The sequence below is a fragment of the Amycolatopsis sp. NPDC051758 genome, from assembly GCF_044453095.1.
Lineage (GTDB): Bacteria > Actinomycetota > Actinomycetes > Mycobacteriales > Pseudonocardiaceae > Amycolatopsis.
This window is the reverse complement of record NZ_JBITCJ010000009.1, coordinates 215895-272474: the sequence shown is the minus strand read 5'-3', so window position 1 is coordinate 272474 and position 56580 is coordinate 215895. Positions and strand designations below refer to the sequence as shown.

The 56580-nt window shown below is 71.6% G+C and carries 54 protein-coding genes and 1 pseudogene (2 of these 55 running past the window's edge); 26 read left to right on the top strand and 29 right to left on the bottom strand.

The genetic code is table 11. The annotated features are described in order from the left end of the window. Together ACIA5G_RS36935 and hisN are read right to left on the bottom strand one after the other, a co-directional pair. Positions 1–2378: pseudogene (locus ACIA5G_RS36935) on the bottom strand (GH92 family glycosyl hydrolase); it reaches 864 nt to the left of the window's first position. 136 nt (positions 2379–2514) lie between these two features. Beyond that, positions 2515–3300, bottom strand: a complete 786-nt coding sequence (gene hisN, locus ACIA5G_RS36930) for a histidinol-phosphatase (protein ID WP_395931836.1) — start codon at positions 3298–3300, stop codon at positions 2515–2517. A 42-nt stretch (positions 3301–3342) separates the two neighbouring features. On the opposite strand from hisN, the gene ACIA5G_RS36925 reads away from it, so the two are divergent. Further along, on the top strand, positions 3343–4038 hold the full coding sequence (locus tag ACIA5G_RS36925; protein WP_395932280.1) for a response regulator transcription factor: 696 nt from the start codon (positions 3343–3345) through the stop codon (positions 4036–4038). Between the two features lie 2 nt (positions 4039–4040). After that, positions 4041–5324, top strand: a complete 1284-nt coding sequence (locus ACIA5G_RS36920; protein WP_395931834.1) for an ATP-binding protein — start codon at positions 4041–4043, stop codon at positions 5322–5324. A 1-nt stretch (position 5325) separates the two neighbouring features. Here the strand turns inward: ACIA5G_RS36920 and ACIA5G_RS36915 are convergent, their stop codons facing one another. Next, positions 5326–6456, bottom strand: coding sequence for an FAD-dependent oxidoreductase (locus ACIA5G_RS36915; RefSeq protein WP_395931832.1), 1131 nt, complete (start codon positions 6454–6456; stop codon positions 5326–5328). Between the two features lie 70 nt (positions 6457–6526). On the opposite strand from ACIA5G_RS36915, the gene ACIA5G_RS36910 reads away from it, so the two are divergent. Further along, on the top strand, positions 6527–7213 hold the full coding sequence (locus tag ACIA5G_RS36910) for a TetR/AcrR family transcriptional regulator (protein WP_395931830.1): 687 nt from the start codon (positions 6527–6529) through the stop codon (positions 7211–7213). 89 nt (positions 7214–7302) lie between these two features. Here ACIA5G_RS36910 and ACIA5G_RS36905 read toward each other — a convergent pair whose 3' ends face one another. From ACIA5G_RS36905 to ACIA5G_RS36875, 7 genes are all read right to left on the bottom strand, one after another. Next, on the bottom strand, positions 7303–7935 hold the full coding sequence (locus tag ACIA5G_RS36905) for a LuxR C-terminal-related transcriptional regulator (RefSeq protein ID WP_395932278.1): 633 nt from the start codon (positions 7933–7935) through the stop codon (positions 7303–7305). A gap of 100 nt (positions 7936–8035) precedes the next feature. Continuing rightward, positions 8036–8683 (bottom strand): response regulator, encoded by a 648-nt coding sequence (locus tag ACIA5G_RS36900; RefSeq protein ID WP_395931828.1) that lies wholly within the window; start codon positions 8681–8683, stop codon positions 8036–8038. Positions 8684–8701: 18 nt separating this feature from the next. After that, the gene (locus ACIA5G_RS36895; protein ID WP_395931826.1) at positions 8702–9556 is read right to left on the bottom strand and encodes an NAD(P)H-binding protein; all 855 of its coding nucleotides are present in this window, start codon (positions 9554–9556) and stop codon (positions 8702–8704) included. Continuing rightward, the gene (locus ACIA5G_RS36890; protein ID WP_395931824.1) at positions 9553–10866 is read right to left on the bottom strand and encodes an MFS transporter; all 1314 of its coding nucleotides are present in this window, start codon (positions 10864–10866) and stop codon (positions 9553–9555) included. The genes ACIA5G_RS36895 and ACIA5G_RS36890 overlap by 4 nt, the downstream gene beginning before the upstream one ends. Positions 10867–11365: 499 nt before the next feature. Further along, positions 11366–11893: a GtrA family protein gene (locus ACIA5G_RS36885; protein WP_395931822.1), complete on the bottom strand. Its 528-nt coding sequence runs from the start codon at positions 11891–11893 to the stop codon at positions 11366–11368. A gap of 37 nt (positions 11894–11930) precedes the next feature. Further along, positions 11931–12440: a GtrA family protein gene (locus ACIA5G_RS36880; RefSeq protein ID WP_395931820.1), complete on the bottom strand. Its 510-nt coding sequence runs from the start codon at positions 12438–12440 to the stop codon at positions 11931–11933. 10 nt (positions 12441–12450) lie between these two features. Then, positions 12451–14652, bottom strand: a complete 2202-nt coding sequence (locus tag ACIA5G_RS36875; protein ID WP_395931818.1) for a sigma-70 family RNA polymerase sigma factor — start codon at positions 14650–14652, stop codon at positions 12451–12453. A gap of 269 nt (positions 14653–14921) precedes the next feature. Between ACIA5G_RS36875 and ACIA5G_RS36870 the strand changes: the two genes are divergently transcribed. From ACIA5G_RS36870 to purE, 5 genes are all read left to right on the top strand, one after another. After that, entirely contained in the window at positions 14922–15773 is an 852-nt protein-coding gene (locus ACIA5G_RS36870) for a GGDEF domain-containing protein (protein WP_395931817.1), read from the top strand. A 70-nt stretch (positions 15774–15843) separates the two neighbouring features. After that, entirely contained in the window at positions 15844–17193 is a 1350-nt protein-coding gene (locus tag ACIA5G_RS36865; protein WP_395931816.1) for a glycosyltransferase 87 family protein, read from the top strand. Then, positions 17168–18391: a glycosyltransferase 87 family protein gene (locus tag ACIA5G_RS36860; protein ID WP_395931814.1), complete on the top strand. Its 1224-nt coding sequence runs from the start codon at positions 17168–17170 to the stop codon at positions 18389–18391. Before ACIA5G_RS36865 ends, ACIA5G_RS36860 begins: the two co-directional genes overlap by 26 nt. Before the next feature lie 102 nt (positions 18392–18493). After that, entirely contained in the window at positions 18494–19678 is a 1185-nt protein-coding gene (locus tag ACIA5G_RS36855; protein WP_395931812.1) for a 5-(carboxyamino)imidazole ribonucleotide synthase, read from the top strand. A gap of 10 nt (positions 19679–19688) precedes the next feature. After that, positions 19689–20186, top strand: coding sequence for a 5-(carboxyamino)imidazole ribonucleotide mutase (purE, locus tag ACIA5G_RS36850; RefSeq protein WP_395931810.1), 498 nt, complete (start codon positions 19689–19691; stop codon positions 20184–20186). A 4-nt stretch (positions 20187–20190) separates the two neighbouring features. Here the strand turns inward: purE and ACIA5G_RS36845 are convergent, their stop codons facing one another. Beyond that, positions 20191–20796, bottom strand: a complete 606-nt coding sequence (locus tag ACIA5G_RS36845; RefSeq protein ID WP_395932276.1) for an SDR family oxidoreductase — start codon at positions 20794–20796, stop codon at positions 20191–20193. 209 nt (positions 20797–21005) lie between these two features. On the opposite strand from ACIA5G_RS36845, the gene ACIA5G_RS36840 reads away from it, so the two are divergent. Next, the gene (locus ACIA5G_RS36840) at positions 21006–22016 is read left to right on the top strand and encodes an Lrp/AsnC family transcriptional regulator (protein WP_395931808.1); all 1011 of its coding nucleotides are present in this window, start codon (positions 21006–21008) and stop codon (positions 22014–22016) included. Here ACIA5G_RS36840 and ACIA5G_RS36835 read toward each other — a convergent pair. Then, positions 22008–23672: a class I adenylate-forming enzyme family protein gene (locus tag ACIA5G_RS36835; protein WP_395931806.1), complete on the bottom strand. Its 1665-nt coding sequence runs from the start codon at positions 23670–23672 to the stop codon at positions 22008–22010. The genes ACIA5G_RS36840 and ACIA5G_RS36835 overlap by 9 nt on opposite strands. Before the next feature lie 115 nt (positions 23673–23787). On the opposite strand from ACIA5G_RS36835, the gene ACIA5G_RS36830 reads away from it, so the two are divergent. From ACIA5G_RS36830 to ACIA5G_RS36815, 4 genes are all read left to right on the top strand, one after another. Continuing rightward, on the top strand, positions 23788–24945 hold the full coding sequence (locus tag ACIA5G_RS36830) for an acyl-CoA dehydrogenase family protein (RefSeq protein ID WP_395931804.1): 1158 nt from the start codon (positions 23788–23790) through the stop codon (positions 24943–24945). Between the two features lie 254 nt (positions 24946–25199). Next, positions 25200–26129 (top strand): esterase/lipase family protein, encoded by a 930-nt coding sequence (locus ACIA5G_RS36825; protein ID WP_395931802.1) that lies wholly within the window; start codon positions 25200–25202, stop codon positions 26127–26129. Between the two features lie 68 nt (positions 26130–26197). Continuing rightward, complete coding sequence (locus tag ACIA5G_RS36820; RefSeq protein WP_395931800.1) at positions 26198–26623, top strand: hypothetical protein; 426 nt, start codon at positions 26198–26200, stop codon at positions 26621–26623. 144 nt (positions 26624–26767) lie between these two features. Further along, complete coding sequence (locus ACIA5G_RS36815) at positions 26768–27583, top strand: DUF1206 domain-containing protein (RefSeq protein WP_395931798.1); 816 nt, start codon at positions 26768–26770, stop codon at positions 27581–27583. Here ACIA5G_RS36815 and ACIA5G_RS36810 read toward each other — a convergent pair. After that, positions 27580–29436, bottom strand: a complete 1857-nt coding sequence (locus ACIA5G_RS36810; RefSeq protein WP_395931796.1) for a GTP-binding protein — start codon at positions 29434–29436, stop codon at positions 27580–27582. The two genes, ACIA5G_RS36815 and ACIA5G_RS36810, sit on opposite strands and share 4 nt — an antisense overlap. A gap of 259 nt (positions 29437–29695) precedes the next feature. Between ACIA5G_RS36810 and ACIA5G_RS36805 the strand changes: the two genes are divergently transcribed. Continuing rightward, positions 29696–30136, top strand: coding sequence for a DoxX family protein (locus ACIA5G_RS36805; RefSeq protein WP_395931794.1), 441 nt, complete (start codon positions 29696–29698; stop codon positions 30134–30136). 64 nt (positions 30137–30200) lie between these two features. Here the strand turns inward: ACIA5G_RS36805 and ACIA5G_RS36800 are convergent, their stop codons facing one another. Next, complete coding sequence (locus tag ACIA5G_RS36800; protein ID WP_395931792.1) at positions 30201–30911, bottom strand: TIGR03089 family protein; 711 nt, start codon at positions 30909–30911, stop codon at positions 30201–30203. A gap of 109 nt (positions 30912–31020) precedes the next feature. On the opposite strand from ACIA5G_RS36800, the gene ACIA5G_RS36795 reads away from it, so the two are divergent. Next, positions 31021–31857 (top strand): NAD(P)H-binding protein, encoded by an 837-nt coding sequence (locus ACIA5G_RS36795; RefSeq protein WP_395931790.1) that lies wholly within the window; start codon positions 31021–31023, stop codon positions 31855–31857. On the opposite strand, the gene ACIA5G_RS36790 is transcribed toward ACIA5G_RS36795, so the two are convergent. Together ACIA5G_RS36790 and ACIA5G_RS36785 are read right to left on the bottom strand one after the other, a co-directional pair. Further along, positions 31850–33151 carry an LCP family protein gene (locus ACIA5G_RS36790; protein WP_395931788.1) on the bottom strand — a complete coding sequence of 434 codons (1302 nt, stop codon included), beginning with the start codon at positions 33149–33151 and terminating at the stop codon, positions 31850–31852. The genes ACIA5G_RS36795 and ACIA5G_RS36790 overlap by 8 nt on opposite strands. A 38-nt stretch (positions 33152–33189) precedes the next feature. Continuing rightward, positions 33190–34716: an LCP family protein gene (locus ACIA5G_RS36785; RefSeq protein ID WP_395931786.1), complete on the bottom strand. Its 1527-nt coding sequence runs from the start codon at positions 34714–34716 to the stop codon at positions 33190–33192. A 139-nt stretch (positions 34717–34855) separates the two neighbouring features. Here ACIA5G_RS36785 and rfbB point away from each other — a divergent pair, with 139 nt between their 5' ends. Both rfbB and rfbD read left to right on the top strand, forming a co-directional pair. Further along, a complete protein-coding gene (rfbB, locus tag ACIA5G_RS36780) occupies positions 34856–35845 on the top strand; it encodes a dTDP-glucose 4,6-dehydratase (RefSeq protein WP_395931784.1) in 990 nt (329 codons plus the stop codon). 4 nt (positions 35846–35849) lie between these two features. After that, entirely contained in the window at positions 35850–36743 is an 894-nt protein-coding gene (gene rfbD, locus ACIA5G_RS36775; RefSeq protein WP_395931782.1) for a dTDP-4-dehydrorhamnose reductase, read from the top strand. An 18-nt stretch (positions 36744–36761) separates the two neighbouring features. Here rfbD and ACIA5G_RS36770 read toward each other — a convergent pair whose 3' ends face one another. The 3 genes from ACIA5G_RS36770 to ACIA5G_RS36760 are packed head-to-tail and all read right to left on the bottom strand — an operon-like array spanning position 36762 to position 41308. After that, complete coding sequence (locus ACIA5G_RS36770; protein ID WP_395931780.1) at positions 36762–37847, bottom strand: glycosyltransferase family 4 protein; 1086 nt, start codon at positions 37845–37847, stop codon at positions 36762–36764. Further along, complete coding sequence (locus ACIA5G_RS36765; RefSeq protein WP_395931778.1) at positions 37840–40341, bottom strand: glycosyltransferase; 2502 nt, start codon at positions 40339–40341, stop codon at positions 37840–37842. Before ACIA5G_RS36765 ends, ACIA5G_RS36770 begins: the two co-directional genes overlap by 8 nt. Before the next feature lie 31 nt (positions 40342–40372). Beyond that, positions 40373–41308: a glycosyltransferase family 2 protein gene (locus ACIA5G_RS36760; protein WP_395931776.1), complete on the bottom strand. Its 936-nt coding sequence runs from the start codon at positions 41306–41308 to the stop codon at positions 40373–40375. Between the two features lie 9 nt (positions 41309–41317). Here ACIA5G_RS36760 and ACIA5G_RS36755 point away from each other — a divergent pair, with 9 nt between their 5' ends. The 3 genes from ACIA5G_RS36755 (at position 41318) to ACIA5G_RS36745 (ending at position 44546) form a co-directional block, all read left to right on the top strand. Further along, a complete protein-coding gene (locus ACIA5G_RS36755) occupies positions 41318–42394 on the top strand; it encodes a glycosyltransferase family 4 protein (RefSeq protein WP_395931774.1) in 1077 nt (358 codons plus the stop codon). Between the two features lie 53 nt (positions 42395–42447). After that, entirely contained in the window at positions 42448–43596 is a 1149-nt protein-coding gene (locus ACIA5G_RS36750; protein ID WP_395931772.1) for a glycosyltransferase family 4 protein, read from the top strand. A gap of 86 nt (positions 43597–43682) precedes the next feature. Next, entirely contained in the window at positions 43683–44546 is an 864-nt protein-coding gene (locus ACIA5G_RS36745) for a glycosyltransferase family 2 protein (protein WP_395931770.1), read from the top strand. Here the strand turns inward: ACIA5G_RS36745 and ACIA5G_RS36740 are convergent. Beyond that, a complete protein-coding gene (locus ACIA5G_RS36740; protein ID WP_395931768.1) occupies positions 44543–45019 on the bottom strand; it encodes a hypothetical protein in 477 nt (158 codons plus the stop codon). The genes ACIA5G_RS36745 and ACIA5G_RS36740 overlap by 4 nt on opposite strands. A 141-nt stretch (positions 45020–45160) precedes the next feature. Here ACIA5G_RS36740 and ACIA5G_RS36735 point away from each other — a divergent pair, with 141 nt between their 5' ends. Both ACIA5G_RS36735 and ACIA5G_RS36730 read left to right on the top strand, forming a co-directional pair. Beyond that, a complete protein-coding gene (locus ACIA5G_RS36735) occupies positions 45161–46240 on the top strand; it encodes a sugar phosphate nucleotidyltransferase (protein ID WP_395931766.1) in 1080 nt (359 codons plus the stop codon). A gap of 3 nt (positions 46241–46243) precedes the next feature. Continuing rightward, complete coding sequence (locus tag ACIA5G_RS36730) at positions 46244–47140, top strand: DNA-3-methyladenine glycosylase family protein (protein ID WP_395931764.1); 897 nt, start codon at positions 46244–46246, stop codon at positions 47138–47140. 8 nt (positions 47141–47148) lie between these two features. Here ACIA5G_RS36730 and ACIA5G_RS36725 read toward each other — a convergent pair whose 3' ends face one another. The 7 genes from ACIA5G_RS36725 to ACIA5G_RS36695 are packed head-to-tail and all read right to left on the bottom strand — an operon-like array spanning position 47149 to position 51893. Beyond that, the gene (locus ACIA5G_RS36725) at positions 47149–47427 is read right to left on the bottom strand and encodes a hypothetical protein (RefSeq protein WP_395931762.1); all 279 of its coding nucleotides are present in this window, start codon (positions 47425–47427) and stop codon (positions 47149–47151) included. 2 nt (positions 47428–47429) lie between these two features. Beyond that, a complete protein-coding gene (locus tag ACIA5G_RS36720) occupies positions 47430–47795 on the bottom strand; it encodes a GntR family transcriptional regulator (RefSeq protein ID WP_395931760.1) in 366 nt (121 codons plus the stop codon). Further along, positions 47792–48247 carry a hypothetical protein gene (locus ACIA5G_RS36715; protein WP_395931758.1) on the bottom strand — a complete coding sequence of 152 codons (456 nt, stop codon included), beginning with the start codon at positions 48245–48247 and terminating at the stop codon, positions 47792–47794. Before ACIA5G_RS36715 ends, ACIA5G_RS36720 begins: the two co-directional genes overlap by 4 nt. 26 nt (positions 48248–48273) lie before the next feature. Next, complete coding sequence (locus tag ACIA5G_RS36710) at positions 48274–48819, bottom strand: NUDIX hydrolase (RefSeq protein WP_395931756.1); 546 nt, start codon at positions 48817–48819, stop codon at positions 48274–48276. Beyond that, a complete protein-coding gene (locus ACIA5G_RS36705; RefSeq protein WP_395931754.1) occupies positions 48816–50219 on the bottom strand; it encodes a coenzyme F420-0:L-glutamate ligase in 1404 nt (467 codons plus the stop codon). Before ACIA5G_RS36705 ends, ACIA5G_RS36710 begins: the two co-directional genes overlap by 4 nt. Then, positions 50155–51144 (bottom strand): 2-phospho-L-lactate transferase, encoded by a 990-nt coding sequence (cofD, locus tag ACIA5G_RS36700; RefSeq protein WP_395931752.1) that lies wholly within the window; start codon positions 51142–51144, stop codon positions 50155–50157. Before cofD ends, ACIA5G_RS36705 begins: the two co-directional genes overlap by 65 nt. Further along, positions 51141–51893: a GNAT family N-acetyltransferase gene (locus ACIA5G_RS36695; protein WP_395931750.1), complete on the bottom strand. Its 753-nt coding sequence runs from the start codon at positions 51891–51893 to the stop codon at positions 51141–51143. The genes cofD and ACIA5G_RS36695 overlap by 4 nt, the downstream gene beginning before the upstream one ends. Positions 51894–51951: 58 nt before the next feature. Here ACIA5G_RS36695 and ACIA5G_RS36690 point away from each other — a divergent pair, with 58 nt between their 5' ends. The 3 genes from ACIA5G_RS36690 to dapC all read left to right on the top strand — a co-directional run bounded on the left by ACIA5G_RS36690 (position 51952) and on the right by dapC (position 53647). Beyond that, positions 51952–52125: a hypothetical protein gene (locus tag ACIA5G_RS36690; protein ID WP_395931748.1), complete on the top strand. Its 174-nt coding sequence runs from the start codon at positions 51952–51954 to the stop codon at positions 52123–52125. Between the two features lie 113 nt (positions 52126–52238). Continuing rightward, a complete protein-coding gene (gene fdxA, locus ACIA5G_RS36685; RefSeq protein WP_086680320.1) occupies positions 52239–52559 on the top strand; it encodes a ferredoxin in 321 nt (106 codons plus the stop codon). Beyond that, entirely contained in the window at positions 52556–53647 is a 1092-nt protein-coding gene (gene dapC, locus ACIA5G_RS36680; protein ID WP_395931745.1) for a succinyldiaminopimelate transaminase, read from the top strand. The genes fdxA and dapC overlap by 4 nt, the downstream gene beginning before the upstream one ends. Here the strand turns inward: dapC and ACIA5G_RS36675 are convergent. After that, positions 53641–54288, bottom strand: coding sequence for a TetR/AcrR family transcriptional regulator (locus tag ACIA5G_RS36675; protein ID WP_395931743.1), 648 nt, complete (start codon positions 54286–54288; stop codon positions 53641–53643). The two genes, dapC and ACIA5G_RS36675, sit on opposite strands and share 7 nt — an antisense overlap. A gap of 44 nt (positions 54289–54332) precedes the next feature. Here ACIA5G_RS36675 and ACIA5G_RS36670 point away from each other — a divergent pair, with 44 nt between their 5' ends. After that, the gene (locus tag ACIA5G_RS36670; protein ID WP_395931741.1) at positions 54333–55745 is read left to right on the top strand and encodes an FAD-dependent monooxygenase; all 1413 of its coding nucleotides are present in this window, start codon (positions 54333–54335) and stop codon (positions 55743–55745) included. A 9-nt stretch (positions 55746–55754) separates the two neighbouring features. Here the strand turns inward: ACIA5G_RS36670 and ACIA5G_RS36665 are convergent, their stop codons facing one another. Beyond that, positions 55755–56580, bottom strand: the 3' portion of a protein-coding gene (locus ACIA5G_RS36665; RefSeq protein ID WP_395931739.1) for a CHAD domain-containing protein. It continues 113 nt past the right edge of the window; only the last 826 of its 939 coding nucleotides appear in the window; its start codon lies off the right edge, out of view — the gene reads right to left on this strand; the stop codon is at positions 55755–55757.

The following is a 56580-nucleotide window of genomic DNA, read 5'->3' as shown; positions in this document are numbered from 1 at the left end:
CGGGCCGACCCGGCCGCGCACCGGAACCTCGCCGTCGCGGAAGGATGGCGGCGCGTCCGAAGCACCAGAGCCCCACGACGTCGGCGACGTGCCGAGCGTGAAGTCCAGCCGGCCGCCGTTCACCGCGAACGACTCCGGCAGCCACGGCTTGGTGCTCGGTTTCCCGTTCACCTTCAGGCTGTTCACGTACTTCACCGAGCTGGACGCGCCGGGCGCGGTGATCGTGATCCGCTGCCCGGTCGCGCGGGTCAGTGTGATCTTCGGGAACATCGGGCTGGCCAGCACCATTTCGGCACGCCCGGGCGCCTCCGGGTACATGCCGAGCGCCGCGAAGACGTACCACGCCGACGTCGCGCCGAGGTCGTCGTTGCCGGGCAGGCCGTCCTCGGTCGGCTTGAAGAGCAGCTCCGCCGAGCGGCGCACGATGTCCTGCGTCTTCGACGGCGCGCCCGCGTACGCGTACTCCCACGGCACCTCGAACGACGGCTCGTTCGACATGAACGCGTACGGCGAACTGGCGTCGCTGTTCAGCTTCGTGAAGAAGAAGTCGAGACGCTTCTTCACGGCGTCGTCGCCGCCCATCGCGTCGAAGAGCCCGCGGACGTTGTACGGCACCATCCATGTGTACTGCGCCGCGTTCCCTTCCTGGTAGCGCATTTCCTGGTACTCGGCGGGATCGAACGGCGAGAGGAACTGGCCGTCGCGCATCCGCGTCTGCAGGTAGCCGGTGGCCGGGTTGTAGACGTTCTCCCAGTACTGCGCGCGGGTCATGAACTGCTGGTACGTCTTCGGATCGCCGAGCCGCTGGGCCAGCTGCGCGATGCCGAAGTCGGCGGTCGTGTCCTCGAGCATGTCCGAGACGTTGTTGGGGTGGTAGCCCAGCGTCTGGTAGTCGGACAGCCCGGGGCGCTCGAGGGCGCGTTCGCCCGCCTGCTGGACGCGGGTGGCGCCGTTGACCATCGACTTCAACGCTTGTGACGCGTCGAAGTCCGTGGCGCCGAAGGCGTAGGTGCTGGCGATGATCGAGTGGTACGGGTCGCCGCCCATCACGCCCATGAAGTCGTTGTTCTGCGACCAGCGGTCCCAGATCCCGCCCGCCTGGTTCGCCTGGTTGAGCATCGACTGCGCCATGTCGGCGGCCTCGTGCGGGGCGAGCATCGACAGCAGCTGGACCTCGTCGCGGTAGGTGTCCCAGCCGGAGAAGTTGGCGTACTGCGCGTGGCCCGGTTTGGTGCGGTGGATCGCCTTGTCGAAGCCCGGGTAACGACCGTCCACATCGGAAAGACGTTCGGCTGCAGAAGCGTGTGGTAGAGCGCGGTGTAGAAAGTCCTGGTGGCCGCGTCCGTGCCGCCTTCGACGGTGATCTGCTTCAGCCGGTCGTTCCAGGTCCGGCGAGCGTCGTTCTTGACGGTGTCGAAGGAAGCGCCGCGCTGTTCGGCCGCGGCGTTGAGCCTCGCCCCGGCCGCGTCCACATAGGACAATCCGACGCGCACCTGGACCGGCTTGGCGGGGTCGAAGGTCAGGTAGGCGCCGGAGCCGCCGTCGGGGGTGACGACCTGCTTGTCCCACGTCGTCTTGCTGAGGTCGCTGCCGCGGGCGGTGGTGCCGCCGGGCGTCACGGTGGCGTTCTGCCAGGTCCCGGACGTCGTGAACGGCTGGTCGAACGACGCCGAGAAGTAGACCTTGTACGTGTTGGGGCCGCGGCAGAAGTGGCCGCTGGAGACCCAGCCTTCGACGGTCCGCTTGGCCGGGTCGACCGTCACGGCGGCGTCGTCACTGCCCATCGCGGACTGCGCGACGTCGATGAGCAGCGTGGCGGGGGAGTTCTTCGGGAAGGTGAAGCGGCCCATGCCTGAACGCTGGGTCGCGGTCAGCTCGGTGGTGATGCCGGAGTCCGTCTTCACCTTGTAGTAGCCGGGTGACGCAGATTCGTTCGCATGGCTGAACGTGGGGAAGTACTTGGTGGCGTCGACGGCGGGCGAGGTGCCGATGGTGCCGGCGAACGGCAGGAACGGGACGTCGCCGGCCGCGCCACCGCAGCCGGCGCCGTTGAAGTGGGTGAGGCTGAAGCCGCGGAGCCGGTTTTCTTCCCAGGCGTAACCGCCGTCACGGTCGCGGGCGTAGTAACGGCCCTGCCCGGTGGGCGGCTTGGGCTGCAGCGGCGTGTCGGGGCTCCACTGGACCATGCCGAAGGGGACGTCGGCGCCGGGGAAGGTGTCACCGGCGTAGGTGTTGGTCTCGGGGGTGCCGCCGGCCTTCGCGCCGACGAACGGGTTGACGTAGGCGGCGAGGTCGCGGCTCTGGGTTTCCGCGAGTGCGGGGCTGGCCACGGCGGTGACCAGGGGAATGACCAAAGCCGCGGTGACGACTCTGCGCATGCTCTTCCTCCCGGGGTGAGCGGGCCTACCCGGGCTGACAACGTTGTCAGAAAGCAGGGGTGACCCGGCGAGCACCCGGAGTGAACCACCGGTGGTTCAGACCGGTCAAGAAGTGCCCGCCAGGCGGCGTATCCCGTCAGCGCTTGAGGATCGCCAGCGCCTCGTCGTGCAGGCGGCCGTTGGTCGACAACGCGCTCCCGTTGTCGTAGCGCCCGACGCCGTCGAGATCGCTGAACCGCCCGCCGGCCTCGGTCACGATCACCTGCGCCGCCGCAACGTCCCACGGGTTCACGATGCACTCCGCCGCGACGTCCAAAGCGCCTTCGGCCACCAGCACGTGGTGCCAGAAGTCGCCGAACGCGCGGGACTCCCAGCACGCGTCGACCAGCTCCAGGTACTTCTCGCGCGAGTGGTGCTCGCGCCACGAGTTCACGTCCGTCGTGGACAGATAAGCGTCCGAAAGGGACGAAACACCGGAAACCGACAGCTGCCGCGTGCCGGCCGAGTCGGACGAGAACGTGCCCGAACCCGTGGCGGCCCACCAACGGCGGCCCAGCAGCGGTGCGCTGATCATGCCCACCACCGGGTCGCCGTCGACGACCAACGCGATCAGGGTCGCCCAAACGGGTACACCCCGCAGGAAGTTCTTGGTGCCGTCGATCGGGTCGAGCACCCACGCGCGGCCGGTCGCCGCCGAGCCGCCGCGCTCCTCGCCCAGCACCGCGTCGTCCGGGCGCTCCGAAGCCAGCAACGACCGGATCGCGTCCTCGACCGCGGTGTCCGCGTCGGTCACCGGCGTGCGGTCGGGCTTGCGCTCGATCCTCAGGTCCAGCGCGCGGAACCGCGCCGTGGTGATCGCGTCGGCGGCATCCGCCAGCCGGGTGGCGAGGTCCAGATCATCTCCGTAGCCAGGCACGGTCACGATGGTTTCACGCCTCAGAGCCGTAGAGTCGACCAGGTGAGCATGGTCCTACTTGCCGAAGACGATCCGGCCATCGCCGAACCGCTCTCCCGCGCCCTCGAACGTGAGGGATACGAGATCCACGTCGTCACCGACGGTCCTTCGGTGCTCGACGCCACCGCCGCCCAGCGCGTCGACCTGCTCGTGCTGGATCTCGGCCTGCCCGGGATGGACGGCCTGGAGGTCTGCCGCCGCCTGCGCGCCAACGGAACCGAGCTGCCCGTCCTGATGCTCACCGCCCGCACCGACGAGGTCGACTTCGTCGTCGGCCTGGACGCGGGGGCCGACGACTACGTCGCCAAGCCGTTCCGGCTGGCCGAGCTGCTCGCCCGGATCCGCGCGCTGCTGCGCCGCCGGGTGCCCGAGGTGCTCGAGGCCGGCGGGGTGCGGATGGACCTCGGCGCCCGGCTGGTCACCGTCGACCTGCACGAGGTGCAGCTGGCGAACAAGGAGTTCGAGCTGCTGCGCGTCCTGATGAGCCGCGCCGGGCAGGTCGTCAGCCGCGACGAGATCCTCGCCGAGGTCTGGAACGACCTCGAGTCGAAGACGTCCAAAACGCTCGACATGCACATGTCGTGGCTGCGGCGGAAGCTCGCCATCGCCGCCGACGAGGCCGCCGGCCGCAGCAGCAAGACCCACGACGGCGAACGGCGGATCGCGACCGTCCGCGGCGTCGGTTTCCGGTTCAACGCCGAATAACCGTGCGCCGTCGCATCCTGCTGGCCATCCTCCTGGCCGTCGCGGTCACCGCGGCGGTCCTCGGCATCCCGCTGGGCATCGTGGCGAGCTGGCAGATCGAGTCGAGCTACCGGGAGACGCTCGCGGAGAACGCCCGCGCGGCCGCGGCGATCCTCGACACCGAGATCGCCAACGGCCAGGAGATCGACCTCGACCAGGTGCGCGCGGCGGTCCCGGCGAACGGGCTGCTGACCGTCCGGGCGAGTGGCCAGAAGGAGAAGCGCTACGGCAACAGTCCCGGTCCCGACACCGTCACCGAGACGGCCGACCTGGCCCGCGACGGCAAGGTCGAGATCGCCGTCCCGGCCGGCCCGATGCACGAGCGGCAGACCACGGTGACCCTCGTCGTCATCCTGCTGGTGCTGCTGTCGATCGGCACCGGCGCGGTGGTGGCGATCGCGACGGCGCGGCGGCTGGCGAAGCCGCTGCGGCACGTCGCCGAACGCGCGTCCCGGCTCGGCGGTGGTGACTTCCGGCCCGACCCGAGCCGCTACGGCGTTGGTGAGCTCGACATGGTCGCCGAGGCGCTGGACGCGTCCGGCACCGCGCTCGCCCAGCTCGTCCAGCGGGAACGCCAGCTCGTCGGCGACGTCTCGCACCAGCTGCGCAGCCGGCTGACGGCGTTGCAGCTGCGGCTGGAACCGCTCACCGTGCACCCGGACGACGAGGTGGCCGACGAGTCGAAGGCCGCCCAGGAACAGGCCGACCGGCTCGCCGAGGCCCTCGACGAGCTGCTCGCGGCGGCGCGCGCGGCCCGCGAGGTCGGCGCGGAACCGGTGGACCTGCCCACGCAGCTGCCCCAAATGGCGCAGGAATGGCGAGAGCTGCTTCGCTCGGAGGGCCGCAACCTTCGGACGCGCGTGGCCGACGGCCTGATGGCGCGGGCGACGCCCGGTCGTCTGCGTGAGGTCATCGGCGTGCTGCTGGACAACGCGCTGCGCCACGGCTCGGGCACGGTCAACCTGGTTGCTCGGCGTGGTGACGCCGAGGGCACCGTGGTGGTCGAGGTCAGTGACACCGGCTCGGGGGTGCCGGACGAACTCGCCCCGCACATCTTCGAACGCGGCTTCTCCGGCGGCGGCTCCACCGGCGTCGGGCTGGCACTGGCCCGCGCGCTGGTCGAAGCCGACGGCGGCCGCCTCGAGCTGTCGAACCGCCGTCCGGCCGTGTTCAGCCTGTTCCTCAAGGTCCCGCGGCCCAGCGACGTGCCCGAAGTGCGCTGGCCCGCCGAACGCGTGCCCCGCTGAGTCAGGCCGGCACGTTTCCGGTGAGCAGGCCGATCAGGCTGTCGGGCGTGTTGTCGCCGAAGCACAGCTCGAAGTCGCGGACGGCTTCGGTGGTCGCTTCGGTGCTGCGGGCGACCAGGGTCTGCTCGTAGGCGGTGAGCGCGGCCTCGACGTCGCCGGGATGCGCGGCGAGGGCCTCACCGAGCTCGGCGCCGTCCTCCATGGCCGAGTTGGCGCCTTCACCGTTCGGGACCGAGAGGTGCGCGGCGTCGCCGAGCAGGGTCACTCCCGGCGCGCGGTCCCACCGGTGCCCGGGCGGCAGCGTGTTGAGCTGACGCAGGACCGGCGCGGTCTCGCCGTCGGTGATCAGCGCGGTGAGCTCCGGCGCCCAGCCCTCGAACTCCGCCACGATCCGCGTGGTGGCCGCGGCGGTGTCGGTGAAGTCGATTCCGGCGAACCAGTCCTGCGGCTTCGCCAGGATCACGTAGGTGTGGAGGTTCCCGCCGCTCTCGCGGTGCGCCAGGATGCCCTTCCCCGGTTCGACCGAGAACAGCGCGCCGCCGCCGACGGCCTTCGCGCTGGCCGGGTGCCGGTTGTCGGCGTCGAACAGGTAGGTCTCGATGAACGACGTCCCGGCGTAGGCGGGCACCGCGTCCGAAAGCAGCGGCCGGACCCGTGACCACGCGCCGTCCGCGCCGACGAGCAGGGTCGTGACGTCGGTGCGGCCGTCGGCGAACGTCACTTCGTGGCGGCCCTCGCCGAGGGCGCGGACGCCGGTGACCTTGTGGCCCCACCGGACGGTGCCCTCGGGGAGCGAGTCGAGCAGGAGCCCGCGCAGCTCGCCGCGCTGCACTTCGGGACGGACGCCGGTGCCGTCGTCGGGTTCGTCGAGCAGGACGGCGCCGTGCCGGTCGAGGACTCGTGTCGCTTCGCGGCCCTCCAGGACGAGCTCGCGGAACTCGTCGAACAGGCCGGCGGCCCGCAACGCGCGCTGGCCGTTGTGCTCGTGGATGTCGAGCATCCCGCCCTGCGTGCGGGAAGTCGGGGAGGGCTCGGCCTCGTAAACCGTGGTGGAGATGCCGTGGACGTGCAGGACTCGGGCGAGCGTGAGGCCGCCGAGTCCGGCTCCGATGATCGTGACGGGGGTCTGCATGGTGCTGCTCCTCTCTCTGGAACGTTGTTCCAATCTTGGAACGGCGTTCCAGATATGTCAAGATGGAGCCATGGTTACGCGGACGCGGCGCACGGAGGCGCTCTCCCGGGAGCGGATCGTCGAGGCCGCCGTCGAGGTGCTCGACGAGGCGGGCGAGAACGGGCTGACGTTCCGGGTGCTGACCGAGCGCCTCGCCACCGGGGCCGGCGCGATCTACTGGCACGTCGCGAACAAGGGCGAGCTGCTCGCCGCCGCGACGGATGCCGTGGTCGCCGCCGCGCTGGCCGTCGAGCCCGCGGAGCCGCCGGAGGGGGTTCGCGCCGTCGCGCTCAACCTGTTCGTCGCGATCGAGAACCACCCGTGGCTCGCCACGCAGCTCTCGGCGCAGTTTTCGCGCAGCCCCTGGGGAGCGGTGGCGCCGCGGATCTTCGAAAGTGTCGGCCGCCAGGTCCGCGCGCTGGGAGTCCCCGAGGACAGCCTGTTCACCGCGGGCTCGGCGCTGGTGCACTACATCCTCGGCGCCGCCGGCCAGAACGCCGCCAACACCGCGAACGCCCGCGCGCTCGGCCCCGGGATCGACCGGGCCGGGTTCCTCGACACCGTGTCGAAGGCGTGGGAAGGGCTCGACCCCGACGACTACCCGATCACGCGGGCCCTCGCGAAGCAGGTGCGCGACCACGACGACCGCGAGCAGTTCCTCGCCGGCGTCGACCTGGTGCTCGCCGGGATCACCGCGGTGCACGCACTTGACAAGTAGCTAGCCGGGCTCGGCCATGACCTGCAGGACGAACCCGGCTCGCGCAGGCATGCCCAGGCCGGTCTGCAGGCCGGCTGGGCGATCCTTGGTCAGATCAGCCCTTCACGCAGGGCGTACGCAACCGCGTGCGAACGGTTGCGCAGCTGGAACCGGTTGGTCACGTCGTGCAGGATGCTCTTCACCGTCCGCTGCGAGTAGCACAGCTGATCGGCGATCTCCTGCGTTGAATATCCCGCCGCGACGAGCCGGAGCACTTCGGTTTCCCGGTTGCTCATGCCGCCCAGGTGCAGGCCGCGCGGCTGGAGCACCTGGCGCTGCAGGCGGGAAACCCGGTTCAGCAGCCGGCCGAGGAGGTCGGGCGGCAAGGCCCCCTCCCCGGCCGCGGCGGCCTTGACCAGCCGGACGAGCACCTCTGGCCCGGCATCGGCGCGGCGGGCGACCGCGCAGACGCCGTGCTCGACGGCGTTGAGGATCTCGTTGTCGTCGACCTCGCCCGCGACCAGCACGATGCGGGTGAAGCCCTGGTGGTGGAGCGCGGACAGCAGCCGGGTCATCGGCTCGTCGAGCCGGTCGGTGACCAGCAGCGCGACCATGCCCGGGTCGGCGGACTCCGCGTCCACCACCCGGACCTCGTCACGCGAACGCAGCGCCATGCAGACGCCGTTGTGCAGGATCGGGTCGGTGGCCCGGACCACCACCGGCGTCCTGTCGGATTCGAACATCGTCACCCATCCCCCTCGAACGGTGCAGGCCTCCAGCCTGCCCGCCGGGGTGTCCCGGGCGCATGGGACCGGCGTCCCGATGTTGCCCGGAGGGGTGCCCTCAGGACCGCCCGAGCCCGGCGTCCCTGGCCCGGACGATCGCCTCGGCCCGGTCGGCGACGTGGAGCTTGGCGAAGACGTTCGAGATGTGGTTGCGCACCGTTTTGGGGCTCAGGCACAGCGTCGTCGCGATGACGGAGTTGCTGTGCCCGGCCGCGATCAGGGACAGGACCTCACGCTCGCGTCCGGTCAGCTCCGGGAACACCGGTTCGCTGGCCGTCGGCTGGTTGAAGAAGGCGAGCACGCGGTTCGCGATGTCGGGGCCGAAGATGGCCTCCCGCCGGGCGACCGCCCGGACGGCGCGGATGATCTCGTCCGGCTCGGCGTCCTTGAGCAGGTAACCCCGGGCACCGGCGCGCATCGCCGCGAAGACCGACTCGCTTTCGTCGGCCATCGTCAGCATCAGCACGCCGGTGTCCGGGCTCGCGGTCACGATGTGCCGGGTCGCCTGGATTCCGGAGAGGTCGGGCAGGTGGAGGTCCATGACCACCACGCCGGGCCGCAGCGCGGCCGCGGCTTCGACGGCGTTGACACCGGTCGAGGCCTCGCCGACCACCTCGATCCCGGCTTCGGCGTCGAGCAGCGTGGAGACGCCGAACCGGAACAGGGGATGGTCGTCCACGACGAGGACACGCAGGCCGTCGGCCATCCGGTCACCTCCCCGCCGTCACCCCCGGTAATGGTAGGTGAACGCGGCCGCATTCTCACGCGCCCAATTCGCGAAGGTCAGCGGCGGCCGGCCGAGCAGCCGTTCGACGGTGTCGAAGACGACGTGCTCGTGGCCGGCGGACTCACGCTTGAGGGCGAAAAGACCGTCGACGGCCTTCGCGGGCCAGCCGTGCATCCGGATCATGCGGTCACGAGCGGCACTTTCGGGTTCTTCGACATATTTGATCGGCCGGCCGAGCGCTTCGGCCAGGATCGCCACCTGCTGCCCGGTGGTGAGGGCTTCGCCGCCGGTGAGCTCATACGTCGCACCTTCGTGGCCGGACGTCGTGAGGGCGAGCGTCGCGACCGCGGCGATGTCCCGGACGTGGACCAGCGCGGACGCCGGGTCGGTGTCGGGCGCGTACACAGCGTTTTCCTCGCGGACCGAACCGAGCCACGCGAACCGGTTGTCCATGAACGCGCCGGGCCGCAGGATCGTCCACGCGGGACCGGCTTCGCGGATCGCCTGCTCGGCTTCGGCGTGGGCGCGGGTGATCACGTCGTTCTGTCCGAAGTGGACACCCGTGGTGGACAGCTTGACGAGGTGGGTGGCGCCGGCGCGAGCGGCGGCCTGGGCGACCGCTTGTTCGCGGTCGGCGCTGTGGCCCTGGGTCAGCACGAACACGCGGTCCGCGCCGTCGAGCAGTGCGGGCAGGTCGGCGGTGTCGAGGTCACCCCGGACGACTTCGGCCCGCGGGTCGATGCGCGCGTGGTCCGGGTCGCGGGTCAGGGCGCGGACGGCGGCGCCGGTGTCGAGCAGGGCGGGGACGAGGGCGCGGCCGACCTTGCCGGTGGCGCCGAGGACGAAGATCATCGGGATTCTCCTTTTTCGCGGAGGGGTACGTGCGGGAGTGCGAAGGCCGTGACGACGGCGAGCGCGAGCACGGGCAGCAGGCTGAGGAACACGCCGTGGGTACCGGCGTTGTAGGCGAACCCGAGCGCGACCGGGCCGAGCCCGGAACCGAGCGCGCGGGCGAGGTTGACCGCGGCGGCAACCGCGCCACGGTCCGCAGATGGCGCGGTGTTCTGCGTGGCCATCGCGAGCACCTGCAGGTTGAGCCCGGCCGCGAGCCCGAAGACGACCAGGCAGCCGAGGACGACCTGCAGCGGGCTGTGCTCGTCCAGCATCGTGAGGCCGAGGACCGCGAGCAGGCCGAGCGTCATGCTGAGCCGTGGTGCCCAGCGGTAGGCGCCGGTGCGGGTGATGACCCGGCTCGCGACGGCGGACGAGACCGCGACGGCGATCGTCATCGGCACCAGCCGCAGCCCGCCTTCCGCCGGACCGGCGTCGGCCTGCAGGAAGACCGCGACGTAGTTGATCGAGCCGAGGAAGGCGAACCCGGCGAGCACGCTGAGCACGACGGACACGGTGAACGTGCGGTCTCTGAAGAGACGTAGTGGCAGCACGGGCGCTTCTGCCCTGCGTTCGATCAGGACGAACGCGACGGCCGCTGCCGCGCCGAGGCCGATCGACCACGGCGTCAGCAGGGTGAACCCGGTGATCGTCACGCCCAGCAGGACCACACCGGCGAAGTCGAACGGAGCTTCTCTCCGTCGTCGTGGCAGGTCGAGGTTCTTGAGCAGGGCGAGGGCGACCAGGCCGAGCGGCAGGTTGACCAGGAAGATCGACCGCCACCCGGCCACGTCGGTCAGCAGGCCGCCGACCACCGGCCCGGCGAGTGAGGCGACGGCGAAGCAGATCGAGAACCACCCGAAGTACTTCGCGCCTTCGCGAGGCGTGAACATTTCGCCGAGCGAAGCGCCGACGGAGACGAAGAGCCCTCCGGAGCCGGCGCCCTGCAGCACCCGCCCGGCGATCAGGAAGGTGGCCGACGGCGCCAGGCCGCAGGCGAGCGAGCCGAGCAGGAAGAGGGTGAGTGCGGCCAGGAGCACACGTTTGCGCCCGGCGACGTCACCGAGCTTGCCGTAGAGGGGAGCGGTGACGCTCCCGGCGAGCAGGTAGGCGGTGGTGACCCAGGCGTAGGCCCCGGTCCCGCCGAACTCGGCGGCGACCCGGGGGAGCGCGGTGGCGACGACCTGGGCGTCGAGCATCGCGAGGAAAACGGACAGGAACAGGCCTAGGAGGGCTGGATTTTGGGCGCGTTTCAGCGCAGTCGTGCTCAAGAAAAGGTCCTTGTTTCGTCAGAAGGGACGAGAGATGCGGACGCGGCTTCGGGCACGCGTCCCGTCGAGTCGGGAAAAGGCTCCATCGTCACCCGCGGACGGGTGCGACCTCTTCGCGCTCGGAAACCACCTCGAATCGTCCCGCTCGCCCGGCCGAACCCGGACGGCGTCCTCACGAAGGAACACTGACGAAGATGACCATAGACAACTACATGTCAAAAGACAAGTAGTTTAGGGCGGGCCAGTACGAGTTACGGCTCCAGTCACGCGAGTTACGTCCGCAATCACGCGAGATCCGCCGGGAATCACGCGTGATCCGGGAGGCATCACGCGTGTTGAAGCGGGCATCGGGCTGATGCCCGCTCAATCACACGTGATGCCCGCGCAGACACGCGCGATGCCCGCTCGATCACGGGTGATGCCGCTCCGATCACACGTGATCGGAGCCGGAAGTGGCGTGATGGAGGCCGGAACTCGCGTGATCGGGGCCGGAACTCGCTCAGTGCAGGCGGGTGACCTGGTCGCCGTCCCGCCGCCGCTGCCCCAGTTCGTCCGGAAAGACCCACTTCTTGAAACCCCAGAAGCGGAAGAACATCGCCAGCAGCATGCCGATGATCGACCCGCTCGCGAAGTCCGCGACCTCCTGCACCAGCCGCGTCACGTGCGGGACTTCGAGGTCGATCACGTACCGCGAGACGTACAGCGGGATCAGGTTCACCACCACGGCGATGCCGCTGATCACGAAGAACAGCGCGGCTTCGTGGTGGCGCTCGCGACCGCCGCGGGTGCGGAACGACCACTCGCGGTTGAGGATGTACGAGACGATCGTCGCGACGATGATCGCGATCGCCTTCGCGGTGGTCGGCTTCGACTCCAGCACCGAGAGCTTCAGCAGGTACCAGACGCCGTTGTCGACCAGGAACGTCGAGCCGCCCACGATCGCGAACTTCAGCAGCTCCCGGTGCTTGATCAGCACCGAACGCAGTGGTTCCGGCGTGCGCTTGAGCACGGTTTCCACAACGGTCACACCGTGCAGTCTAGAAGCACACGCCGTTTACTCGTGGTCAGGCGGCCTTGCGGCCGGGAATGTCCGGATCGTGCGCGGTTTCGGTGAGCTCTTCGCGCGGGCGCGCGGCTTCGTCCGGGAAGACCCATTTCTTGAACGCCCACCAGCGGAACGCCGTCCCCAGCAGCGTGCCGATGACGATGCCGCTGACGAAGTCGGCCACCTCGACGCCGAACGGCGACAGGTGCGGCGCCTGCAGGTCCAGGACGTACCGCGAGAACCACTGCGGCAGCGCGTTCAGGCCCAGCGCGATGCCGCTGATCAGGAAGAACAACGCGGCTTCGTGCGCCCGCTCCCGGCCGCCGCGGGTGCGGAACGACCACTCGCGGTTGGCGACGTAGGAGAAGATCGTCGCGACGAGCACGCCGACGATCAGCGCCGTCACCGGGTGGGTCCGCAGCACGGTGAACTTCAAGCCGTAGTTGACGGACATCGTGATCACGAAGCTGATCCCGCCGACAACGGCGAAGCGGAGGAGCTCGCGATGCTTTTTCAGCAGCTCGCGCACCGCGCGGACGCTACCCGGTCAGCCAGCCGAATCGGTTCTCGGGGGTGACGGTCGGCCGCTGGTCGCCGGGCTTGCCGGTCGGGCGCGGCGGTGCGCTCGTCGTGGTCGTCGACGTCGGGGGTTCGGTTGTCGGCTTGGTTTCCGTGGTGGTCGCCGGCGGGGTGGACGACGGCTTCGACGGAGTCGGCTTCGTGGGCTTGGTCGGCGTGGTCGACGGCGGCGTGGTCGACGGCAGCGGGTCTTCGCCGCACCAGCGGTGGTAACAGCCGAAGTCCACGGTGACCGGCGCGGCCGCGGCCTTGCCGAGCTTCGCGTTGATCGTCACGCGCCCGTCCTCGGGACGGCCCTTCAGCCGCACCCACAGGTTGACGTGCTGCCCCGGGGCCAGCGCGCTCTTCGTTGTGCAGCTCGCGCCACCGTCGGTCGGCGTGCACGGGAAGCCGCGCAGGCTCCACCACTGCCACAGCGGGTGGTCGAAGGTGACCGTGACCGGCTTGGTCGTCTCGCCGGTGTTGCGGACACGTACGTAGACCAGCGGGTTGCGGGTCCAGGGGAACGCCGAGAGCCCGTCGCCCTGCGCTTCCAGGACCACCGCTTCCGGCGGCAGCTTCACGGTGACCTTGACGCTCACCGCGACGTTGATCTGCACCCCGGCGGTCACCGACCCGGTCACCGTGCCGCCCTGGGCGTCCTCGTCGGCCTGCAGCCGGAAGTTCAGCGTGGCGCTCTGGCCGGGCTGCAGGCCGGCACCGGTCTTGCAGACGACCGTGCCCTCACCGCCCGGGCAGTTCACCGAGATCGGCGCGCCGTCCTGCGCGAACGCCATCGGCGCGCCGCCCCCACCGGAGTTGACCGCGCGCACGCCCGGGGGCAGGTTCAGCGCGGCGGCCACCGGTTCGGACGGGCTGCCGCCGTCGTTGCGCACGGTGATCGGCAGGTTCATCGCGGTGCCGGGGCTCAGCTCGAGCCCGCCCGGCGGGGTGGTCGCGGACACCGACGGCGGCGCCGGAGCCGGCGGGGCCGGGGCGGGCGGCGGGGCCGGGGCCGGCGGCTCGACCGGTGGCGGAGCGGGCTCGACGGGCGGGGCCGCGGGCGGTGCGGGTGGAGCGGGCGGCTGCGGCGCGGGGGGAGCCGGCGGCTGGGGCTTCGGCGCCGGCGGCTGGACCGGCTGGACCACCGGCGGCGGCACCTGGGCCGCGACCGGGATGTCCTGCGTCCCGCCACCGGCGGTGAGCGCGATGACGACGGCCGCGACGACCGCCGTGCCGGAAGCGGCGACCCCGGCGAACTGGCGGGGCCCCGCGGCGGCGGCACCAGCGGCCGCGCCGGCCTTGCCCCCGGCTGCTGCAGCGCCGGCGGCGGCCGCACCCGCGGTCGCGGCGGTGGCCGCGCTGGCCTTGGCGGCGCCGATCGTGGCGAGGTAACCCAGCGCCGCACCGCCCAGGACGATCGGGGCGATGATCGCGCGCAGCCCGCCGTTGACGTCGGCGAGCTCCGCGGCCAGCCCGCGGCAGGCCTCGCACTCGTCCAGGTGACTCTCGACCTGCGCGCGTTCCCGCTTGGACAGCCCGTCGCGGGTCCACGCGCCGAGCCGCTCGGCGCAGGCGCGGCAGCGTTCTTCGGCGTTCTCCTGCAGGTGGACCTGCAGGTACGACTGCCGGAGCCCTTCGCGGGCGCGGTAGGCGAGCGCGGAGACGCCGTTCGCGGTCAGGCCCAGCAGCGGCGCGACCTCGGCCGGGCTCTGCTGCTCGATCTCGGTGTGCCAGAGCACCGCGCGCCAGCGTTCGGGCAGCCGCGCGAACGCCTTCGCGGCCATCGTCCGCTCGAGCCCCGCGACGGCGGTGTCGGAGAACTGCACGGTCAGCGCTTCGCCCGCGGCGCCGCCGACGTCGGTCATGTCCTCGTTGAGGTCGACGCGGCGTTCCTTGCGGGTGCGGTCGTACGCCGTGTGACGCAGCGCAGTCAGCAGGTACGCCCGGAAGGCGGTGTCCGGCCCCTTGCCGCCACGCAGCGTGTCGAGCACTTTCGCGAAGGCTTCGGACACCAGGTCGTCGGCTTCGGAGCTCGAACGGGCCAGCTGGCGGGCGAGGTTGTGCGCCGCACCGGTGTGACGTTCGTAGAGCGTGCCGTACGAGGCGATCTCCCCGGCGCGGACCTCCGCGATCAGCTCGGCGTCACTCTTTCCGCTGAGATCGGCGGGAACGGTGGACACGGCACTCCTCGGTCGGCTAGGGCCAGGACCTGCCATTACAGGCGAGCCCGGGACGCGAGACAAGTGTGACTGACCCTCCCCGGGTGGTCACGTCGTGGTGGGGGTGTTGACTCCGACGGCGCAGCAAAATCACCCACCCCCGGCCGGCACCGGGGAAAACCTTCTGAACAAAAACTCGCGAGTACGCGTCACGGCGTCCATCGGGGTACGTCCTCACCGTGAAGCATCGACCAAGATCGACACGGACCGGACGAAAGGGCGGGTGGCCAGTGGATCTTCCGGCTACCGGTACGCGATCCGGCTCCGGTGACGTCCCGCCCTCCGCCCACGCCGAGCGTGACCGGTCCCTGCGCACGCTGCGTGCGCGCTGGCGCACCGCCAGCCTGGCCGCGGGCTGGCGGTTCCCGAGCGACTGGGCCCTGCCCGAGGTCGACGCCGTCTGCGCGGCCGTGCTGGCCAAGGGCCGCGTCGAGGCCGCCGAAACGGCGTTGGCCGGACTGGCCAGGGCACGGGCGGCGGCCGGGGCGGGGCTCGCCGAAACCCTCGCCGATCTGGCCGCGCTGCACGCCGTCCTCGACGGCGGGGACGGGTTCGTCTCACCCGACGTCGACGCGACGCCGTCCCGGCTCCTCCGCACGACGGCGCTGGCCTGGGCCGACGTCGCCACCGACCAGCTCGTGCACACCGAGGTCACCGACCCGCTGACCGGCCTGCCCTCGGCCGCCTACCTGCGCACCCGGCTCGTCGAGGTCTACGGCGCCGCCGCCGCGCGTGAGCGGCCGGCCGCGGAGGACCACGTGCTGCTGGTCGTCTCTCTCGACCTCCGCACGGTCGCCGGGTTCCCGCGGCTGACCGGGATGATCCTGGTCGCGGACGCGCTGCGGGCGGTGTTCGACAGCGGGCAGAGCGTCGCTTCGCTCGGGCCGTCGGTCGTCGCCGCCCTGGTCTCGAAGGACGACGGAGTCGCCTCGCACGGCGTCGCGCTGCGAAGGGCGTTGCACGAGCGGTTGTCGGTCGACAGCCAGCTGGCGGACGCCGGCCGGCCCCGCGTCTCCGCCGTGCGGCTGCCCGCTACCCACGAACTGGCCTGTGACCTGCTGGCGCGCCTCGCGCGGGCGTAGTACATCCGAAAAGTCCGGTTCGTGCGGACCCTTCTGACCTGGATCGGGCCGGTCATGATTTCCTGGTGCGGTGACCCGGACCGTACCCACCGACGTCGACGGCGAAGTCGCGGCCAGATCCCAGCACCGGTTGGCCCTGCGCAAGTCACTCGCCCGGCTGTCCGTCCGCCCGCGGTCGATCCTGATCCTGTCGGTGATCCCGCTGGTCGCGATCGGGTACGGCATCTGGGGCTGGCAGCACGACTGGGTCCTCGGCGTCGACAGCGCGGTCTACCGGGCCGGCGCGCTGACGCTGCTGCACGGCGACTCGCTCTACGACGCCAACACCCTCGCCAACGAGCCGTGGTGGGCGCTGCTGCCGTTCACCTACCCACCGACGGCCGCGCTCATCTTCGTCCCGCTCGCGGCGTTCCCGACGCAGATCTCCTGGGGCCTGATCACCGCCGTTTCGCTCGGCGCGATGGCCCTGTCGATCCGGATCGCGATCGGCGCCCTGCCCCGCCCGGCCGACGACGGGCCGCGCTGGTGGGCCTCGCCCGCCCGCTCGACCATCGTGTTCTTCCTGGTCTTCCTCGGCCTCGAGCCGGTGTGGCGGACGATCTTCCTCGGCCAGATCAACCTGATCCTGATGGCCATGATCCTGCTGGACATGCTGGTCATCGGCGCCCGGGGGAGCCGCTGGGGCGGCGTGCTGGTCGGCGTCGCGGCGGCTATCAAGCTCACGCCGCTGGTGTTCCTCGGGCACCTGTTCATCACCGGCCGCCGCAAGGACGCACTGCGCGGGCTCGCGACGTTCGTCGTGCTCCAGGGCCTGATGTTCCTGATCAACGCGCACGACGCGGCCAAGTACTGGACCGTCACGCTGCCGGACACCGGCCGGATCGGGCCGGTGCACTGGGCGGGCAACCAGTCGCTCAACGCGCTGATGAACCGGGCCACCGACCTCGCGCCGTGGGCGTCGAAGGCCGCGATGGGCATCGGCTTCCTGCTCGCCATCCCGGCGCTGTGGCTGCTCATGCGGTTCCACCGCAAGGGCCAGACGCTGGCCGCGGTGCTGGTCACCGCGTTCTGGACGCTGCTGATCTCGCCGATCTCGTGGACCCACCACTGGGTCTGGGTGGTCCCGCTGATCGTGCTGCTGGTGTCGCGGCTGCCGAAGACCACCCCGGCGACGGCGTGGAAGCGCTGGGTCGGGACGTTCGCGGTGGCGTTCGTGTTCCTCAGCTGCGTGCTGCTGATCTTGCCCAACGGCCGCAACGTCGAGCTGCACTGGAAGGTGTGGCAGAACATCCTCGGGGACGCCTACATCCTGATGCCGGTGGTGCTGGCCGCGGCGCTGATCCTGCGCTGGGGCCTGCAGCGGCGGGCCCGGAAGAAAGCCGCTTCGGACGAGCATGTCGACGTCGCGACCGGCGGCTGAGGTCCGCACCGGCCGGGTTCTCGCCGGGGGGATCGCGCTGCTCGTCCTCGGTTTCGGCGTGGTCGGCTGGCTGGCCGGCTGGCACCTGGGCGCGGACAGCGCGGTCTACCGCGCCGGCGCGCTGACGCTGGTCCACGGCGACCCGCTCTACACGCGGGACGTGCTGACCGCGCTGCCGGACTGGGTGCGGCTGCCGTTCACCTACACCCCGGCCGCGGCGCCGCTGTTCCTGCCGCTCACCCTGGTGCCATCCGGCCTGGTCTGGGGCGTGCTCGCGTTTTTGTCGGTGGTCGCCCTTATGGTCGTGATCACGGTGGTGCTGTCGTCGCCGGGGCGTTCCCAGCAGCTTTGGGTGAAAAGCTGGTGGGCGCTGCCGGCGGGAACGGCCATCGCTCTGGCGCTGGAGCCGGTGTGGAAGACACTGTTCCTGGGCCAGATCAACTTGATACTGATGGCGTTCGTGGTGCTGGACGTCCTGGTGCTCTCGGCGCGCGGGTCGCGTTGGGCGGGTGTCCTGATCGGCGTGGCGGCGGCGATCAAGCTGACCCCGCTGATCTTCGTGCCGCACCTGTTCTTCACCGGCCGGTGGAAGGACGGGCTGCGCGCGCTGGGCACGTTCGTGGTGCTCGAAGCGGTGATGTTCGCGGTCATCCCGGTCGACGCGGCGCGGTTCTGGCGGGATTCGGCGACCGACCCGACCCGGGTCGGGTCGGTGCACTGGATCTTCAACCAGTCGCTCAACGGGCTGGTCAACCGGGCCACCCACCTCGCGCCCTGGTCGCTGGCGGTGGCGGTCGGGGTGGCGGCGGTGCTGGCCGTGCCGGCGGTGTGGGTGGTCGTGCGGCTGCACCGGCGCGGTGAGGACGCGGGCGCGTTGCTCGTGACCGCGTTCTACGGCCTGCTGCTGTCGCCGGTGTCGTGGTCGCACCACTGGGTCTGGGCGGTGCCGTTGATCACGCTGCTGGTGGTCAAGGGGTGGCGCCGGATCGCGGCGGCGGTGACGGTGCTGTTCGCTTCGCAGGTCGTGATGCTGGTGCCCAACGGCGGTGACACGGAGTTCGGCTGGGGCCTGGGCTGGTCGGTCCTCGGCAACGTCTACGTGCTCGCGGCGGCGGCCGGGATCCTCGGGCTGGCGGCGCGTGAGCTACGCCTGGTCCGGCGGTCACCGCAGGTCGTGACAGTTTGCCAATCCGGCTGAAAGGAGGCGGACACGGTCCGGACCGTGCCCGCTCACCGGCGCCTGTTCCGCCGTGGCTGCCAGCCGGATTGGCAAAAGTCGACACAGTAGGCTGAGCGGGCTATGGACAAACACACCGGTCTGCCCGTCGTGGGCATGGTGGGCGGCGGGCAGCTGGCCCGGATGACCCACCAGGCGGCGATTTCCCTCGGCCAGTCCCTGCGCGTGCTCGCCGCGGGGGAGAACGAAGCGGCGGGGCTCGTCGCGGGCGACGTCACGCTGGGGCACCACACCGACCTCGAGGCGCTGCGGAAGTTCGCGTCGTCGGTCGACGTGCTCACGTTCGACCACGAGCACGTGCCGGGTGAGCACCTGCTGACGCTGGCGATGGAGGGCTTCGTCATCCGCCCGGCGCCGTCGGCACTGGGCTTCGCGCAGAACAAGCTGGTGATGCGCGAAATGATGGCCGGCCTCGGCGTGCCGGGTCCCGCCTTCGCCGAAGTATCCACTGTGGACGACGTGGTGAAGTTCGGCGGCGAGCACGGCTGGCCGGTCGTGCTCAAGGCGTCGAGCGGCGGTTACGACGGCCGCGGCGTCTGGATGCTCGACACCGCGCAGCAGGCTCGCGAGACCGTGCCGGAGCTGCTCGAAGCGGGCACACCGCTGCTGGTCGAGGAGAAGGTGGTGATGCGGCGGGAGCTGGCCGCGCTCGTCGCCCGCTCGCCCTTCGGCCAAGGTGCGGCGTACCCGGTCGTCGAGACGGTGCAGCAGGGTGGCATCAACACCGAGGTGCTGGCCCCGGCGCCGGGACTCTCGCCGGACCGCGTGCACGAGGCGCAGGACCTGGCGCTGCGGGTCGCGTCCACACTGGACGTCACGGGCCTGCTCGCGGTCGAGCTGTTCGAGACCGACTCCGGGCTGCTGGTGAACGAGCTCGCGATGCGCCCGCACAACTCCGGGCACTGGACCATGGACGGCGCGCGCACGTCGCAGTTCGAGCAGCACCTGCGTGCGGTGCTCGACTACCCGCTGGGCCGGACGGACCTGGTCGCGCCCGCGTGTGTGATGGCGAACGTGCTGGGCGCTGAGGTGCTGCCCGAAATGGGGCCGGACGAGCGGCTGCACCACTTGTTCGCGCGGTATCCAGAGGCGCGGGTGCACCTCTACGGCAAGCAGGAGCGGCCCGGTCGCAAGCTCGGGCACGTCAACTTCACCGGCGAGCGCATGGACGACCTGCGCAACCGCGCGCTGCTGTCGGCGCACTGGCTGTCCCACGCCGTCTGGCTCGACGGCTACGAGATTCACTAGGAGATCAGCTATGGCGCCGCAGGTGGGCGTGATCATGGGCAGCGACTCGGACTGGCCGGTGCTGGAGGCGGCCGGCGCGGCGCTGGACGAGTTCGGCGTCGAGTACGAGGTCGGCGTCTACTCGGCGCACCGCACGCCCCAGCGGATGCTGGACTACGCGACGTCGGCGGTGGCGCGGGGCATCCGCGTGATCATCGCGGGCGCGGGCGGCGCGGCCCACCTGCCGGGCATGGTGGCGTCGGCGACGGTGCTGCCGGTGATCGGCGTCCCGGTGCCGCTGAAGTACCTGGACGGGATGGACTCGCTGCTGTCGATCGTCCAGATGCCGGCGGGCGTCCCGGTGGCGACGGTCTCGGTGGGCGGCGCGCGCAACGCGGGCCTGCTGGCGGTCCGCATCCTGGCGGCGTCGGACGAAGGACTGCGCTCGAAGATGGCGGCGTTCCAGCGTGACCTGGAGAAGCTGGTCCTGGACAAGGACGCGGCGCTGCGCGAGAAGACGGGCCACTAGCGGGTCACCAGGGCACCGTCTCGCCGGTGCGGTCCAAGAACTCGATCCCGGGCTTGCCCCTCTTGGCCAGCAGGACGTCGACGACCAGCGGCACGGCCTCTTCGATGGTGAACGGCGCGTCCGGGCCGCCCAGGGCGGTGCGAATCCAGCCGGGCGCAATGACCACGAGCGCGCGCTCGTGCTCGGCCGGCCGGGCCGCGAAGCTGCGCATGAACATGTTCAGCGCGGCCTTGCTGGCCCGGTAGACCTCGCGCGAGCCGGTGGTGTTGTTCGTGACGCTGCCCTGGCCGGAGGACATCGCCCCGATGAGCCCGTCCGGCGGCACGAGGTCCTGAAGTGCCTCGATGACGCGCATCGGGCTGAGCGCGTTGGTGACCATCACGTCGACGAAGTCGGCGGTCGAGACGTCGCCGATCGGCGTCTGCGGGTTGTTGGTGGTCCCGGCGTTGACGAACAGGATGTCGAGCTGCCGGTGCGCGAGACGCTCGTGCAGCGGCGCCAGCTGACCGGGCTCGGTGATGTCGAGGTGCTCGACCTCGACGTGCCCGGCCGACCGGTCCGCCAGGTCGTGCAGGGGTGTTCGGGCGGCCGGGTCGCGGACCGTGCCGATGACGTGTCACCCCCGCTCGAAGAGTTCGGCGGTGATCGCGTGGCCGAGGCCGCGGGACGCGCCGACGATGAGGGCGGTCCCGGGCGGGGTGCTTGCTGTCATGGGTCATCTCCTGGTTCGAAGGTCACTTCCGAGTCTTCTCCCGGCAGCTCCTTCGGAGCACGTTCAGGAGGCTGATTTGCGAGAATGCCTCGATGAAGGGAGCGCGCATGGCTGAATCCGATGATTTGCTGCCCGACGATGTGCGTGTCATTCGTGCACTCCAGGTCGCTCCGCGAGCCTCGTTCGCCTCGATCGCGGGTGCGCTGGGGCTCACCGAAGCCGCCGTCGGGCGGCGGTACCGCCGGCTGCGCGCCGACGGTGTCGTCCGCGTTGCCGGCATCGTCGATCCGGGGGCGCTGGGGCAGAGCAAGTGGCTGGTGCGGCTGCGCTGCCGTCCCGGCAGTGTTGCGGCGATGGCCGACGCGCTCGCGAAGCGCGAAGACGTCAGCTGGGTGGCGCTCTGCGCCGCGGGCTCCGAGATCACCTGCGCGGTCCGGTCGCGGACCCAGGACGAGCGCGACGACCTCCTCGGCCGGCAGCTCCCGCGCACGGCGGCCGTGCTGGACATCAACGCGTCCGCGATGCTGCGCCAGTTCCTCGGCGGCCGCGGTCACTACTGGGCCGCCCTGCGCGGCATCCTGACGTCGGAGCAGGAGTCCGCGCTGGGGAACGACGGCGCGCCGTTCACGGAAGCTCCGGTCGTGGCCCGCGACCCGGTGCACCTCACGCCCGAAGACGAGAAGCTGCTCGCCGTGCTCGCCGAAGACGGCCGTGCGGGCCTGGTCGACCTCGCCGCCGCGGCAGACCTCACGCCCGGCCGCGCGGCACGCCGCCTGCAGACGCTGCTCGACCGGCGCGTCGTCCACATCGACGTGGAGATCGCCGCGACGGCGCTGGGCTACCGCGCCGGGGCGAACCTCTGGCTCCGCGTGCACCCGTCGGCGGTCAAGACCGCCGGGCGCGCCCTGGCACAGCTGCCCCAGATCGCCTTCGCCGCAGCGGTGTCCGGCCCGCACAACCTCCACGCGGTCGCGCACTGCCGCGACCTGGACGAACTGTTCGAGCTCACGTCGGACCGCGTCGGCGCGCTACCTGGCCTGCAGAGCATGGAGGTGTCCCCGCTGCTCCGGCACGTGAAGCAAGCGGGCACCCTCCTGGCCGGCGACCGCCTAGCCTGACAACCGGTCCCGCAGCTCCCGCTTCAGCACCTTCCCCGCCGCCGACACCGGGATCTGCTCCACGACGTGGATCTCCCGCAACCGCTTGTACGGCACCACTTTGTCGTTGACCGCGGCCATCAGCTCGTCCGCGTCCAGTTCGCCGTGCGGCACCACGAACGCCACCGGCAGCTCGCCGACCTCGGTGTCCGGGCGGCCCACCACCGCGGCCGCCGCGACGCCCGGCATCGTGATCAGCAGCTCCTCGAGCTCGCGCGGGAAGACGTTGTAACCCTTGTACAGCAGCATGTCCTTCTTGCGGTCCACGATGGACAGGTAACCGTCCTCGTCGAGGATGCCGATGTCGCCGGTGTGGAGCCAGCCGTCGACCAGTGCGGCCGCTGTCTCCTCCGGGCGGTTGCGGTAGCCCTGCATGATCTGCGGGCCACGCAGGCAGACCTCGCCGCGCTCACCGGCCGGCACCGGGTCCTCGCCGCCCTCGGCGGGGACGACCTTGACCTCGGTGTCGAAGATCGGGACGCCCACCGAGCCGACCTTGCGAGTGCCCGAGCGGTACGTCGGGGAGATCACCGCGCCCATCGTCGCTTCGGTGAGGCCGTACCCCTCGGCGACGACCACGCCGGGGAAGCGCTCGCGCAGCGCGTTGATCATCGTGTGGTTCATCGGCGCCGCGCCGGAGCCGATCGACCGCACCGACGAGAGGTCCGCGGTGTGGAAGGACGGCGTCGCGAGCAGGGCGGCGAACAGCGCGGGCGCGCCACCGAGGCCGGTGACCCGCAGCCGCTCGGCGTCGGCGATGTAGGCGGCCGGGTCGAAGCGCGCGTGGAGCACGGTCGTCGTGCCGGCGATCACCGCCGCGTTCATCCCGCCGATGATGCCCATCGCGTGGAACCACGGTGTCAGGTTGATCGCGACGCCGGTGCCGAGCCGCGACGGCCACTCCTCCTCGCTGCCGATCTGGTCGATCGTGATCTCGCCGTCCGCGTCCAGCACGGGAACCGAGCCGGTGCCCCAGCACACGTGCTGGAGCGTGTTGACCACGACGTTGCGATGGGTGAGCCGCACACCCTTCGACCGGCCGGTGGTGCCGCCGGTGTAGGCGAGGTGCGCGAGGTCTTCGTGGATGTCCGTGCCGGCTTCGGGACGCGTCTCCGGCTGCCCGGCGTGGAACGCCTCGAACTCGACCTGGTCCTCGAGCAGGTCGCCCGCCGGGGCGACGACGACGGTGAACTTCGCCGGGATCCGGTCCGCGACGCTCGCCAGTGCGCCCGCCACCGGCCCGAACGTCACGACCGCCGCGGCCTCGCAGTCGGCGAGCTGGAACGCGAGGTCGTCCGGCGGGAGCAGCGGGTTCGTCGGGCTGAAGGTGGCCCCGGCGAGGAGCGTGCCGTAGTAGGCGACCGGGAAGGCCAGGCAGTTCGGCAGGTGCAGGGCCACGACGTCGCCGCGGCCGATGCCGCGTTCACGCAGGGCGTTGGCGAACCGGCAGGCGGCCCGGTAGGTCTCGGTGAAGGTGAGGCTGTGGCCGTCCTGGGCGAAAGCGGTCCGGTCGCCCCAGCGGGCGGCGCCCGCGGCGAGGATCGATCCGGCCGGGACTTCGGGGTAGTCGAGGGAGGCGGGCAAACCGGGCGGCGTCGTCGGCGCGGTGAGCGGCATCACTCGAAGGTACGAGTTCTGCGGTCAACGACACAAGGATGACGGCGGACGTTGTCAGTGAACGAGCGCTAACATCGACGGAACCCTCCCGACGTCGTAGAGAAGGTGACCGGAAGTGACCGACGGCCTGTACCAGCTTGCCGAAGAGCACGAGGAGCTGCGGGCCGCGGTCCGGGCTCTGTCCGAGAAGGAGATCGCGCCGTACGCGGCCGAGGTCGACGAGAACGAGCGCTACCCCGTCGAGGCGTACAACGCGCTGGTCAAGTCGGGCTTCAACGCCGTCCACATCGGCGAGGAGTACGACGGCCAGGGCGCGGACGCCGTCGGCGCCTGCATCGTCATCGAAGAGGTCGCCCGCGTCGACGCGTCGGCGTCGCTGATCCCCGCGGTGAACAAGCTGGGCACCCAGCCGATCATCCTGTCGGGCTCGGAGAGCGTGAAGAAGCTGGTGCTGCCCTCCATCGCGTCGGGCGAGGCCTCGGCGTCGTACGCGCTTTCAGAGCGCGAGGCCGGCTCAGACACCGCGTCGATGCGCACGCGCGCCCGGCTCGACGGTGACCACTGGGTCCTCAACGGCACCAAGTGCTGGATCACCAACGCGGGCGAGTCGTCCTGGTACACGGTGATGGCCGTGACCGACCCGGACGCGGAGAAGAAGGCCAACGGCATCTCGGCGTTCGTCGTGCACAAGGACGACCCGGGCTTCTCGGTCGGCCCGAAGGAGAAGAAGCTCGGCATCAAGGGCTCGCCGACCCGCGAGATCTACTTCGAGAACTGCACGATCCCCGAGGACCGCATCATCGGCGAGCCCGGCACCGGCCTGAAGACGGCGCTGCGCACGCTCGACCACACCCGCCCGACGATCGGCGCACAGGCACTGGGCATCGCCCAGGGCGCGCTCGACGCGGCGGTGGCGTACGTGAAGGACCGCAAGCAGTTCGGCAAGTCGATCGCCGAGTTCCAGGGTGTCCAGTTCATGCTGGCCGACATGGGAACGAAGATCGAGGCTGCCCGGCACCTGGTGTACGCCTCGGCGGCGGCTTCGGAGCGCGGCGACAAGCGTGCCGGGTTCATGGCTTCGGCCGCGAAGATGTACGCGTCGGACATCGCGATGGAGGTGACGACCGACGCCGTCCAGCTGTTCGGTGGTGCGGGGTACACCCGTGACTTCCCGGTGGAGCGGATGATGCGTGACGCGAAGATCACGCAGATCTACGAAGGCACGAACCAGATCCAGAAGGTCGTCATGGCTCGGGCCCTGCTCAAGGGCTGATCTCCGACGAACCTGAACGCCCCCGGCACGCACCACGCCGGGGGCGTTCCGCGTTTCCGGGCCCGGTTGAGCTTGAGCCTCGTCGTCGAAGTTTTTGTCATCTCGGTGAGTGGCACTCAGGCCATCTCGTGTCACTCGTAGCAGGTCAAGCGCCGAGAGAAAATCACTCACCAGGGGGAGTGTCCGAACAAGTTACCCGCGCGTTAAGTATTTGGTGACGCGGATCACCATCGGTTCACAGAGAGGTGAAACGGATGGGCGCAACGACGCGCAGGTGGCTCACGGCGGCCGTCGCTACGGTGGCGGCGCTGGCACTCGGGGCGGGTACCGGACAAGCGGCCGAGAAGGAACGCACCGGGCCCGTGCAGCCCAACATCCTCACGGCGGCCCTCTACTCGCTCGGGGCGCCCACCATCGCGCCGCCGGGGACCAATGACTGGAACTGCAAGCCGAGTGAGCAGCACCCCAACCCCGTCCTGCTCTCCAACGGGACCACCGCCAACGCCTACGAGAACTGGGCGAACCTCTCCCAGAAGCTCGCCAACGCCGGTTACTGCGTCTTCGCCGGCAACTTCGGTGGCACGCCCGGCACCTTCCTGCAGACCGTCGGGCCGATCGTCGACACCACGAAAGCGCTTGCCGCCTTCGGGGACAAGATCCTGCAGGCGACCGGGGCCAAAAAGCTCGACGTCGTCGGGCACTCGCAGGGTGGGATGAACATCCGGTACTGGATCAAGTACCTCGGCGGCGCGGACAAGATCAGCCGGCTCGTCGGGCTGTCGCCGTCCAACCACGGGACCGACCTCTTCGGCCTGCTCAGCACCCTCGAGATGATCCCCGGGGTGCCGGCCGCGCTCGGGACCGTCTGCCAGGCCTGCAACGAACAGGCCGTCGGCTCGGACTTCCTCACCGAGCTCAATGCCGGCGGCGAGACCGTGCCCGGCATCCAGTACACCGTCATCCAGACCCGCTACGACGACGTCGTGACGCCGTACACCAGCGCGTTCCTGCCGGCCGCGCCGAACGTGAAGAACATCCTGCTGCAGAACGTCTGCGGGCTCGACTTCACCGACCACCTCGGCATCACCTACGACCCCGTCGCCCAGGGGCTGGTGCTCAACGCGCTCGACCCGGCACACGCGAAGACGCCGCCCTGTGTGCCGGTGCCGCCGGTGATCAGCTGAGCTTCGCCACATGAGACATAACCCACCGCCGGGGCGGATTTCCGCTCCGGCGGTGTCACGCTCGAAGCATGTATTGGCCGGTTCCGGCGTCCTGGACGCCCCACGACGAAGCCGAGCTGGTCGCCGGCTGGCGGCTGTGGCTCGAGCTGTCCGACCGCGCCTGGCCGACGGCCGCCTGGGACGGCACGCCGGCCGGTGCCGTCCGGCAGCTGCGGGACCTCCTGGCCGCGTGCGACGAAATCGAGACGTCCTACCGCGAAGCCACCCCTAAGCCGTCGGCCGGGTTCCTGCGCCTGGTGCAGGGGCTCGTCGTCACGGCAGGCTCGGCGATCGGGCTGTGGTTCGACGACTTCGACCAGCTCGACAGCGAACGCGCCGCGCTGTTGCACGAAGACCTCTCGCGGTTCGCCGAGCAGGCGGAGCAGGTCCTGACGGTGCTCGCCGTCAACGGCGGCTGGACCCGCCTCGACGAAGTGCGGCGCCGCCCCGCCTGAAGCCGCGCCGACTCCGGCCGGTAGCCGGCCGGTCGCACATCCATGACCGGATCGCCCCGGCGCGGCCGGGGATTGCGCCGCATGGCCCAATCGATCGGCGCCGCAGGTGGGTACCCGCAAGGTATGAACCGGACATCTGCAGGCGTGAACCGGACCGAGTCGACGGCCCGAAGAGGCGAAAAGACCGATACCGCCCAGCTCCTCGGCCGGATCGGCATGGCCTGTTACGGCCTGGTCCACCTCGTCCTGGCCTACCTCGCCTTCCAGGTCGCCTTCGGCGGCGGTGAGCAGGCCGACCAGAAGGGCGCGCTGCAGGAGATCGGCTCGACGGCGTTCGGGCAGGTCCTGCTCTGGGTGCTCGCCCTCGGGTTGGTGCTCTTCGGCTTGTGGCAGTTCATGATGGCCGCCGTCGGTTACACGTGGGTCAGCGGCGGGAAGCGGACGCGCAAGCGGATCGGCGCCGGCGCGCGCGGGGTCGTGGTGATCGCGCTCGGCTTCACCGCCTTCCGGATCGCCACCGGCAGCGGCGGGGGCGGGTCGGGCAACCAGACCCAGCAGGAGTTCACGGCCAAGCTCCTCCAGCTGCCGTTCGGGCCGGCGCTGGTGGTCATCGCCGCCGCGGCCGTCCTCGGTGTGGCGATCGCCGCCGGGGTCAAGGGTGTGAAGAAGAAGTTCCTCGAAGACCTCGACATGACCGACCTGCCGGGCAAGACCAAGCGCTGGGTCACCCGGCTCGGCCAGGCAGGCTATCTCGCCAAGGGTGTCGTTTTCGCGATCGTCGCGATCCTCCTCGCGTACGCGGGGTTCAACGCCGACCCGAACAAGGCCGGCGGGCTGGACGCCGCGCTCAAGACGCTCGCCGCCCAGCCGTTCGGCGCCGTGCTGCTGACCGTCGTCGCCCTCGGGCTCGCCGCGTTCGGCGCGTACTGCTTCGGCGCCGCCTGGGCGCACAAGCGCTAACGCCGGGCGACCTGCGCGAGGTATTCCTTGCGGTCCAACGGGTTCTCGCCGGTCCGTGGCCGGGTCGGCGGTTTCCCGGGGTACGGCCGGTAGTCGTCGAACTCGCTGAGGAAGACGCCTTCGCCCTGGGTGAGCGCGGGGAGGGCCTGCTCGAACTCGTGGATGTGCTCCGCGGGGATGGTGCCGTGCAGGGTGCACAACGCCGGCCCGGCCACCGGTTCGCCGGGGATCCCGCGCAGGTCCGCGAGCTTGAGCAGCACCGCGCTGACGGCGTTCGCCGGGACCTCCAGCTCGAAGCGGTGCACCGGCTCGTACACCCGGGTGCCGGCTTCCTGCAGCGCCGCCATCAGCACCAGCGGTGTCATCTTGCGGAAGTCGCTCGCGGCGCTGATCGGGCTGAAGTACGCCGTGTGGGTCAGCGTGACGGCGCAGTCGAGCACCTCCCAGCCGTACAGGCCCTGTTCGAGCGTGCTGTGGACGGTCTCCTCGATCGCCTTGTGGAACGCCAGGGGCAGCGACCCCAGCTGGACCGACAGGCCGAACGTGACGCCGGGACCGGGCGCCACCCGCAGCCCGACCGTCGCGAAGAAGTACAGCCGCTGCTCCGTATCCAGCTCCTCGACCGCCTCGCCGCAGCCGACCGGCTTCTCGACGTACAGGGTGCTCGTCGGCTCGAACTCGACATCGATCCCGGCGCCCTCGGCCAGCATCGAGCGCAGCACCTGCTTCTGCACCTCGCCGTAGAGCCGCACGGAGATGTTGTGGCCGCGGCGCCGGACGTCGATCAGCGGGTCCTCTTCGGACAGTCGGGTCAACGCGGTGAACAGGGCCGAGGCCTGCTCGGGCCGGACCCGCCGCACCACGCTCTCCAGGCTCGGCGGCGCGAACACGCCTTCGCGGCTGTCGCCGGGGGAGCCGAGCCGGTCGCCGATGCGGACGTCGCGCAATCCGCGCACCCGGGCGACGTCACCCGCGAGCGCCACGTCGTCCCCGGCGACCTCGATCGCCGAGACGCGGCCGGACAGCTCGGTTTCGCCGCGGTAGAAGGAAATCCGCTGCCGCGGCGCCAGTGAGCCGGAGCGCAGCCGGGCGTAGGCGACCTTCTCCCCGGCGCGGCCGCGGTCGATCTTGAACACGGACGCGGCGAGCGGGCCGTCGCCGGTCCGCTCGGTGGCCGGGAGCAGCTCGGCCATCGCCGTGACGAGGTCCGCGACGCCGGCGCCGGTGATCGCCGAGCCACGGAGCACCGGGTGCAGCGTGCCGCGGGCGATCTGCCGGGCCAGCTCGGCGCGGCAGGCCGCCGCGTCGACCCGGTCCTCCACATAGGACTTCAGGAACGCGTCGTCGTCGTCGGCCAGCAGCTCGGCGAGCTCGTCGGACGACGTGGCGGCGCTCAGCGCGATCGTGCGTGGCGCCAGTTTCGCGCGGACGTCGTCGAGGAGGTCACGGGCGCCCATCCGGTCGATCTTGTTCACGAAGATCAGCGTGGGGATGCCGAGGCGGCGCAGGGTCCGCATCAATACGCGGGTCTGGGCCTGGACGCCTTCGACGGCGGACACCACCAGGACGGCGCCGTCGAGCACCCGCAGGGCGCGCTCGACCTCGGCGATGAAGTCGGAGTGGCCCGGGGTGTCGATCAGCGTGATCCGGGTGTCGCCGGTCACGAACGAAACCACCGCGGACCGGATGGTGATGCCACGACGGCGTTCGAGCTCGAGGGAGTCGGTCTGGGTGTCGCCGCGGTCGACGCTGCCCAGGTGGCCGATGACGCCGGCTTCGAAGAGCAGACGCTCGGTCAGGCTGGTCTTACCGGCGTCGACGTGCGCGAGAATGCCGATGTTCAGGGTTTTCACGGGTGTGGGAGATCCTCTGGGATGCGGTGGACAGGCCGGGTCGGACGGTCTGTCGGCGCATCGGGGTCTCCTCACGGTCGTGGACGCAGGTCAGGGGCAAGATAGCCCCGCGCCGGGGTGCGCGAAACCGATTTTCGACGGCTCCGTCGTCCCTGTCGGTTCCCTGTCGATCACCCTCCGGAGCTTCGGGAGTGGGTGCCCGGTGCCCTACTTTGGGTCGGGTCAGTTGAAATTTCACCTACCGGGGAGCTGAAACCGGATGTTCGGACGATTCAAGGACGTGGCCCTGTTGCTGGGGAGGATCGGCGTCGCGGTCGTCTTCCTCGCGCACGGGATCCAGAAGTGGAACAACGGCATCGACGGCACGGCGAAGTTCTTCGCCATGACGGGCATCCCGCTGCCCACGGCCGCCGCGATCTTCGCGATGACCGTCGAAATCCTCGGCTCGATCGCGTTCATCGCCGGCTTCCTGCTGCCGCTCGTCGGCATCGGCTACGTCGTGATCTCGGTCGGCGCGCTGCTCTCGGTGCACATCGACAACGGCCTGACCGGCCAGGGCGGTTACGAGCTGGTCCTGGTGCTCGCGCTCGCCGGGCTGGCGCTCGGCTTCAACGGCGGCCGGCTCTCGCTGGACCACCTGTTGTGGGGCCGCAAGCGGGCCCGCCGCGAGTCCGAGGTCGGCGAACTCCAGAACGCCTGACCCCGCAAGTCCGTGAATGGCACATCGAGGGACTCAGCGTCCCTCGATGTGCCATTCACGGCTTTCAGGCGGAGAGGTCGGCGGTGGTGCGTTCGGCGTCGCGGCGGGCGGACAGCTTTGCCGGGTCCGCGTTGCTGACGTGGACCAGGTGCGCGCCGGCGGCGAGGGGGACGAGCAGGCCGTCGAGGAAACCCTCGGGTCCGCTCCAGTCCCGGGTGGAGAGCACGCGGTCGTCCGCGCTCAGCCCGAGTTTCGCCGCACGGGCGCGGGCTTCCGTGAGGATCTCGTCCACAGTGGACTCGAACAGCGCCGGCGTGTCACCGGGAACCGGGAAGAGCGGGCTGTACTGGTCGCCGGCCATCCGCGCCTCGGTCAGGTAGTCGAACGCGCCGCCGCCCGGCGGCTCGTCGAGGCCGCGGCCCATCGGGTCGAGCGTGACGACGGCGGTCGCGGTCGCGCCGGTCGGCTCCGGGTCGTCCGGCCCGACGAACGCCACCCGCGCGCCGGCGCCCTCGGTGACGACGCGCGCCCCGCACCACCACGCCCCGAGCAGCACGCCGACGGTCTGCCAGTGCGCCGGGAGCTGCACCGCCACGGCGTCACCCGGTTCGACGTCGAACTCTTCGGTCAGCCAGTTGGCCGTTTTTGCCGCCCAGTTGGCGGTGGTCGCGACGGACAGCTCGACGCGGCTGCCCAGCTGGTCGTCGTAGTGGGTGATCAACGGTTTGGCGGGCGAGGCCAGCAGCGGGCGCAGCAGCTCGTCGGTCAGGCTCATGCGGACAAGGCTAAAGCGCGGACCACGCGCTTCGCCGGTTGACACCACCACTTCCGGCTCAGTACGTTTGCTTTGCAAGCAAATATATATCGAGAGCTGGGGGACACGCATGACCATTCTTGTCACCGGAGCCCGCGGACACGTCGGGCACGCGGTCCTCGACGCGCTCGTCGCCGCAGGTCAGGACGTTCGCGCGGCGAGCCGCGACGCCACCACGCTCGACGTCCCGGACGGCGTCGCAAAGGTGAGCGCCGACCTGGAGGACCCGTCCACACTGGACGCCGCGCTCGACGGTGTCCGGTCGGTGTTCCTTTACGTGCGGCCACAAGGGATCGAGGGGTTCGTGAAGGCGGCCGAGGCCGCGGGTGTGCGGCACGTCGTGCTGCTGTCGTCGGGTGCGACGCTCGAACCGAAGTCCGCGCAGAGCCGCATCGCGATCTTCCACCGCGCGGTGGAGGAGGCGCTGATCGGTGCGCCGTTCGCGGAGACGCTGCTCAACCCGGGCTCGTTCGCGACGAACGCGCTCGGCTGGCGCACGGACGTCGCCGAGGGTGTGGTCCGCACGCCGTACCCCGACTCGCGGATCGGCGCGATCCACGAGCGCGACATCGGCGACGTCGCGGCGAAGATCCTGACCGACGGCTCGCACGCCGGGCAGGCGCTGCAGCTGAGCGGGCCGTCACCGATTTCGTTCCGCGAGCAGGCAGAGGTGCTCGCCGACGTGCTGGGCCGGCCGTTGCGGGTCGAGGAGCTGACGCCGGAGCAGGCGGCGGCCCGGATGACGGCGCTGGGCTGGCCGCCCGAGGTGCCGCCGGAGGTCCTGCGGGCGATGGAGCGCACGACCAGGGAGCCGTCGGTGGTCACGGACGTCGTCCGCGAGGTGACCGGGACGGCGCCGAGGACCTTCCGGCAGTGGGCGGAGGACCACCGCGCCGACTTCAGTTGACGCAGGTGACACCGGGGGAGGCTTGGTGTAGCGGTGCCGCGGCGGGGGCGGCGCCGCTGCCCGAGCCGCCACCCGCGGGCGCGCCGCCCGGAGACTTCGCCGCCGCGGGCGCCGGACGTCCCGCCAAGCCCGCCACGGCCTCCCGGACCGCCTTCGGGTCGATCTCCACGATGCTCTGGCCGTCCTCGCTGCGCCCGTTCGCGGTGATCACCGGGATCGTCGTGAACGTCAGGTCGCCCGACGCGAGGCCCTTCGCCTGCTGCGCGAACTGAAGCAGGTCGAGGCCGGGGTCGAGGGTGAGCGACCGGTGGATCACGTCCATCAGGTTGTTCAGCGTGCCCGGGCTGGTCAGCGTGCCCGCCGACAGCACCTGGTGCAGCGCCGAAGACAGGAACGCCTGCTGCCGCACGATCCGGTCCAGGTCGCCGCGCGGGAGGTTCTTGCGCTGGCGGACGAACGACAGGGCCTCGCCGCCCGAAACCGTCTGCTCGCCGCGGCGGAAGTTCGCCCCCGAGTCCTTGTCCTCGGTCGAGTGGTTCAGGCACACCCGGACCCCGCCGAGCGCCTCGGTGAGCAGGTAGAAGCCGAGCAGGTTGACCTCGGCGTAGTGGTCGATCCGGACCTGCGTGAGGTCCTGCACCGTCTGCACCAGGACGCGGCGGCCTTCGGTGTCGGAGTCGCGCTCGATCTTCGCCTGGTCACGCTCGCCCTGGGCACGGAGCTGCTGGGCGAAGTGCGCCTTCGCGATGCCGTACGCCGAGTTGATCTTCGCCTTGCCGCGGCCGGGGACGTCGGTCCAGGTGTCGCGCGGAACCGAGACCGCGGACGGCTTCGCGCCGTTCTTCGGCACCCGCAGCAGGATCACCGTGTCGGTGTTCACCGCGCCGCCGTTCGCCTCGGTGCGCAGCTCACGCAGCACCCGCGCCGGCAGCGCGTTGCCCTGCGCGTCCGTGCGGGCGTCACTGCCGACCAGCAGGATGTCGTCCGCCCCGTCGTCCGCGGGCGGGGGTGCGGGCTCGCCGGCCCGCGGGGTCAGCGCGTCGGTCGTCGGGACGTTCTGCTGGAGCTGGTCCTTGGTGACGTACGCGTAGCCGCTGGCGCCGAGCGCGAGCAGGGACACCAGGCCGACGGCGACGCGGCGGGTCACCCGCCCGGCACGCCGGGTCCGCGACAGCGGCTCGGCCACCGGAGCGGGCGCCGCCTGCCGTGGGAAGGGCGACGGCTTCCACTCGGGATCGTCGCGCTGCGTCACCGGATCGACGGCCGTCTCCGGCCGTTCCTGCTCGTCTTCCACCCTGGTCCGACCTCCCCCGAACACCCTGCGTACTCAGTCTAGTTGACGCAGGGAACGCCGCCCGCCGTGATCGGCGGCGCGGCGGGGGCGGAGCTCACGGGGGTCGACGGCGGCGACGACGGCTTGGTGGCCGTCGGCGCGCCGCCCGGGCCCGCGGAGGAGTTCCGGAAGTCCTTGCCCAGCAGCACGCGCACGTGCCCGGCGGTGACGTCCCGGTCCGGCTCGGCCTGGAGGCTCGTGCCCAGCGCCTGCTTGACCAGGTCCAGCGCGGCGGTGTCGGCCGGGTTGTACCGGACGACGGTGGTGTTGCGGGTGCTCAGCCGCTGGTCGGCGGCGAGCGTGAAGCCCTTGTTCTGCAGCGTCGTGTGCGTCTGGCCGGCGATCGCGGTCGAGCCGGTGCCGTCGAACAGCTCCACCGTGACGGCCTTCGCGCCGGGCAGCTGCGCCGGTGTCGGCGTGGCCGGGGCGTCACCGTCCGAAGTCAGGCTCGCCACGTCCGCCGCCACCTGCGCCTGGTCGACACGCAGCACGTCGGCGCCGCCGATCACGGCGTTGCCCAGCGTCGGGATGGTGTGGAACTCGATGTTGCCGCCGGTCAGGCCGCGCATCTGCTCGGCGAACTCGGTCAGGTCCCAGCCCTGCGACAGCACCACGGACTTCTTCACCGCGGCGACCAGGTCGGCGATCTTGCCCGGGCTGGTCAGCACGTCGGTCGAGATCACCTTGCGGGCCAGGCCGGAGAGGAACGCCTGCTGGCGCGCGATCCGGTCGAGGTCGTAGTTGGGGAGGTCGTAACGCTGGCGGACGAAGGCGAGCGCCTGCACACCCTCGATCGTCTGGCGGCCGCCCGGCAGGTCCACGCCGGACTTGACCTCCTTGACCGGCCCCTTGAGGCAGACCTCGACCCCGCCGATCGACTTGGTGATCTCGTAGAAGCTCGCCAGGTTCACCTCGGCGTAGCGGTCGATCATGCCCGGCTTGCCGATGAACTTCTCGATCGTGGCGATGAGGTTCTTCCGCCCTGCGACCTTTGCCTGCGCGTCGGCCTGCTTCAGGTCGGTCATGCCCTGCCGCTGCAACGTCTTGTAAGTGTCCGTGTACGCGTAGACGAAGGCGCTGTTGAGCTTGTGCTTGCCGTAGCCGCCGGCCAGCTCCACCCAGGAGTCGCGGGGGAACGAGATCGCGATCGCGTGCTTCCCGTTCTGGGGGATGTGCACCAGGATCATCGTGTCGGTGTTCAGCTCGCCGTCCGAGACGCCGGCGTGCAGCATGTCCAGCACCTCGCGGGGCAGCGGGTTGCCCTGCGCGTCGGTGCGGCTGTCCTGGCCGACCAGGAGGATGTCGATCGCGCCGTCGAGCGGCTTCGCGTGCGCTTCGGTGTCGGCGAACACGTTCGTCGTGGTCAGGCCGGTGTTCGGGTCGCCGATGAAGTGCCAGCCGTACCAGGTCAGCGCCAGGATGGCGACCGAGAGCAGGGACACGACGACCTTGCCACCGCGGCGTGCGAAGACCGCGACACCTTGGCTTCGGCGCGCCGGGATGGGCGGCGCAGGCCATTCGGTCACGCGCTTCCTCCCCTGTGAAACCCCGTGCTTCCCCCAGGGCCACCCCTGGCCCTCCATCAAGACTCTACTGAGGGTGCTGTTGGACCTCCGTAGGCTGGGGGCCGATTGCCCCGGGCGGGGGCCGAGGAAAGGCGGGAAGATGCGGGTCCTGGTCACCGGTGGTGCCGGCTTCATCGGGTCGCACTACGTCCGGCAGGTGCTGACCGGCGCCTATCCGGAGCTGAGCGATGCCGAAGTGGTCGTGCTGGACAAGCTCACCTATGCGGGCAACGAGGCCAACCTGGCCCCGGTCGCCGGCGATCCGCGGCTGCGGTTCGTCCGCGGCGACATCTGCGACACTTCGCTGGTCGCGGAGGTCATGCGGGGTGCCGACCTGGTGGTGCACTTCGCCGCCGAGTCGCATGTGGACCGCTCGATCCTGGGCGCCGCCGACTTCGTGCTGACGAACGTGCTCGGCACGCAGAACGTGCTGCAGGCGGCCCTCGAGGAGGGTGTCTCGAAGTTCGTCCACGTGTCCACCGACGAGGTGTACGGCTCGATCGAGACCGGCTCGTGGACCGAAGAGCACATCCTGGAGCCGAACTCGCCGTACGCGGCGTCGAAGGCGTCGTCCGACCTGGTGGCGCGGTCGTTCCACCGCACCCACGGGCTGCCGGTGTGCGTCACGCGGTGCTCCAACAACTACGGTCCGTACCAGTTCCCGGAGAAGGTCATCCCGCTGTTCATCACCAGCCTGCTCGACGGCGGGAAGGTGCCGCTCTACGGCGACGGGCTCAACGTCCGTGACTGGCTGCACGTGGACGACCACTGCCAGGGCATCCAGCTGGTCGCGCACCGCGGCCGGCCGGGCGAGATCTACAACATCGGCGGCGGCACCGAGCTGACGAACCGCGAGCTGACCGAGCGGATCCTGGCCGCGGTCGGCGCGAGCTGGGACAGCGTCGAACCGGTGCAGGACCGCAAGGGTCACGACCGCCGGTACTCGGTGGACATCACGAAGATCGCCGACGAGCTGGGGTACGCTCCGCGGGTGTCCTTCGAGGACGGTCTGGCCGCGACAGTGGCCTGGTTCACCGAAAATCGCGCGTGGTGGGAGCCCCTGGCGGAGCGGGCCGCGCTCAAGAAGTGAGGATGTGGCCGTGCGGCTGACGGTGCTCGTGCCCGGTGGTTCCGGACAGCTGGGCCGGGATCTGGCCGCGCTCACGTCGGCTTCGGTGGACGTGGTCGCCCCGGGTTCGGCGGAGCTGGACGTGACCCGGACGGGCCAGGTGCTGGCGGCGGTCGGCGCACTGGCCGACCGGGCCCGGGAAGCGGGCTCGGCGCCGGTGGTCGTCAACGCGGCGGCGTACACCGCGGTCGACGCGGCCGAGCGGGACGAGGAGCGCGCGTTCGCGGTGAACGCCGACGGCCCGCGCGTGCTCGCCGCGGCGTGCGCGTCCCGCCGGGTGCCGCTGATCCACGTGTCGACGGACTACGTCTTCTCGGGCGAGGCGTCCAAGCCGTACGAGCCGTCGGACGAGCTGGGGCCGCGGAGTGCGTACGGCCGTACGAAGGCGGCCGGTGAGGACGCGGTGCTCGGGTCCGGGGCTTCGTCCTGGGTGGTCCGCACGGGCTGGCTGTACGGGCACTCGGGGTCGAACTTCGTGAAGACCATGGCGCGCCTGGAGTCTTCGCAGGACGTGCTGTCCGTTGTGGACGACCAGTTCGGCGGTCCCACGTGGACGGCGGACCTGGCCGCGGGGTTGCTGGAGCTGGCTTCCCGGGTGGCCGCGGGTGACGGCCCGGAGCGGCGGATCCTGCACTGCACCAACGCGGGTGAGGTCAGCTGGTGCGGGTTCGCCCAGGCGATCTTTTCCCGGCTGGGCGCGGACCCGTCGCGGGTGAAGCCGTGCACGACCGAGGAGTTCCCGCGGCCCGCGCCGCGGCCGGGGTATTCGGTGCTGTCACCGGAGTCGTGGCGGGAAGCGTGGCTCACGCCGATGCGGCCGTGGGAAGAGGCCCTGGACGCGTACTTCGCGGCTTCCTGACGGCGTTTGAAACCCGGGTCAGTGACGGCCGGAGGCCAAGCGGTACGCGCCCACGGTCAACTCGGCGCACGTGCGCCACGTGTAGCTTGCCGCCTGGGCTCGGCGCGCGGCTGACGTCGCCACCGCGTGGGGGTCGATCACCGCCGTTCGCAACGCCTCTGCCAAGCCGTCCACGTCGCCGTACGGAACCAGACTGGCGCAGTCACCGGCCACCTCGCGCAGGGCCGGGATGTCCGTGCAGACCACCGGCACGTCCGACGCCATCGCCTCGAGCACCGGCAGCCCGAAGCCCTCGTCGCGCGAAGGCAGCACCAGCGCCGCCGCCCCCGCCACCACGGTCCGCAGGTCCACATCGGACAGATAACCGGTCTGCCGCATCCGGTCACCGCGGGGGAACGGGCCCGGGCCGGCGAACACCAGGTCCGGCAGGTCGGGGGACGCGTTGTGGGTGCGGGTCAGCCAGTCCAGGCCCTTGCGCGGCCCGGCCGCGCCGGCGAACAGCAGGTAACGAGCGGGCAGGCCGAGCCGGGCGCGGCGCTCGTCGTCCGGGGGGCGGGCGGTGAACCACGCCGGGTTGACGCCCAGCGGCGTCACGACGATCTTCGCCCGGTCGACGTCCAGGCGGGTCGCCACCGCGTCCGCGACCGCCGAGGTGGGGGTGCAGATCACGTTCGCCCTGCGGGCACCTCGGCGGACGAGCTCCGGGAGGTCGCGGTCGCTCGGGGCGAGCTCCGCGGGATTGTCCAAAAAGGCCAGATCGTGGATCGTCACGACACCCGCCGCGCGGAGGCGGCCCGGGAGCACGAAGTTCGTGCCGTGGACGACGTCGGTCGAGCCGGCGAACAGCTCCACCGGCGGGAAGTCCGAGCGCAGCCACGCCATCCGCAGCAGCCGCGCCGACACCGGCATCCCGCGGGCCCGCGCGCCGTACGGGAGCACGTGCCGCAGCCGCCGCCAGCCGCGCAGCGTGAACGCCACCGCGCGCGTGTCCACCTCGGGGATCGACACCAGCTCTTCGATCAGCGCCGACGTGTACCGGCCGATGCCGGTGCGCGACCCGAGGAGCGGGGTGCCGTCGAGGAGGACCCGCAGCGACCTAGCCACGACGGAGCCGTTGCTTCGCGACCTTCAGCACGCGGCCACCCACGCGCCGCGCCAGTTCGGACGGCCCGCCGGCGGCCAGGTATTCGCGGATCAGGTCGGTGTCCCGCCGCAGCATCGCCCGGCCGCGCACCGCCGGCGTGGTCGTCAGGTCGGCCGAGCCGGGCAGCCGGTCGGCGGCCGGGCGCGGGTCGCGGCAGAACTCCACCAGCGGCTTCAGCGCTTCGGGCCAGGCGAACCGCTGCGCGACGACGGCCATCCGCTCGACGCAGCCCGCGGCGAACTCCTCGTTGTACAACGACTTTTCGAGCGCGTCCGCCAAAGCAGCGGCGTCTTCGGCCGGGACGACCACACCGAGCCGCTCGGCCCGCACCAGGTCGGCGAACGCGTCGCCGTCGGTGGTGACGATCGGCAGCCCGGCCCACAGGTAGTCGAGCACCCGGGTGCGGAACGCGAACGTCGTCTCGACGTGCTCGTAGTGCGTGGTGACACCGCAGTTCGCGTCGAGCAGCCAGTTCTGGCGCTCGTGGTAGGGCACCCACTGCTCGTTGAAGTAGACGTGCTTGCCGGTCAGCCCCAGCGAATCCGCGAGCCGGATCGTCCGCGCGCCGATGTCCATCTCGGCGACCTCGGGGTTCGGGTGCTTCATCCCGAGGAACACCAGCCGGACGTCGCCGCGGCGGCGGCGCAGCGTGTCGATCGCGCGCACCAGCGTCAGCGGGTCGAACCAGCTGTACACCCCGCCCGCCCAGAGCACGACGTGGTCGGTGCCGCCGATGCCCAGCGACGACCGCAGCCCCGGCCCGGTCCGGGTGGGCGGCTCCGGCGACAGTCCGAAGGGGACCACCGCGAGCAGCGACTGCGTGGTCGGGTCGGCGTCGTAGAGCCGCGGGGAAAGCCGGCCCATCGCGGCCAGGTGACCGAGCCAGAAGTGCCGCTGCCGCTCGGACGCGCAGAGGAAGAAGTCGCCGCGTTCGAGCTGCGCGTCGAGCACCTTCGTGACGCCCACCAGATCGGCCGCGCGCTTGTCGTCGGCAACACCCTTGCCCTGCTCCAGCAGTTCGAGGTGCATCGGGTCGTAGAGGTCGGCGACGACGATCTTGCCGCTGTGCTCCTTCTTCAGCGACGGCGCCAGTTCGAGCACGTGGCCCTGCAGCACGACGATGTCGGCCCAGGCGACCGGCGCCTCCAGCTCGCGGTGCTTGCCCGCGCTGACGCGGAACGGCGCGGGCGGCGGCGTGGCCAGGGGATTGGTCGTGACGAGGTGGACGTCGTGCTCGGCGGACAGCGCGAGCGCGATGTTCCAGGCGCGGATCGCCGGGCCGGCCATCCGCTCGGTGAGCGCGTCACCGGTGATCACCAGGATCCGGCGGCGCTGCCCGAAGGCCTTCTCGATGCCGAACGCCTCGACCAGGATGTCGTGCGCGGCGAGGTAGCGCGGCAGCGGGTAGGCGGGCTCCAACGCCTTGCGCAGCAACGGAAGCAGGTCGGCGTCGGTCCGGACGCGGGCGGCCTGCTCGACCGCGCGGGACTCGGCCAGCGACGGCAGCTGCTCGACGAACTGGTCGATCGCCAGGATGCCCGCGAGCGTGGTGCGCGGGATCGCGACGTCGCCGGACTCGATCGGGCCGACACCCTTTTCCAGGTCCAGCTGGGTCGCGTCCAGCTCACCGCGGGCAGTGGCCCGGCGGACGGCCAGGGCGAGCGCCGCCGGCAGCGCGCGGGCCAGCGTCTCGTCGGAAAGGTTCTTGTAGAGCGCCGCCAGGGCGTTGCGCTCCAGGAGGAAGGTCTCGCGGCCGGTCTCCGGCGCGTCGACCGACGCCATCGTGCCGTGGTGGCGGTGGTAGGTCAGCGACTCCGGCACGTACCGGACGCGCCAGCCGCGCAGGTTGAGCCGCCAGCCGAGGTCGACGTCCTCGTAGAACATGAAGAACCGCTCGTCGAAGCCGCCGAGCTCGGCGAACACCGAAGCGCGGACGAACATCGCCGAGCCGGTGCCGAACAGGACGTCCTTCGCGACCTCGTGCTCGGCGGCCGGGACGTCGGCCAGGGGTGAGCCCGCGTGCCGTTTGTAACCCATGCCGAACCAGGTCAGGCCACCGTCGACGAAGTCGGTGCCGGTGCCCTCCCAGTCGAGGACCTTGCTGGCCACCGCGGCGACGCGGGGCTGCGCGCGCAGCTCGGCGACCGCGGCGGAGACCCAGCCGGGCGCCGGGCGCGCGTCGTTGTTGAGGAAGCCGAGGACCGTGCCCTTCGCGTGCCGTGCGCCGAGGTTGCAGCCGCCGGCGAACCCGGTGTTGCGGCCGGCCTCGATGACGCGGGCGCCGGGGACGGCCTCCCGGATCCGGGCGGCCTCGTCGGAGTTGTCGACGCAGATCAGCTCGAGCTCGCGGTAGTCGTGCTCGGCGAGCGCACGCAGGCAGGTGATCGTGTCGTCGGCGCCGTGGTAGTTCACCACGATCACCGAGACGAGCGGTTGCGGTTCCCCCTGCGCCAAAGCCAGCTCCTTCGTCGGAATGCCCGCAAGCTTAAAGGCCTGCCCATGCTTCCCAGACCGCGCCTCGGCCGAGCGCCGCGCGACGGCCGATCCGGCGACGGGCCCGCAACGTCGCCGGTAACCGCGCGGCCACCTCGGCGAGCACCCGGCAGCGCAGGCCGAACCGGAAGTTCGCCGCCGCCGGGCGGCCCGGCCGCAGCGGCAGCACCGCTGTCAACACGGCGAACCTGAGCAGCTGGTTCACCGCGATCCCGCGGGGGGCGCAGCGCAGCAGCATGAGCAGCCGGTTGCGCTCGTTCCAGCGGTGGAACGGCGCCGAGCCCGGCTTGCTGCTGACGCCGTGGGCGTGCCGGACCCGGGCATCGGGCGCCGCGACGACGTCCCACCCGGCGAGCCGCAGCCGCCACGCGGTGTCGGTGTCCTCGTAGTAACAGAAGAACGCGGCCGGGACGCCGTCGACGTCGTGCAGGGCGTCGGTGCGCAGCAGGGCCGCGCCGCCGCAGAAGGCGAACACCTCGCCGGCGGGCTCGGTGAGGTCGGCGCCGTGGCCGTCGGCGGTCAGCCGGACCCCGGCCGACTGCGTGGTGCCGTCGGGACGCACCAGCAGCGACGTCGCCGCGGCGGCCAGCGGCGCCTTTTCGAGGGTGTCCTCCAGTGTGGCGAGCCATTCCGGCTCGGCTTCGGCGTCGTCGTTGAGCCACGCCATCAAGGGTGTCTCGACGTGTTTCGCCGCGGCGGCGAGCGCGCCCGCGTAGCCGGTGTTGCGGGCCAGCCGAATTACTTGCGGCTGCGAAGGATGGGCCGCGAGCAGGGCGGCGGTGCCGTCGTCGGAGGCGTTGTCCACCACGAGCGTCCGATGTGGACGCGTCTGCGCGGCGAGCGCGTCGAGGCAGGCGGTGACGTGCCCGGCGCCCCGCCAGGTCACGACTACCACCGTGGTGGCGGGATTCGGCGTCACGTCCCGCACAATAGCCGCGTGCCCGAACTGGTCGTGCTCGCCGAGCAGCTCCTGGCGCCCGTGCCCGGTGGCACCGGGCGCTACACGGCCGAGCTGCTTCCCGCGCTCGCGAAGACCGCGCCGCCGGGCTGGACGGTGTCCAGCGTGGTCGCGCGGCACGCCGACGTGCGCGCGGCCGAGCTCGACGGGGTCGAGGGCCCGCGGGTGCTGCGGATCCCACCGCGGGCGCTGGTCGCCGCGTGGCAGCTGGGCCTGCGCTGGTGGCCGGGCGGTGACGCGGTGCACGCGCCGACGCCGTTCGCGCCGCCGCGCGCGCCGGCCGGGAAGACGCTGAGCGTGACCGTGCACGACACCGTGCCCTGGACCCACCCCGAGACGCTCACCGCGCGCGGCGTCAGCTGGCACCGGTCGATGATCGCGCGGGCCGCACGCCGCGCGTCCGGGCTGGTGGTGCCGACGCGGGCAGTCGCCGACGAGCTGGCCGTGCTGGTCGACGTCGACGTCCCGGTGCGCGTGGTGCCGCACGGTGTGCGGGTGCCGTCGGGCTCCGCTTCGCTGGACCTGCCCTCGCAGTACGTGCTCGCGGTCGGCACGATCGAGCCGCGCAAGGGGATCGACGTGCTGGTCGACGCGGTCGCCGCGATCGAGGGCACCACGCTGGTGCTCGCCGGGCAGCCGGGCTGGGGCGGCATCGACCCGGCCGCGCTGGCGTCGGAACGCGGCCTGCCCGCGGACCGGCTGCGGCTGCTCGGGAAGGTGTCGGACGCCGAGCTGGCGACCGCGCTGCGGGGGGCGAGCGCGCTGGCCGTGCCGAGCCTCGCCGAGGGGTTCGGGCTGGGCCTGCTGGAGGCGATGGCGGCCGGGGTCCCGGTGGTGCACACCGACGTCCCGGCGCTGGTCGAGGTGGCGGGTGGTGCCGGGATCACGGTGCCCCGCGGCGACGCGGTGGCCCTGGCCGCGGGGTTGCGGGAGGTGCTGGAGTCACCGACCGTGGCGGCCAAGCTCACCCGTTCGGGGCGCGAGCGGGCGAAGGCGTTCACCTGGCGTCGCGCGGCGGAAGCCGTCTGGGCTATTCACCGGCGGGCGCATGAGTGACCGGTTTGCCAGTTCCTCACCATGACACCCGGTCACCGCCGTACCCTGCAGGGGTGAGCGATGATCCCCGGGTCCTGATCGACGCGACCGCGGTTCCCGCGGACCGCGGCGGGGTCGGCCGGTACGTGGACTCGCTCGTCGCCGCTCTCGACGCGGACGGGGCGCGGATCACCGTCGTGTGCCAGCCCCGGGACCTGCCGCTTTACGATCGGCTGGTGCCGAACTCGCGCGTGGTGCCCGCGTCGCCGACGACGACCACCCGAACCGCGCGGCTGACCTGGGAACAGGCGACCCTGCCGCGGCTGGTGCGCCGCCTCGGCGCCGACGTCGTCCACTCGCCGCACTACACGATGCCGCTGACGACGTCGGCCGCGTCGGTCGTCACGCTGCACGACGCGACGTTCTTCACCGACGCCGTGCTGCACTCGTCGGTGAAGGCCCGCTTCTTCCGCGCGTGGACGGCGACGGCCCTGCGCCGCGCGACGCTGTGCGTGGTGCCTTCGGCGGCGACGGCCGCGGAGCTGGCCCGCGTCGGCCCGGTGCGGCACGCCTTGCTGGAAGTAATTCACCACGGTGTCGACACCGAGCGGTTCCACCCGCCGTCACCCTCGGAAGTCGCCGCGGCCCGCGAGGCGGTCGGCCTCGGGCGCACGCCGTACGTGGCGTTCCTCGGCGCGCTCGAGCCGCGCAAGAACGTGCCCGCGCTGATCCGCGGTTTCGCCCGCGCGGTGGGGGGCCGTCGTGACGCGCCGGCGTTGGTGCTGGCCGGCCAGCCGGGCTGGGACACGCAGGTGGAGCGGGCGCTGGACGCGGTCCCGCACCGGCTGCGCGTCATCCGGGCGGGCTACCTGCCGTTCGGCACGCTGGCGGGTTTCCTCGGCGGCGCTTCGCTCGTCGCGTACCCCTCGCTGGGCGAGGGCTTCGGCCTGCCGGTGCTGGAGGCGATGGCGTGCGGCGCGTGCGTGCTGACCACACGCCGCCTGTCGCTGCCGGAGGTGGGCGGCGACGCGGTGGCGTACTGCGGCGTGGGCGCGGGCGACGTCGCGGCGGCGATCAGCGAGCTCCTGGCGGACCCGGGCCGGCGATCCGAGCTGGCGACGGCGGCCCAGCAGCGCGCGAAGGAGTTTTCCTGGGCGACGACGGCGGAGCGGCACCGGGAGGCGTACGCCAAGGCTTGGGCGCGCCACCTCCGCAACCGCTGAGCGTCCGAGGCTCGTCCGACTTCTTCCAGCGTGCTCCCGTGCCGGGGTGGCGGTGCAGCGCTGCGTGACGAGGGGACAATGGCCCGATGACCGATCACTCCCGTTACGGCGACGAACTCGGCGTCGTGACCGTCACCTACTTCTCCGGCGACACCCTCGAGCGGTTCCTCGACACGCTCGAGAAGGCCACCGAGCGCGACGTCCAGGTGGTGGTCGCGGACACCGTGTCCACCGATGGCGCGCCCCAGAAGGCCGCGAAGCGTGCGAACGTGCACCTGCTCGAAATCGGGGAGAACGTCGGGTACGGGACCGGCTGCAACCGCGGGGTCGCCGAGCTGGACGACCGGTACGGCTGGATCGTCATCTCGAACCCGGACCTGGAGTGGGAGCCGGGGACGATCGACACGCTGCTCGAAGCCGCGAAGCGGTGGCCGCGGGGTGGGGCGTTCGGCCCGCTGATCCACGAGCTCGACGGCACCGTCTACCCCTCGGCCCGGCTGCTGCCGTCGTTCGGCCGCGGCATCGGCCACGCCGCGCTCGGCAAGGTCTGGCCCGGCAACCCGTGGACCAAGCAGTACCGGCAGGAGACCGGCACGCCCGTCGAGCGCGTCGCGGGCTGGCTGTCGGGCTCGTGCCTGCTCATGCGCCGCGAGGCCTTCGACTCCGTGGGCGGCTTCGACTCGCGGTACTTCATGTACTTCGAGGACGTCGACCTCGCCGACCGGCTGGGCCGTGCGGGCTGGCTGAACGTCTACGTCCCGTCGGCCGGCGTCATGCACGTCGGCGGGCACTCGACGTCGCAGGCGTCGAAGAAGATGCTCGCGGTGCACCACGAAAGCGCCTACCGCTACCTCGCCGACCGCCACCAGGGCCTCGCCTGGAAGCCGCTGCTGGCCGCGACGAAGCTCGGCCTCGCCCTGCGGCTGAAGCTCGAGACCCGGAAGGGCTAGATCCCGTCGAGCCGGCGGGACAGGTCGGACCTGCCGTTGTTCTGCGTCACCGTCGGCACCAGGCCGGTTTCTTCCGGGTCCGGCTCCTTCAGCGGGCTCGTGATCGGCTCGGCCTGGGGCCGGCGCGCCAGCGGCGTCGTGACCGGTGAGGGCTTCGGGGAGGTGGGCATCGGCGTGGTCGGCGTGGGGGTGCTCAACGGCGTGGTCCGCTGCGGGCGGCCGTTCTGAACCTCCAGCCGCCGCGTCGGCGACGAGCCGGCCAGCGGGTGGTCGTTCTCCTCGATCAGCGACGCCGGCAGCTGCGTGGTCGTGTCGGGGTCCTGGCTTCTGTCGAGGCCGTCGATCGCCGCACGCGGGATCTGCTGGGTGTTCGACGAGTCCATCGGTGACGTCGCGCTGTCGGGTGTCACTACGAACACACCGCGCGCCTGGGCTCGTGCGAGCAGGGCGTCCGCCCGATCGCGGGGGTCCATCCCCTCGGCCTCCCGACTGACCCGGGGCCCTCTGGGGAAAGGCCCGCCTGTTTCCTGTCTAGGGTAGGCCCTCCGGGCGACCTCCGTCAGGGTTTCCCGCGGCTTGTCGCTCAGCGGTGCGTGATACAGGAGGAGATTTCCGTGACGTCCGAGGTCGAGATCGACGCCGTCGTGCTGGTCGGGGGCAAGGGCACGCGCTTGCGCCCGCTCACCCTTTCGGCGCCGAAGCCGATGCTCCCGACAGCCGGGACGCCCTACCTGAGCCACCTGTTCTCGCGCATCCGCGAAGCCGGGATCAGGCACGTGGTGCTGGGCACGAGCTACCGTGCGGAGGTGTTCGAGGAGTACTTCGGCGACGGCAAGTCGATCGGTCTGGACCTCGAGTACGTCGTGGAGGAAGAGCCGCTCGACACGGCCGGCGCCATCCGGAACGTCTACGACAAGCTGCGCGCCGAGCACGTGATCGTCTTCAACGGCGACATCATCTCCGGTGCGGACCTCGGCGAGCAGCTGCGGGTGCACCACGACTCCGCCGCCGACGTCACGCTGCACCTGCAGCGTGTGCCGGACCCGAGCCGGTTCGGCTCGGTGCCCACCGACGAGACCGGCCGCGTGCAGGCGTTCCTGGAGAAGTCGCCGAACCCGCCGACCGACCAGATCAACGCCGGGTGTTACGTCTTCCGCCGCCCGGTGATCGAGGCCATCCCGACCGGGCGCCGGGTGTCGGTCGAGCGCGAGACGTTCCCGCAGCTGCTGGAGCAGGGCGCGCACATCCAGGGGTTCGTCGACGCCTCCTACTGGCTGGACGTCGGCACGCCGGAAGCGTTCGTGCAGGGTTCCGCCGACCTGGTGCGGGGGGTCGCGCCGACGTCGGCGCTGCCCGGCCGGCCCGGTGAGTTCCTGGTGCTGGACGGCGCGTCCGTCGCCGAGGACGCCCACCTGTGTGGTGGTTCGACCATCGGCGTCGCCGCCGTGGTGGGCTCGGGCGCGAAGATCGACGGCTCGGTGCTGTTCGACGGCGCGGCCGTTTCCGAAGGCGCGGTGGTCGAACGCTCGGTGCTCGGGCACGGCGCGCGCGTCGGCGCCGGCGCGGTGCTGCGCGGTGTGGTGCTGGGTGACGGCGTCTCCGTCGGGGCCGGCTGCGAGCTGCTCGACGGCGCCCGGGTCTGGCCGGACGTCGTGCTGCCGGACGGTTCCGTCCGCTTCTCGAGCGACGCGTAGCCGGTGTTCTGGCGTCCCGCGTTCGAGGTCGACCTGGGCCGGGTCCTGGGTCCGCTGAAGCGCGGCCGCGGGTCGCTGAACATCCTGACCGACGAACGCGGGATCACCTGGCTCGCGTCGAACACCCCGGACGGGCCGTGCACGCTGGCGTTGCGCCGCTCGACCGACGGCCGGATCGAAGCAGCGGCCTGGGGTGCCGGCGCGGACCGGCTGCTCACCGGCGTCCCCGCGCTGCTCGGCGCGAACGACGACGACTCCGAGTTCGTCGCGCACCACGACGTCGTCGCGCGGGCCCGGCGGGAGAACCCCGGCCTGCGGCTGGGCGCGACCGGCGTGGTGTGGGACTGGCTGGTGCTCGCCGTGCTGGAGCAGAAGGTGACCGGCAAGGAAGCGATCCGGTCGTGGGCCGAGCTGTGCCGCCGGTTCGGCGCGCCGGCGCCCGGGCCGGGGCCGGAACGCCTGCGGGTGCCGCCGACGCCGGTGGCGCTGCGGTCATTGCCGGACTGGCACTGGCACCGCGCGGGTGTCGACATCAAGCGCCGTACGGCCCTGCTCAACGCTGCCCGCGTTGCGCACCACCTGGAGCGCGCGGTCGAGCTGCGCGGGCTCGAGGGACGGCGGCTGCTGCGGCACGTGCCGGGCATCGGCGTGTGGACGGCGGCGGAGATCGCCCAGCGCGCCTGGGGTGATCCGGACGCGGTCAGCTTCGGCGACTACAACATCCCGTCGATGGTCGGGAACGCCTTGCTGGGCATGAAACTCGACGACGCGGGCATGGCCGAGCTGCTGGCGCCGTACGCGCCCCAGCGGCAGCGGGCGGTGCGCTACCTGGAAGCGGCCGGGCACAAGCGGCCACGCTTCGGCCCGCGGATCGAGCTGCGCGACTACCGCGCCATGTGAGCGCTTGGCTACTGCTGCGGCGGGTACGGCGGTTGCGGGGGATAGCCGCCCGGCGGGGGCGGGTACGGCGGCTGCTGGCCCGGATGTCCCTGCTGCGGCGGGTAACCCGGCTGCTGGCCGGGGAAGCCCGGCTGCGGCGGGTAGGGCGGCGGAGGCGGGTAACCCGGGTACTGCTGCGGCGGGTACGGCGGCGGCTTCGGCTTGCTCGCGTTGACGATGAGCAGCACCACACCGACGATGGCCGCCACCACCACCAGGATGATCAGCAGCATCAGGACGCTCACCACGGTCAGGCCTTCCCCTCGTCGAGCGCCGCGCGGGCGATGTCCAGTGCCTCGGCGTCGGCCAGGCCGAGCTTACGGGTGAGTTCCGCGTACCGGGCCGCGGCCTGCTGGGCCCGGCGGCGGCTCTGGTCGCCGGACGCGGCGACGAAGCTGCCCGCGCGCCCGCGCGTTTCGATCAGGCCGGCCTCCTCGAGCTCGCGGTACGCGCGGGCGACCGTGTTCGGGGCGATGCCGAGGTCGGCCGCGAGCTGCCGGACCGTGGGCAGCTTCGTGCCGACCGCCAGCGAACGGTCGTTGATCCGCGTCGCGAGCCCGGACCGCACCTGCTCGAAGGGCGGCACCGGTGAGCCACTGTCGAAGGGGACGATCACCAGCTCTGCGGTCCCGCTCCCGGGCCCGGCTGGTGCTGCTGCGGGTACGGGCCCTGCGGCGCGTACTGCTGCTGCGGCACCGGTTGCGACGGCGCATACCCGGGTTGCGGCATCGGCTGCGACGGCGGGAACCCCTGCTGCTGCGGGAACCCCGGCGGCGGGAAGCCCGGCGGCGGCCCGGCCTGCGGCGGCGGGAACCCGTGCTGCTGGGGCGCAAAACCCTGCTGCGGCGGGAAGTTCTGCTGCTGCGGCGGGAAGTTCGGGTTGGGCGGGAACTGCCCGCCGTTCTTCATCGCCTCTTCGCGGCGCATCTTCGACACCCGCACCGCCACCACGATCACGAACACGATGATCGCGAGGATCAGCAGGCCGACGACGATGTAGCCGAACACCCCGCTGTCTCCGCCGCCGCCGGAGTGATAGTGCACCCGCTCGGGGAACTGCGTAGCCATGTGGTCCTCCCTCTCCGGGGCCCAGGCTAGTGCCCGGCACCGACCGGAATCGCCGCTTTCACCAGATCGGCGAGATCTTCGGAGCCGGCCGGGAGCGCGTCCACCGGCCACCACCGCAGGTCGTCGGACTCGTCGCTGCGCACCGGCTCCGCGCCCGGCGGCGCGTGCACCGCGTACCGGACGTCGAAGTGGCGCGTCGGCACGCCGAGCGAGCACGTGATCGGGTGGACGTCGAGGTGCACCGGCTCGGCGGAGATCCGCAGCCCGGTGATCCCGGACTCCTCGGTGGCCTCCCGCAGCGCGGCCGCGGCCAGCGAGGAATCCGAAGGCTCACAGTGCCCGCCGAGCTGCAGCCACCGGCCGACCCGCGGGTGCAGCGTGAGCAGCACCCGCGTGCCGGTGTGGTCCAGCAGCACGGCCGACGCCGTCAGGTGCCCGGCCTCGCACGAGCGGCTGCAGGTGTCCTCGCGCGTGGCGAGGAACCCGAGGAACGCCTGCCGCAGCGACTCCTGAGCCGGCGGCGCAGGCCGCCAAGAACCGAGCGTCGCCACGGCGTCCGCGTGCAAAGTCACAGCTCCAGCAGCCCTTCGCCCGGCGCGGCCGACCCCCGCGGGTCCGGCTCGGTGAGCGGGATGCCGATCGCGACCGAGCCCAGCGGCTGCCAGCGTTCGTCCAGGCCGAGGACCTCGCGGACGACGTCGGCGGCGAAGATCGTCGAGCCGATCCAGCACGAGCCGAGCCCTTCGGCGGCGAGCGCGACCAGCAGGCCCTGGACCGCGGCACCGCCGGCGACGGTGAACATCGTCTTTTCGCAGTCGTTGCGGCGGGCGTCGGGGTAGGTGTGCGCGCCGTCCGGCACCAGGAACGGGATGACGACTTCCGGGGCCCGGTAAAGGATGTCGCCCCGGCTGAGCCGCTTCGCGACCTGCTCCGGCGTGAATTCGTCGCGGTTCAGGTCGGCCTGCCACGATTCGCGCATCGCGTCGAGCAGTTGCTTGCGCTTCCCGCCGTCACGCAGCCAGACGAACCGCACCGGGTGCGTGTGGTGCGGCGCGGGCGCGGTCAGCGCCGAGCCGACGGCCCGCCGGATCGACCGGGGGCTCACCGGTTCGTCGCTGAACTGCCGCACCGAACGCCGCGCCGGGACGGCTTCCCGGCGGCCCTGCGCGATGGCTTCGTTGGTGCCCAGCCGGAAGAGGTCCTCCTCGATCGGGCGGACGAGCGAACGCGCCGTCGAGCCGTCGTCGAAGAGGTCCAGGCCGCGGACGACGGCGACCGGCGTCCCGCCCAGCTTGCCCTTGACCAGGTCGGCGGCCGACGCGAGCTCGTCGGCGATCGCCACCTCGGTGACGGCCAGCTCGTTGCCCTGGCCGTCGATCGTCCCGCGGTAGGCGTGCAGCACACGCAGCCCGGACGCGCCGATCGCGGCGTCGGTCTGCCCGATCCGCCAGGCGCGGCCCATGGTGTCGGTGACGACGACCGCGACCTCGACGCCGAGCCGTTCGCGCAGCCCGTTGCGCAGCGCCAGCGCGGACGCGTCCGGGTCGGCGGGCAGCAGCGCGACCTCGTCACCGGCCACGTTGGACGCGTCGATCCCGGACGCCGCCTGCACGATGCCCAGCGGGTTCTCGGTGATCACCGTGCGCGCGATCCGCGCGACGATCCGCACGGCCTCCTGCTCGACGAGCTTGCGCCGCTCGGCGTCACGGGCCTCGGGATCGGTCGGCACGCGGACGAGCCTGCCCTCGGCCTTCGAGACGATCTTGCTGGTCACGACCAGGACGTCCCCCGAGCGCAGCCAGGGCGCGGCGGTCACGATCGCGCCGGTCAGGTCGTCGCCGGGGCGGAACTCCGGCAGCCCGGTGACGGGCAGGATCTCCAGCTTCGGGGAAGCGTGGTCACTGGTGCTAGTCAACGGGGGCTCCAGCCAGTTCCAGCGCGGCGCGGGCCATCGCCGCGGTCGCGTCCACATCGGACATCAGCAGCGGGACGTCGCGGACGGTCACGCCCGGCACGTCGGCCGTCTCGCCTTCGGCGATCAGCCAGCCGTCGAGCACCCCGCCGTCCTTGCGCGAGCCGTAGTGCCGGCCGACCGCCTCGGCCGACGTCTCGACGCCGATCGCGGTCAGGCACGCGTCGGCCATCCCGCGCAGCGCCTTCCCGCCGATGATCGGGGACACCCCGACCACGCCGGCCGACGTCTTGCGCAGCGCGTCCCGGATCCCCGGCACGCCCAGGGTGGTGCCCACCGAGACGACCGGGTTCGACGGCGCGAGCAGCACCGCGTCGGCACCGGCGATCGCCTCGAGCACCCCCGGCGCGGGCTTGGCCTCGTCGTTGCCGACCGCGACGATCGAGTGCGCCTTCGGCTCGGCGCGGTAGCGCACCCACCACTCCTGGAAGTGGATCGCCTTCTGCTGGCCGTCCTGCTCCGGGTCGTCGATCACGACGTGCGTCTCGACGCGGTCGTCCGACATCGGCAGCAGCCGGACGCCGGGCTGCCAGCGGTCGCACAGGGCCTCGGTCACCGCGGACAGCGGGTAGCCCGCGCGCAGCATCCGCGACCGGATGAGGTGGGTGGCGATGTCCTTGTCACCGAGCCCGAACCAGTCCGGGTCGGCGCCGTAGGCCGCCAGCTCCTCCTTGACCACCCAGGTCTCGCCCGAATGCCCCCAGCCGCGTTCCTTGTCGATCCCGCCACCCAGGGTGTACATGCAGGTGTCCAGGTCCGGGCAGATCCGCAGGCCGTGCATCCAGACGTCGTCGCCGGTGTTGACCAGCGCCGTCACCTCGTGCGGCGACTCGCTCGCACCTTCCGGCGCCATGCCCAGCGCCGCCTTCACACCCAGCAGGAACCGGGCCCCGCCCACTCCGCCGACCATCACCACGATCTTCACGACGTCGAATCCTCGCACGAGCCGGGTGCCGCCACCCAGTACCGGTATCTGTGGTGCGGGGCGTAGCCGAGCCCCGCGTAGAGCGCGAGTGCGCCTTCGTTGCCTTCCGCGACCTGCAACACCGCGCGGTCGGCTCCGTGTTCCGCACCCCAGGTGTGCAGGGCGCCCATCAGCGCGGACGCGAGCCCGCGGCGCCGGAAGCCGGGGCCGACCTCCAGGCGCCCGACGTGCAGCCAGCCGTCCACCAGCGCGCCGCGGACGACACCGGCGGTGGCGCCGTCGAGCGTCGCGACGCCGTAACCGATCTTTCCGCCGGTCAGGACGCTGCGTGCGGCCGGGAAGTCCTCGCCGGGGCCCAGCGTGAGCTCCCACCAGCCGGGTGTCGGCTCGTCGTGCACCGTGACGCCGGGGACGGGCGGCCCGGCGGCGAGCGGGGCGGTGAGGACCACGACCTCGTGGCCGCGGGCGTGCCGCGTCGCCTGAGACCAGCCTTCGGCGACGATCGCGCGCTCGTTCGGGCTGTCGCGGATCACCTGCACCATCGGCGGGATCCCCCGATCGTGGGCGAAGTCACACACCGCGCGCAGCGCTTCCGGGACGGGCCGGCCGGGGTCGCCGACGGCGAGTGCGCTGTTCGCGCGGCCGGTGAACCCGTCCGCCCAGCGCAGCCGCCAGTCCCCCAAGGATTCCTCGACCAGGGGAGGCCATGCTCTGCTGCAGGCGATTTCGAGCGTTTCGGGGGTGTTCACGGCTAGATTGTGACTGAGGCGGCAAAAGTCGTGGAGCGGATTTCGGAGGAGGCGGGCCGTGGGCATCCAGCGCAAGGACGAGCGGCACAACGAGAAGCTCGTGGACGAGATCTCCGAGGGCTTCAACCGGGCCGTGGGGGAGAAGAAGGCCGAGGAAGACGCCCCGAAGCCGCGTTTCGTCATCACCGGGGACGCCCGGGCCACGCCGCCCCCGCGCCGCCGGGAGCGGTGAGCGCCCGCCATACCCCGGGTATGGCTAAGGGTTGCCTCACCAACCGATCGGGTGCCGATGCCGCGTAATGTCGGCACGGACTGGCTGTTTGCAGAGAAAAGCAGGAGTACGCAGTGACCTACGTGATCGCCGAGCCCTGCGTCGACGTGCTCGACAAGGCGTGTATCGACGAGTGCCCCGTGGACTGCATCTACGAGGGCGAGCGGATGCTGTACATCCACCCCGACGAGTGCGTCGACTGCGGCGCCTGCGAGCCGGTCTGCCCGGTCGAGGCGATCTACTACGAGGACGACGTCCCGGACAACTGGTCGGACTACACCAAGGCCAACGTCGATTTCTTCGACGAGCTGGGCTCGCCGGGCGGGGCGTCGAAGGTCGGCAAGACGGCGCACGACCCGGGCTTCATCAAGGCGCTGCCCCCTCAGGGCGAATGAGCCGCGTCGCGCTGCCCGACTTCCCCTGGGATTCGCTCGCCGAGGTCAAGGCCACGGCGAGCGCGCACCCCGGCGGGGTGGTCGACCTCTCCATCGGCACGCCGGTCGACCCGGTCCCGGCCGGCATCCGCGACGCGCTCGCGTCGGTGTCGGACATCCCCGGGTACCCGACGACGCACGGCATCCCGGCCCTGCGCGCGGCGGCCATCGCCGCCCTCGGCCGTCGTCACGGTGTCACCGGCCTGGAGCCGGACGCCGTGCTGCCGACGATCGGGTCGAAGGAGGCCGTGGCCTGGCTGCCGCGGCTGCTGGGCTTCGGTGCAGGCGACCTCGTCGTCATCCCCGAGCTGGCCTATCCGACGTACGAGGTCGGGGCGCTGCTGGCGGGCGCGTCGATCCTGCGGTCCGACGGCCTGACCGCGCTCGGCCCGCAGAAGCCGGCGATGATCTGGCTGAACTCGCCGTCCAACCCGACCGGCAAGGTGCTGCCCGTGGAGCACCTGCGCAAGGTTGTCGAGTGGGCGCGCGAGCGTGACGTCGTCGTGGTCTCCGACGAGTGCTACCTGGCGCTCGGCTGGGAAACGGAACCGCTGTCGGTGCTGCACCCGGACGTCTGCGACGGCCGCACGGACGGCCTGATCGCGGTGCACTCGCTGTCCAAGTCGGCGAACCTGGCCAGCTACCGCGCCGGGTTCCTGACCGGTGACCCCCGGCTGATCGCGCAGCTGCTGGAGATCCGCAAGCACGCGGGCATGATCGTGCCGCGCCCGGTCCAGGAGGCGATGGTCGCCGCCCTGACCGACGACGAGGCGTTGACGGCCCAGCGCGAGCGTTACGACCGCCGCCGGCTGGCGCTGCGGAAGGCGTTGCAGGACAACGGGTTCCGCATCGACCACTCCGAGGCGGGCCTGTACCTGTGGGCCACCCGGGACGAGGACGCGCAGACCACGCTCGGCTGGCTGGCCGACCGCGGGATCCTGGTCGCGCCGGGCACGTTCTACGGCCCGACCGGCGGCAAGCACGTCCGCGTCGCGCTGACCGCGACCGACGAGCGCGTCGACGCCGCTGTGCAGCGCCTGACTCAGTAGTCGCGGCCCGTGAAGCCCCGGTAGACGAACCGGGTGAGCGCCTCGATCGCCTCTTCGTCGGTCGGTGGTGTCCACCCGGCCGGAACCGGGGCGAGCAGCCACATCTGCGCGAAGCTGTCCACCAGCTGGTACATCATCGCGATCGACAGCTCCGTGCTCGCCGGCAGGCGCATCCCGGCCGCCGTCACGTGCGCCAGGTGGCCGTTGAGGTCCGCCCCCTGGGTCGCGCCGAAGCTCGCCAACGTCCGCGCGAACGCGTCGTTCACCATCGACGCCTGGCGCAGCGCCTGCATCGTCGACGCGTGCTCCTTGTAGAAGTCCCAGTACTGCGCGACGTGCCAGCGCACCGCCGCCGGGTCGCTGAAGTCCGAGAGGTGCCCCTCGGTCAGCGCGCTCTCGTCGCCTGAAGCCGCGATGTCGGCGAGGAGTGCCTCGAGCAGCTCCTCCTTGCTCGCGAAGTGGTTGTAGAACGACCCCGCGGCCCGGCCCGCCTCGGCGGTGATGTCCGTGATCTTGGTGTTCAGGTAGCCCTTCCGCGCGAACACGCGCCGGGCCGCCGCCTTCAGCGCGGCCTCGGTCTCGGCCGCCTTCTCCTTGCGGTTCACCGCCACCTCCTTGACGCCGGACGCTAGCAGTGTCATTCTGAATCCAGATTCACTGAATTTCAATTCACTGGGAGGGCGAGATGGACACACGGGTGCTGATCGCGGGGGCGGGGCCGACCGGGCTGACGCTGGCCATCGAGCTGGCCCGGCGCGACGTCGCCGTGCGGATCATCGACAAGGCCGAGACGTTCTTCATGGGCTCACGCGGCGACGGGCTCCAGCCACGCACGCTGGAGGTCTTCGAGGACCTCGGCGTGCTCGACGCGGTGCTCGCGGCGGGGGCCGCGCCGGTGCCGATGAAGATCCACCTCGGCGGCGAGGTGGTCGGCGAGCGGATGATGTTCGACCCGGTCGAGCCGACCCCGTCGAAGCCGTACCCGACCGGCTGGTTCCTCGGCCAGTCGCAGACCGAGGGCATCCTGCGCGACCGGCTGGCCGAGTTCGGCGTGCGTGTCGAGCTGAACACCGCGCTGACCGGCTTCGAGCAGGACGCGGACGGCGTCACCGCCACGCTGAGCACGGGTGAGACGGTCCACGCCGAGTACCTGGTCGGCGCCGACGGCGGCAAGAGCTTCGTCCGCAAGACGCTGGGGATCGCGTTCGAGGGGACCACCGACGAGTCGATCCGGATGCTGCTCGGCGACGTCCACGCCGAGGGCCTCGACCGTGCGTACGGGCACTGGTTCGCGGCGCCCGAAGACCCGATGAGCGGCATGATGTTCAGCCCGCTGCCGGGCACCCCGTGGTTCCAGTTCGGCGCGCCGCTCGGCGACGGCGAGCTGGACGTCGAGACGGCGCTGCCCGCGGTCCAGGCCCGGCTCGACACGCTGAGCGGCGGCACCGTCCAGCTGTCCGACCTGGCCTGGTCGACGGTGTGGCGGCCGAACGTCCGGCTGGCGGCGCGGTTCCGCGACGGCCGGGTCTTCCTGGCCGGCGACGCGGCGCACGTCCACCCGCCGACCGGCGGCCAGGGCCTCAACACCGGCGTCCAGGACGGCTACAACCTGGGCTGGAAGCTCGCGGACGGCTCACCCGAGCTGATCGACAGCTACGAAGTCGAACGCCGGACGAACGCGGCGCGGGTGCTCGGGATCTCGACCGAGCTGATGCAGAAGTACGTCGACGGGGACGAGGACGCGCACAAGCGCGGCGAGGACTTCCAGCAGCTGGGCATCAGCTACCGCGGCGGCCCGCTGTCCCCGGCCGGGACCGGCGCGCTGCAGCCCGGCGACCGCGCCCCGGACGCGCCGCTGACCGACGCCAACGGCAAGCGGGTCCGGCTGTTCGAGCTGTTCCGGGGCCCGCACGCGACGGAACTGGTCTTCGGCGACGGCCCGGCGTCGGAGGGGTACCGGATCCTGCCGGCGGGGAGCGTCGCGACGGGCACCGACCTGGTCGACGACGGCGGCCACGCGTACGCGGCTTACGAAGCCGAGGGCGGCCGGACGGTGCTGGTCCGCCCCGACGGTTACGTCTGGTCGATCACGGCCTGAGCTGTCCGGTCAGGCGTGCAGGGCCTGGGCAGCGGTGTCGACCGCCGCCCAGGAGTCCTGCCACGCCGCGCGGGCCTCGGCACGGCGGGCCAGCTCGCGCTCGGCGATGCGGCCGGCGACGAACCCGACGGCGCCGTCGGCGGACTCCAGCACCGTGCGCATCCGCTCGGCCGCGATCACCGCGTCCTGGTGGTCGCCGAGCACGGTCTGGAAGTCCCTCGTGGCCTTGATCAGCTTCTTGATCCGCTTGGCGCGCTTCTTCTTCGCCGACGTCTGGGCCAGCTCGGCGGCGTAGCGGAGCTTCTTGCCGTGGATGCGCAGGGCGTGCAGGTCGTCGTCCGGCGGGTCGGCGGGCAGCGCGCGCACCGCCTTCGCGAGCTTGCGGTGCGGCTTCGCCAGCCCCGCGATCAGGTCGTGCGACTCCGTGGCCACCTCGGCGGCGGCCTCCCGGTCGCGGGTCAGCAGGCTGACCTCGCGCAGCAGCGTCGAGTAGCGGGCGCTGGACAGGGCCCGCGTCAACCGCCGTTTCGCCGCGGTGCGCTCGGTGACGAACATCGACACGAGACGGTGTCCAGCGGCCTGATCACGGACCTCGAAGTCGGCGATGACCTCACGCAGGTGCCCGATGAGGACGTCGTAGTCCCGCACCTCGCCGAGCGACTGGCCGAGCCAGCCCAGCTCCGCGCGCACCGGCTCGGCGCCGTCGCCGACCAGCGTGCCGGACAGCTTGAGCACACTGCGCATTCTTCGCAGGGCGACCCGCATCTGGTGCAGGTCCTCGGGGTCGGCGCCCGAGCGGGTGCCGGGCTCGTACGCGAGCAGGGCGCGGATCTCC

Bases quoted from the DNA above. Each gene is read 5' to 3' on its own strand.
- ACIA5G_RS36925 (WP_395932280.1), top strand. From the start codon at position 3,343: ATGGTCCTACTTGCCGAAGACGATCCGGCCATCGCCGAACCGCTCTCC.
- ACIA5G_RS36915 (WP_395931832.1), bottom strand. From the start codon at position 6,456: ATGCAGACCCCCGTCACGATCATCGGAGCCGGACTCGGCGGCCTCACG.
- ACIA5G_RS36910 (WP_395931830.1), top strand. From the start codon at position 6,527: ATGGTTACGCGGACGCGGCGCACGGAGGCGCTCTCCCGGGAGCGGATC.
- ACIA5G_RS36905 (WP_395932278.1), bottom strand. From the start codon at position 7,935: ATGTTCGAATCCGACAGGACGCCGGTGGTGGTCCGGGCCACCGACCCG.
- ACIA5G_RS36900 (WP_395931828.1), bottom strand. From the start codon at position 8,683: ATGGCCGACGGCCTGCGTGTCCTCGTCGTGGACGACCATCCCCTGTTC.
- ACIA5G_RS36895 (WP_395931826.1), bottom strand. From the start codon at position 9,556: ATGATCTTCGTCCTCGGCGCCACCGGCAAGGTCGGCCGCGCCCTCGTC.
- ACIA5G_RS36860 (WP_395931814.1), top strand. From the start codon at position 17,168: ATGTCGACGTCGCGACCGGCGGCTGAGGTCCGCACCGGCCGGGTTCTC.
- ACIA5G_RS36855 (WP_395931812.1), top strand. From the start codon at position 18,494: ATGGACAAACACACCGGTCTGCCCGTCGTGGGCATGGTGGGCGGCGGG.
- purE (WP_395931810.1), top strand. From the start codon at position 19,689: ATGGCGCCGCAGGTGGGCGTGATCATGGGCAGCGACTCGGACTGGCCG.
- ACIA5G_RS36840 (WP_395931808.1), top strand. From the start codon at position 21,006: ATGGCTGAATCCGATGATTTGCTGCCCGACGATGTGCGTGTCATTCGT.
- ACIA5G_RS36835 (WP_395931806.1), bottom strand. From the start codon at position 23,672: ATGCCGCTCACCGCGCCGACGACGCCGCCCGGTTTGCCCGCCTCCCTC.
- ACIA5G_RS36825 (WP_395931802.1), top strand. From the start codon at position 25,200: ATGGGCGCAACGACGCGCAGGTGGCTCACGGCGGCCGTCGCTACGGTG.
- ACIA5G_RS36820 (WP_395931800.1), top strand. From the start codon at position 26,198: ATGTATTGGCCGGTTCCGGCGTCCTGGACGCCCCACGACGAAGCCGAG.
- ACIA5G_RS36805 (WP_395931794.1), top strand. From the start codon at position 29,696: ATGTTCGGACGATTCAAGGACGTGGCCCTGTTGCTGGGGAGGATCGGC.
- ACIA5G_RS36800 (WP_395931792.1), bottom strand. From the start codon at position 30,911: ATGAGCCTGACCGACGAGCTGCTGCGCCCGCTGCTGGCCTCGCCCGCC.
- ACIA5G_RS36795 (WP_395931790.1), top strand. From the start codon at position 31,021: ATGACCATTCTTGTCACCGGAGCCCGCGGACACGTCGGGCACGCGGTC.
- rfbB (WP_395931784.1), top strand. From the start codon at position 34,856: ATGCGGGTCCTGGTCACCGGTGGTGCCGGCTTCATCGGGTCGCACTAC.
- ACIA5G_RS36745 (WP_395931770.1), top strand. From the start codon at position 43,683: ATGACCGATCACTCCCGTTACGGCGACGAACTCGGCGTCGTGACCGTC.
- ACIA5G_RS36740 (WP_395931768.1), bottom strand. From the start codon at position 45,019: ATGGACCCCCGCGATCGGGCGGACGCCCTGCTCGCACGAGCCCAGGCG.
- ACIA5G_RS36715 (WP_395931758.1), bottom strand. From the start codon at position 48,247: ATGGCTACGCAGTTCCCCGAGCGGGTGCACTATCACTCCGGCGGCGGC.
- ACIA5G_RS36705 (WP_395931754.1), bottom strand. From the start codon at position 50,219: ATGTGGACGCGACCGCGGCGATGGCCCGCGCCGCGCTGGAACTGGCTG.
- dapC (WP_395931745.1), top strand. From the start codon at position 52,556: ATGAGCCGCGTCGCGCTGCCCGACTTCCCCTGGGATTCGCTCGCCGAG.
- ACIA5G_RS36675 (WP_395931743.1), bottom strand. From the start codon at position 54,288: ATGACACTGCTAGCGTCCGGCGTCAAGGAGGTGGCGGTGAACCGCAAG.
- ACIA5G_RS36670 (WP_395931741.1), top strand. From the start codon at position 54,333: ATGGACACACGGGTGCTGATCGCGGGGGCGGGGCCGACCGGGCTGACG.